We start from the raw sequence: 57,671 nt of genomic DNA, 5'->3' as shown, positions 1-57,671 counted from the left end.
TAAAACTAAACAGAGGCCTTCAAAGCGCACTTCAAATTTTAAACGTAATTCCAACGGAAACAGAAGAAGAAAAAACAATACAAGCAACAGTATAGATATCAACAAATTTATTAGTCAGGCTGCAACTCCTGAAAAAAAAGAAATATATCAGGTCACTAACAAGTTTTCAGATTTCCCGCTACAGCCGGACCTTATAACAAAAATAACCGGCCGAGGCTATAACTCTCCTACTGAGATCCAGGATAAAAGTATTAATCACATACTGGCTGGCAAGGATGTGGTGGGAATCGCCGGAACAGGCACTGGCAAAACCGGAGCCTTTCTGATTCCAATTATTAACAGGTTACTTACTGACCCCAGGTATTTTGACACACTCATAATTACCCCTACACGCGAACTGGCGCTGCAGATTGAAGATGAATTCAAAAAACTAACAAAAGCTACAAAGCTATACTCTACCACGCTTATCGGGGGAGTAAATATGACCAAATCTCTGGCAGCAATTTCAAGGCCTGCACATATTGTGATAGGTACACCGGGCAGGATAATGGATATGGCACAACGCGGCAAATTAGCCTTCGGGAAATTTCCTGTCTTAATACTTGATGAATTCGACAGGATGTTGGATATGGGATTTATTCGGGATGTCGAGCATATAATCAGCCAAATGAGCAGCCGCAGGCAGACATTACTCTTTTCTGCAACCATGCCTGCCTCTCAGGAAAAGGTTATTAACAAAATAATTCCAAATCCGGTAAAAGTTAGGGCATCATCAGCATTAAAGTCTTCGAGTAATGTAGATCAGAATGTGGTTTCCGTATCCGAAGGTGAAGATAAATTTGACAGGTTGGTTTCGGTTATAGCTGATGACGGGGAAAAAGAAAGCAGGGTAATCCTTTTCTGCGAAACTAAGAGAAAAGCAAACAGACTGGCTAAAAAGCTTAATGTAAGGGGCATCCCTTCGGACGAAATACATGGCAACAAAAGTCAGCCGGCTCGTGAAAGAGCATTAAAAAAGTTTAAAACGGGGCAGATCAGGGTTTTAGTGGCAACTGACGTAATGGCCCGGGGCATTGATGTTACGGACGTTTCTATGGTTATTAACTACGAGGTACCGAAAACATACGATGATTATATCCACAGAATTGGCCGAACTGGCCGTGCCGGAAAAACCGGTAAAGCAGTCACATTTATTAACTAATAATCTAATATATGGCACGATCTCAAAACAGCTTTATTAAGCAACAGAGAGAAAAAAAGAAACAGAAGAAAAAGGAAGAAAAACTGCAAAAAAAGCAGGAAAGAAAAGAAAATTCTACTGGAGGCAGCCTGGACGACATGATTGCCTATGTGGATGAATTTGGTAATATCACCTCCACCCCACCAGAAGAGCAGGAAGAAAAAACTTCTAAAAAAGACAACAGTGCTAACGCTGATAATAAAAGAACTTAAAGAAATTAATAATTTATAATAAGAATAGAATGAAAAAAGGAACAGTTAAATTCTTCAACGAATCAAAAGGCTACGGTTTTATACTACAAGATGATACCCAGGAAGATATATTCGTACATGAAAGCGGATTGATCCATGAAATTGAACAAAATGACAAGGTATCCTTTAATGTTGAACAAGGCCGGAAAGGTCTTAACGCAGTCAATGTTGAGGTGATCGACTAATCTAAAATAATGATCAGAAAAAGGCAGCCTGAACCAGGCTGCCTTTTTCACTAACAGGCATTTCAGCTTTTTGTCAATTTAGTTATTATACTTCCATATTGAGGGAATGCTGCAATGAGATGGGCTCTGGAGGCCATTTCGAAATCCTGAAAATCAAACCCGGGAGCAACCGTACAACCAACCAAGGTAAAACTACCTGGTGCCTCAACACATGATGCAAACCAACAGCCGGCCGGCACCACAGCCTGAGGCTGCTGTCCTTTGCCTAAATCTAACCCCAACTTAACTACCTGTAATTCCCCGGCAGCAGTAATGATGTAAACCGACAAAGGATCTCCATCATAAAAATGCCACATTTCGTCAGATTTTATCCGGTGAAAAGCTGAAAATTCCCCCGCTTTGAGCAGAAAATATATGCCGGTGCTTACACTTCTTTTACCCCTAAATCCCATATAGTCATTTTCTAATTCCGACCTGTAAGTTTCTTTATAGTAGCCTCCCTCAACATGAGGCTGCAGACCAAGGGTGTGAATATAATTATTGACTTTGTCCATGATTGATATAATTCTTTACAAAACGCCAATTGCTGCTGAAACAAAATGGCGGTACATTCTATTTTACTATTGCATAACTTATCACGTCAAATATAGTAATTTTGACAAAGCACAACGACCTAACTCAGACCTATGCACGAGGAAGAAGACAGCAACTCTCCTAACCCGGAACAATTACCGATATTTCAAAAAGGACTTGAGATCTATGAGCTCACTGTTAAGATCACTGATCTTATTCCTGATGACAATCAGATGCTGTGTACCTATAAGGGTTTCATGCTGGAAGATGCAGCAAACCTGACTGTAAAAGTTGCCGGTGCTGAAGCAGCAGACCTGTATGACATACGCATGGAAAATGCAGCCATCATAAGAAAAGCTGCCCGTGACCTGATGACCCACTGCAGTGGATTGAAAATGTTTGGTTTTAAAGACACTCAGTACCTTCACCTGATCAGGGAGGCCATAGAGGAATACAGGCTATTATTTATTGACTGGGTTAACACATTTGATCCCTGGAATTACTGTGTAGACCGGTGGGGGCTCTTCAATCCTCCGGGTGTTAGCGCTGATGACCACGACCCTGATGATAGCAGCGAATAAATATTCGGGAGAATACTTCCTATTTGCTACCTTTGAAAACACACAGCATACTTTTTCAAAATAAACTCGGCCTGGTATTAGAACATTTGCCTTTATAACAGTTAATTAGAACAAGGATTTTTAAATTAATAAATTAAATATTTTTATTTATGAAGACAATTACGAATTATCTATCTGTTACGTCTCTCGCTATTTTATTGAGTTCTGTTTTTATGGCTTGTGGTGGTGGGACTGATGTGGTTGAGTCTGGAACTTACCAGGGTACAATCGATGAAGTAGAAGCAGACAAAACAGAAATATATGTAAAGACAGCGGACAACAAAACCCTTGAGCTTTACTTCACAGAGCAAACTACGCTTACTCAAAATGGGGAGGCTGTAAATTTTGAAGTACTAAAAGAAGGCATGAAAGTGGAAGTTGAGGTTGAGAAAGTTGGCCAGAGACTTGATCCTATTGCAGTAAAGGTACTGGAATAAATATGCAACTATTACCGGATTGGATACGGACAGAGGTTTATCATGCCCTGTCCGTGCATTTCCCCATAGCATTTCTTTTATTAGGTACACTGTTGAAGTTAATTGCTGTATTTGTGAAGAAGGACTTTCTGGCTACCTCAGGAAGCCTTTTATTGTATCTGGGTACAATTACAGCATGGATCGCCATTTACACCGGAGATCTGGCTGACGGAAAGGTTAGCAGGTCTATTTGCGACCCAACAGTGTTAAAAAGCCACGAAAACATGGCCTACTACCTTGCATATATTTTCTCGGCAGCTACTACACTGGATGTAGCCATACGTTCAGGAAAACTCAACAATTTTAGAGGCATCGGGACTTTGGCAGTAGCTTTTTTAATGCTTATTGGAAGCAGCTTGCTTACATACATGGGCGATTTAGGAGCCTCGCTGGTATACGAGCAGGCAGCAGGAGTTTCAGTTCCTTCGGAAGATTGCAAAGAATTTGAATAACGAAGTACAGGAAAGCATTCCTCACCCCACACAAAAAGGCCTGAAGACCACACTGGTTGGCATTATCATCAGCGCCTTGCTGGCTGTCGTAAAGGCCTTAGGCGGAATATTTGGAAATTCTTATGCGCTCATTGCGGATGCCATCGAGTCCGCCGGAGACGCACTATCATCTATTATGCTATGGATAGGCTTAAAGTGGTCTGCGCGCCCACCTGACAAAAACCATCCCTACGGTCATGGCAAAGCAGAAGCCTTAATGTCAGTAGCCATTGCTATAGCTCTTGCTATTGCAGCTTTTATAATCACCAGAGATAGTATATATCATATCATGGAGCCTCATAAAACCCCTGCTCCATATACGCTTATTATTCTTGTGGGTGTAATCATTACCAAAGAGTTGCTGTACCGCTACGTACTCAAAATAGCCATTGAAATAAACAGTGAAGTGGTAAAGGCTGATGCATTTCATCACAGAAGTGATGCCATTACCTCAAGCGCCGCATTTATAGGCATCTCCATAGCAATTATAGGGGGCGAAGGTTATGAGGTGGCAGATGATTATGCTGCACTGCTTGCCGCAGTGGTTATTTTAATTAATGCCTATTTCATTCTACGGCCTGCCATTGGTGAGCTCTTAGATGAATCAGTGGTACCTGAACTCAACAACCAGGTAAAGGAACTTGCAGAACAGATAGCAGCAGTACACCAGGTAGAAAAATGCCATACCAGAAAAATGGGCGTTATGCATGTAGTGGATATGCACATCTGGGTTGATTCGCATATTTCCGTTGCCGAGGGCCATAAAATAGCACATGAGGTCAAAAACCATGTTAGAAATCATCTGCCTGAGATTCTGGATGTACTGGTGCATGTGGAGCCGGCTGAATCAGAAGGAGATAAACAACATTAAAGTCGTCAAATTATCCTGCTTCTCAAAAATCTGCTACCATGTCTATAAGGTACTTTTTTCCACAATAGAAATTAACCAAATCGTATAGCTTTTAAGTTCTTTCAAATAGTTTTATCTTGGAGCCCATAAACCTATAGCAATGACTTTACCTTTATTTTCTCAATCGTGGCTTTCAGTGCTGTTGTTCATTCTCTTTTCGCTTATAATTTGTATAGGCAGCGTACAAACCTTTAGAAAGCACGTTCAACGAAGAAACAATTTTATGCTGCACTCTCTCATTCCGTTGGGTATGGCGGCGCTTTCTTTCAGTGTGATCGGCCTGATTAAAAATTATATGGTTTCCTTACAGCATGTTGACGAAGCCGGAGAAATGACAAAGTTAAAGCTTGCACATGCCGTAGTGCATGGCTCTCTTGGAGGTGCTCCATACGTGATTTTAGGCCTGTTATGCCTCGGCATAAGCTATATTTTCATGTATATCAATCAAGACAAGACAGAGAAACCCCTTTCATGAAAAGAATTCTATTTCACATTACAGACTATACCTACCTGGCAGAGAAAGTACTCCGCTGCGGTGACTTTGAAGAAGGAAAAGTAGTAGTTGATCACTTCTCTGATGGAGAAAGATACCAGCGTATACTGACCGATGTTGAGAATAGGGATATTGTGATTTTAGGTGGTACTGTAAATGATGAGGCCACGCTGGAATTGTTTGACCTTGCCTCATCCATTGTAAGCTGTGGGGCCAATTCACTTCGTATGGTGGTCCCCTATTTCGGTCATTCCACTATGGAGCGTTCGGTGCTTCCCGGTGAGGTTGTAACTGCCAAAACCCGTGCAAGACTGCTGTCGGCCATTCCCAGAAGTAACAAGGGTAACAAAATCTACCTCTTTGACCTGCATACTGAGGGTATTCCTCACTATTTTGAACATCACTTATACCCGGTGCATGTCTACTGTAAAAGTATCGTAATGGAGGCTGCGCGCCAATATGGTGGCGATAACTTCGTTCTGGCCAGTACCGATGCCGGACGTGCCAAGTGGGTAGAGTCTTTGGCCAATGATATGGGTGTAAATGCGGCTTTTGTGCTAAAAAGAAGGATAAAGGGAGATCAAACAGAGGTCAGTGCCATCAATGCGGACGTGGAAGGTAAAGATGTGGTTATTTACGATGACATGATCCGCTCAGGCGGCAGCATTGTTAACGCTGCCAAAACATATAAACAAGCGGGAGCAAATAAGATCTTTGTTATCACAACTCATGGTATTTTTGTAGGTAATGGCCTGCAAAAACTTAAGGATTGCGGACTTATTGAAAAGGTGATCTGTACAGACACCCACAAAAATGTAAATGCCATTAATGATGAATTTCTGGAAATCAGGAGCATAGCTGAATTAATTTGCAGACAGCTGCATTAATCATACTACATTGCATTTAAACATTGATACTGGCTTGGTACTGATCTCCCAGATATGGTAACCAGACCTTAAGGGTTAAATCACTTCTTAATTTGAGCTCATACTCACTTTGACCAATTCACCATTTTGTGAGATGAAGATAACACTCCCTTTATAAAAAACAGCATTTGTTAAACTGGTCAGCTCTAAATCAACTTGCTCAACAAGCTCTCCGGTATTTAGGTCGTAAATTTTCAATTGCTTACTTGAAAAGAAGTAAATGCGGTTGTTATCCAGATCAACAGTAGGGTTTACAATGGAAGGAGATTCCAGATTGTACCTCTCCTCCATACTATTCTCATTAAGAAACACGATGTTATTCGAGGTAAAAAGGAGCACATTTTCTCCTACAATTTCTATTTTTTCTATAGAAGATTCTGCACGATATTCATTTAAAGTTTTACCTGAAGAAAGATCTACTCTGGATAACAGTTCATCTCTAACCAAAAAAAGGTTCTTATCGCCTAGAAGCAAATTCTTTCTATCCTGATATTTATTATCAAAGTCAACTTCCCATACCCTCTCTTTTATATTATTTTTTGAATAAGCATGCAGTTTGTTTTGTTTCCATGACGTGAATAAAATGAGTTCACCATTTATGCCTACATAAATAAATACCTCATTCTCATCCTGTAGCGGAGAAAAAGGCGTGTCTTGAATAACGTAACCATTGCTTAAATTATATGTAAAGAGTTTGGTACTGTCCTTATCACGCCCTACAAGCTGCACTTCCTTCTCGTCTATGTATAAAGCACTGGTAAGATTAGAATTCAGGTTTCCTCTCCAACTGATTTCATTCAGTTCAGTATTAAATGCCATTATATCATCAGAGGATTGAAGCAGTACTCCCTCACCATACTTAACAGGCCTTTTCGCACCCACCATATCCGAAGACACCCATATAGATTTACCCTGATCATCCAAAATGATATACCCCCTTGAAAAGTTAATTATCAAATTACTTTCGGCAATGCTTAATTCTCCTCCATTTAATCCTAAATCAGATATGCCTTCAATACTGATTTTTTCCACTGCGGGTTTGTTGCAGCCCATAAGTATAATGTATAATAGGGTTAAAAAAATAACAGGTCTGTTTATCATTTAAAACATGTCAAGGTCTATGATAGAATTTATTGGTGTGTTTTTAATAGCATTATACAACTTCATTGCTCCTTTAGGTGCATTGCTTCTGATTTCCTCTGCTGTAAGCTCGCGGCTCGTGTTTAGTTGGTGGCGGGCTAGCCATTCTCTTCCTTGATTATACCCATTGCTGTCCCTTTCATATGATTCATCATGATCAACCCAGATAGAGCCGTCACCATCCTTTACAAACCACACCTTACATAAAGAAGACTCTAATATACCGTGATTAGGCGTGCTTGCCCAGAAGCGGAATGATACACTGAATGGCAAATCCTTGATCTTTGCACCTTTTAAGTGTCCATAGGTACTTTCATTTACATCAGAAGCTATGGCTTTGGAAATACTTAATCTTGGGCTGTTATATTTACCAATACCCCCCATAGGCCCGGTTATAAGAAGTTGCCCGCCTCTTGCATCAGTCTCAGTTATTTTTCCATCTGTCTGATAGAATTTACGAATCTTTTCCTTGTTCCCGGCTGATTTAGGATTACCTGTTATACCTGCTTCTGTGGTTACGTGGATTACATCCTGAAGCTTCATATAACCAATAGTAAGCTGCTGCATTATCGGCTCGACATCGGCTATTATTCGTTTATAAGACTCATCAAGTGTATAAGCCAGAAAAGCAAGTTCTTCATCGGTCATTGATTCAAGATCATTGGTAAAGACATCAACTGCCGAATACCTTTCGGAATCAAACATTTCTTTCACAGATTGAACGTAATAGTCTTTGAGACCACTCCCCACTGCTGAAGACAACCCTTTGGTTGCATTAACACCCAATTCATTTGATGGTGAAGTAAGCACACCTTTTAGTTTGTCATACCCCACTTCATAAAGCTTTTTCAAAGCATCTACAGATGCGTCCGTAGCCACTTCTCCTGCCACTTTGGAAATCACATTACCTGCTACTTTCCCCAAAGCACCACCAATTCCAGCTCCCAATATGGTAAGCGCCAACTCCAGAGCAAATGCTCCGGGCTTAAAATCCTGTATATCTGCGTTTTTACTCCACACATTGGCTACAGATGTCTTTTGATCCCTGATAAAAGAAATTATCTCCGGAATAAAAGAAATCAGTCCCGATCTTCCTTTTCTTTCTAAAATCCCACTCCATGGATAATTGCCCTTCATCTGTACAGCATGAGCACTGCTTCCTGCCACATGGGCAAATTTACCCTGAGCGGCCTTTTTACCCATATCATCTGCTTCCTTCTCCAGCCCTGGATCATCATTCACGGGAGTACCTTTGGCCTGTGTATTAGCCTTTACCCTGCCCTGTCTCTGCTGCACAACGTGCGTTAATTCATGCCCGATAAGCTCCTGCCCTTTGGTACTGTTAGGGTTATACTGTCCCGGGGCAAAATGGATATCGTTGCCTTGGGCGTAGGCAAGAGCACCCATGTTAGTAGCACTGGAAGAGTTGTTATGGACCTTTACATCACTAAAGCTGGTATTGAAAGCCCCTTCCATTTTACCAAGCACTGACGATGGCAGGCTACCTGACTGACTGGTAGTGTTACCTCCTGTAGAGCCTTTACCCGCTTTCATCTGTATCTTTTTCTCTTCTTCCTTGGTATCTTTATCAACCATTTGCTGAACAGGCCAATTAGTTGATTTCATTTGCGAAGGGGAGCCGCCCGTAAATACAGCGCTGTTCACCAAGTCACCAAAAGCCCCCCCCATAGAATTTGTTACAGGCTTAAACCCCGCCTTTCCTGTAGCATTAAATACTTTGGAATCAGGGGATAAATTATCTTTATCTAAATTGCTATTTTTCCTACCAGGAGCAGTTGCTGATTGCTGTTGGTTTTGAAGGAGATTATCTTGCATAATGAATTGGTATAGCTAATGTGCTAAGATATAAATGCCAACCAAAAAACAGAACTAATGAGAGCTATTTTTTCACTTTTCTTTTACTTTAGTGATTGCGATAAAACAACCACTACAACCGATTATACTGTTTGCCCTTTTTATATGGGGCAATAAGCTCACTCAACCTCTCTGTAGTAATTTCAGGTTTCTCAGAAGAATCAAATTCAAAAGTCAGTTCCTGCCTAATATATTTTCCTTTCGCTGATAAGTTATCATCATAAGAATCGCTATTATAATTGAAACCAAACTTCATTTCATCCAAAGTCTTATCTTTAAGAAATTCTGCATCCCAGAAGTAAACTGTAAAAGTAAAGATACCATGAAATGAATCTTTAAAATGATTGGCAACTTTTACAATACCATTTAAGGAACTTTCACCTTGACGACTTACTGAGTCAAACAAATAGACTCTAAAGTTAGCAATGACATCGGCACTTTCGGATTGCGTCAATTCTGGAAAAGGAGGTAAGCTCCCTTCCTGCTTTTCCTGTAAGGGTGACATAACATTTACATCAACTGCGTACTTATCGTAATAATCGCTTAATAAACCCTTCAAGTACTCCTTGCCTTGATAGCAGTGAACCATCTGCAAATAGTTTTCCTCAATTTCAGATTTGTTGTCCACATATGAGCCAAAAGCCTTTATCTCAGGGTTTTCTTTTTTATAAGCAACAAATTGAAATTTGTTCAATTGAAATACGAATTGATTGCTTTTAATTTCAAATTCTTCATTATATCGCTTTTTCAAAATTTGCGCCAAATCACTGTTACTATATTTTTTAGACATATCACACGATATATAAGATAAACATAAAAATACAAAGCTAATAAATCTTAATAACCTCATCTTATTACCAATTTGTAACCCAGTCCCAAGCTCTGTTAATTCTGTCTCTGGCAGCACTCATACCATCTCTAACCCCTTGCGTAAAACCATCCCAAGCATTACTGGCTCCTTGTTTAAACCTATTGTAACGATCTACAGTGGACTCATAGGTTTGTACCACAGAAATATAAGCTCTAAATATATTTTGCAAGGCCCTACCCGCACTTTGTCTCATCGGTTCTGCCACCGCTCTTTGCTCCTGATGAGGGTAAGATTCATAGTGAGACACATCTGCACCTCTCTCAAGGTTTGCTCCCATGACACTGTCATCCATCCCAATTTCCGACCTCATGCTATTGAAATGAGAAGCTCCAAAAACATGAGTACCATGAGACTCTCCAATCGTGGAAGCGGTGGAGGATAAGTATGCTCGTAATTCCTGAACATTCTGCTGTATACGATTTTTTATAACTGATAGCAGTTGAATCTTCTGATAAAGCTCTCCTAAGTCTCTAAAAGAACCTATTGGTGTACGTAGCTGAGGCCTAATAATATCAAGGATCTCTCTAACCGTCTGATTAAAAAGAGTAATGTCAGCTTTTATCTCAGTAATAGAAGTTGTCAAAGTATTTAATAAAACCCTAACATCAAGTGACGCTCCAAAATCATGTTCAAAAACATCTCCTGGCAAGCTAGCATCACCTGCTTTGTCAACAATATCGCCAGTAACGATATGATGAACTACTTCCGGACGTTCATTTTCAGGTAGATTATTAAAACGATCCACAGATTCTTGATCTATACCGGGTGATTGAAATGTTGCTACATTCCCTACATGTCCGGAAAAATTAACTGCAATATGTTGAGCCATTGCACCTCCAAGACTATGACCGGTAACATCAACCATCCCGTCGGCTTCCTCTAAAATACGCTCAATCAACATCCTGTTTGTTGCAAATTGAGTAGCTCCAACTGTTTGAGGATCCAAATCTGTATAAATTGTCAATAACTCTTCAGAACTTCCTCCAGGGACAGTCCCTCTTATCGCAAGAATGTGATTTTTTTCACCTGTCCTTGATGGTATTAAAACAGCTTGAAAACCAATTTGAGCTCCAGTGGACAAACCATACCACTGTATTTTATCCGGATTATAGCCAGATGAAATCAACATTCGATATTCTTTCTGCTGGATTTGCGAACCTTCCTGTTGATAAACCAAATGATGGGCGGCGTACTCATATATTGCCTGCTGCGAAGCTATACGATCCAGTGCCTGTTCTCCTGTCTGGCGCTGCACCACTGCTTTCTTTTGTACAGTTGGTGCCAGAGCTGCTGCTCCCCCTATGCTTACCCTTTCATTACGGGCTGCTTTTACTCCCATTACATCAGCTTCCTGTTCCAGGTTAGCATCATCGTTAACAGGTATAGCTTTTTTTTGAATAAATGCTCCAAATGAGCTGCCGCTCAGAGTGCCATTCGTTTTGGCTTGTATGGGTATGTCTGTGGAAGTTCCTGTAGCCATTTTATTTCCCGAAAGATTGGGGTTTATCTTAAGCTGCACCTTACCTTCTTCCTCTTCCATACTATCTTTTCTCTGAACCGGCTGGCTGCCTATAGACTGGGTGGAAACTGCACCCGAAAAAGAAGATAAGCCTTTACCCAAGCCATCAAAAGCCTGGCCTAAAGAGGCAGATACCGGGTTAAACCCCGCCTTACCATTAATATTGGGTCGCTTTGAGCTCGGAAGTAAATTATCCTTATCAAGGTTACTTGCCTTCTTGCCCAGATTAGCCGAAGGCTGTTGTTGGTTTTGGAATAGGTTGTCTTGCATAGTTTTGGAATATGCCTGCCGTACTAATATATAAACCCAGCCCTAGAAATAGAATTTAATTAGTAATTTATTAAGGCAATGAATTTACATTTATTTCAAATCTGATTATGATAAGTCTGCTGCAAACGGACCATCAACAAGATAAAACATTTGTACCGAACACACTTTCATAAAAAAGCCGCCTCCCATAGGAAAGCGGCTCTGACATATATAATCTCTGTTACTTCTTTACAAACCTCCTGATCACCTGATCAGTACTACTATTCAATCTTATAGAGTATACTCCACTCGAGTAAGTCTCCGTATTTAACGTAGCTTTATCTGCACCTCTCCTAACAGTTCCTCTGTACACTTCTACGCCGTGCAAATCATAAACTGTTAATGTATATTCCTCATTTAATGGAGCAGGGAAGAGCATATTGATTTCTTTCTCTGTCGGGTTCGGGAACAAATAGATGCCTTCCTTACTTAAGAGATCATCTACCCCTGTTACCTTAGCCATAGGAGGCATTTTGCTGGCAGGTATACTCATAAATGCCGCCTGATATACCTCCTTGCTTTTCTCATTATACAAGGAAGCAACGATCATAAACTCTGAATCATCCGGCTCAACCGCAGGGTTCCAGGTTTGGATCACGCGTTCTACACGAGAATCGTCAGTCTGCCAGTCACCAAAAAGTCGATTACCTGCAGCATTAGGTAATAATTGCCTCACCACATTGTAGTAAGTATTTCCATCTACGGTTACCTGACGTTCTACCACGGCAAGTTGCACTATCAAATTACCCTCAATAGGTTCCGCAGTAGTATTTTTGCTAATTTCAACAGTAACCTCCAAAGTGGTAGAAACATCATCACCTAGTAGAACATTAATATTAAATGGAGCTGATATCAACGCCCTTGTATTATAAGCGTTAACACCCCAACTATCTCTGAAGAACGGCTCATTCTTATAATACACACCATATATACCATCCATAACCGTTCTTGGCACTTCTGCAATGGCATAGTGTAATGCTCTTGCACTAGGATCAGCTTTATTAAACTGGTTCAAAGGATCCGCACCCGGGAATGATGTATGGTATTGGATATCTATAACTTCCTGGTTTCTTCCTTCCACAAAAGTTCGCAATCTGCTGTCCTCATTTCGGGATTCTGTGCTGGACATATTCGTAAAATGCTCCAGGAGAACTACACGGTTCCTGCTTTCAATGGAGAAATCATCAAAGGCAAACCCATCGAAAGTTTTACCAAAAGGATTATCACTGGTACTCGCAAAAGCAACCCTGAAACGAACGGGTTTATTACCAGCTTCAGCATGTATTTCGTCCAAAGGGAACTTTGCCAGCGTCCAATCGCCATGAAGTTTACCTGACCATCCAAAGCTCGCCCCACTCTGGTTACCAGGTGATCCAACAAGTCCCTGAGTATTGTACCACTCCAACCCTTCATCAATACTTCCCAGTGTATTCCATTGAGTTGTGTCTCCAATAGAATACTCAACCACTGCCCCATCGAACCCATCTTCTGTATCAGACCAGATTTTTAAGGAAAGAACAGGCCTGCTTAAGTCATTAATATAGAAGCATGGTCCTTCTATCCAGGAATCCTCACTTTTGTTGTAAGAGTTGTTAGGATTTCCGGATACATCCTCACCTGCATTGGTAATCCATGCATTAGCTCCGGAAGCAGCACCTATAATTGTATCACCCTGCGGGGTACTCAATGACCAACTGGATGCATTACCTAATTCCAATTTTTCACTTTCGATCCAGCCATGAGAAGCCCCCTCAAAACTCTCAAAATAGAAATTATCATCGGATACCTCGATTACCGGGAATATACCAACCTTCTTAGTGATTTGTCCTGAGCAAAAGCTTTCTGTCAGAATTGAATAAGTAACGCCATAGACCCCAGCTCCTGAGAATTGATGTCTATACAAGCTATCAATATTACTACCGTCCGAAGCAGTCGCCTCTCCTCCAAAATCCCAAAAGACAGAGTCCAGAACCTGACCAGCAGATGATAAGTTATCAATTATAGCATCATCTCCTTTGAAGAAGGTCTGTTCTCCTTCACGAATTCTCGAGACACCAAAGTCAACAGTTGGTTTAAAATTAACAAGATTGACGGTTTCGGTCGCCGACTCGTTAACACAGCCTTTTTCATTAATAAACCTGTAATGAATTTTATAAACCCCAATTCCAAAATCTGCAGGTACAAATGAGGCTACGCCCAGAGTTCCGTCGTCCGAAACTGTCGCTGAAATAGTATCATACCTTTGCAGTACCGCATTTCCTATAATAAATGCTGCTGAAGTTCCGGGCACAGGAGCTGGCTCAGCAATAAGCGGGATTGGTTCTTGATAATCATTACAATATGTTGTATTTGAAAGCCCATGCATTGCTAAACCATTAGGCAATGAATTGACCAAAATACTAACTGTATCCGAAAGACTCTGGCACCCGTTTACTCCCTGAGTAACATAAAATGTGGCGCTTCCAGGGCTTGTTGTACTTAACCCCGAATTGAAAACAGTGCCGCTACCTACTGGTGTTGTCAGGTCAGCATCGCTATACCAGATTACAGAGCTTCCCGTCACAGGGTTCTGAATAATGAAATTCTCAGGAGTATCTCCCTGACACAAAACAATATCATCAACAATTGGTGAAGGCGGCAGCTCGTAAACTTTCACATATGCCTCTACACTATTAGCACATCCTCCGTTATCAAAATAAGAATATACAATAGTATCATTAACATAAGCTTCCCCATTTGGAATAATCGCCTCGCTTGGTTTATAAAAGAATTGTTCACCGACTTTTTCAACATTTGTCCCGCTAAAATTACCGGAAAAGGTGCCTTCCAAAAGAACATTACCGGAATTGGCACAATAGAATTCATTAAGAGAAGTTACTTCTCCAATTTCAGGGGTAATTATATTAGTTTCTTTAGATTGGAACACTTCTTCATCCGAGGCAAGAGCATACAATTGAGGGAATGCCAGTTTATTATACTCCATTAGCATAGCAGATCTTTTAGCAATCCTTTGTACTCTAGCCTCTTCCATGCGCTGTAGCTGGCAATCAATTATACGCCCAGCTTCGAGCTTATAGCAGGGATCCGGACCAATATCACATCCACTTGGGTAACTTGGGTTATCCGGATGACATGGATTGTTCATAACATTATCACAGCTATACGGATAATTAGGATTTCGTGTATCACAGTCACTACAGCTGCCCGGATATGATGGGTTATCAGGGTGACATGGGTTATTCATAACTGCATCGCAACTAGTAGGATAGTTGGGATTTCGTGTATCGCAATTGCTACAACTACCTGGGTATGACGGGTGATCAGGGTGACATGGATTGTTCATTACCGTGCTGCAATCTAAGGGATAATTTGAGTGCCTTGGATCACATACACTACAACTGGACGGATTAAGACTACAGTCTGTACACTCACTATCAGGGCCAGGGTTATCCGGATGGCATGGATCATCCATGATGTCAGAGCAATCCAGTGGGTAATTAGAATGTCTCGAATCACACTCATCTACAGACACCACTATCACCTGAACTTCAACTGACTCCATCCCGGCGGCATGGGCTTCTGCCGGATGAAAAGTATATTGATAATTTGACGTACTTTCATAGATTGATGGATCATTAATCTCTATTCCATTATGCAAAAACCGTAACCTTTGATAGATTTTACCTTCAGGTATTAAATCAAGATTTACAGTAATTGTTGTAGTAGATAAATTGCTGCAATATCTACCCGATAATGTCAACGCCCCTGCAAATACATCAATATTCATGGGTATTTCTCTTATACACCCATCGGGAGATTTCACTGAGTAAATGATCTCATGATTATCTTCGCCGGCTATCTCCGGATAAAATTTATATCCATCAGCACCTTTAGCTACTCCTGTACCCGAAACGGATAACGTACCACCAGAGTAAGTAATATAATCTTCCAGAGACACTGGATCATCCTCAATAAAAAATGATGGGTTAGATCCTGATAAACTGGCTATTGGTAAATCATGAACGGTAAAGGGCCCTAACGAGGCCGAAGCTACACTTGCCCCGGTCGTACCATTTACTGAAACTACATCGTTATTCTGCAAATTATCAATTGAAAAAGTGCTATTCGTACCTCTCAACTGGGCACCGACAAAAAATTGATAAGTTGTCGCCCCAAAAGCATAAAAAGACACATTGTCTCCTGAACATATTTCTAAATCAGGTTCAGTAGTTGCCAGATAAACTTCCAAATCAGCAGCTGTAGTTGCTGAAGTAATAGTGGAATAACTACTTTGAATACCTCCGTTTTTAGCCCGTACTCTGAAAAAATATGTCGTATTTGCTGAAAACTTAGTGGCATCACTTACTGCCAGACTATTCGTTGTTGTATTAATAGGATTATAACCCACAATTAAATTACTAGAAAAAGCGGTTGCACTGGATGAAATTTGAACATCATAATTAGTTGCGCCTGTTACCGCATTCCAAGACAAGGTGAAACCATCCGGTATGGCATTGGTTGCTGACATTCCTGTTGGAACTTCTGGTGTCGTAACCTGACTGGATGTCACATAATCACTGGTAAAAGTACCCTTAACGGACCTTACTCGAAAATAGTAAGTAACACCGGAGCTAAGGCTGCTAATTGATTCCGTAATTGCCGAACCTGTACTTGTTGTCGACTGATTAGTGTAACTCGCCAAGGTGGTTGAAAAGTCACTTGCCTCGGAAACATCCCAATCATATGAATCAGCTTCCGGCTCATCATCCCAATTGATATCAAATCCATTGGCAGTAATTGCAGATGCACTTAAATTCGCCGGTGCTGCTAACGGATCCGTAGTGGCAGAAGCGGTTGGAACGGCCCCTCCTGTAAAGTAATTGTAGGTTGCATCATCTGAACCTACATTGTAGGGAATGATTGCATAAGAGTATGAAGTTTCGGGATCTAAACTAATATCGTCTGTAGAGGTTTGAAACTCATCTGTAACATGGTCAACCAACTCCACCCCAGCTAAACTACTCGGCGCGACACCATCAGTTATCATTGAAAAATCAAACGTTCCAGTAGTTTTAATAATAATGTAACCATCTGCACCCCCAAAATCATCAATAGATTCGTAAGTTATAGAAATTGAACTGGATGAATTGGCAGATGCTGAAAAAGTAGCTGGATAAGTACTTGGAGAAACAGCTAGGGTCCAAAAATCAATCTCATTAGCACTATAAATCTCTCCATCTGCATCAATTGCATATGCAACGTAAAAGTAATTTGTTTCGGGATCCAAACCTGTCAATGCCACAGAAAAAGAAGCGGTACCACCACCTGTTGCAGCAACTTTTGTTGCCCCAGTAATGAGTGATAATATTGAAGATTCCTTGTAGTATACTCCCTTTTCAGTGATCGTTCCGTCAGTTGATAATGATTCTCCTCCTGCTGTAGCAGATGAGGAAGTTATATTACTAACATTACTAGCTGTTATTGAAGCAGCAAAATAACCATTTGTGCCACCTATGTTTTTACCAGTAAAAGATGAAACAATAAAGCAAATTAAGATTAATACGGACAGTCTTATATAGTTACTCATGAATTTGATCATTATATTTCAAGAAAAACTCTCTGAAACTTTTGAGATTTAAAGGCTCTAATATTAATTTTTAATACACCTTATATATAATCCTCGATCTTTATCACTTCCCGCTATATTAACTGAAGCTGCATCTTCTTGAAGAATAAAGTTTTGCGCATCAGTATCAGATGACTCATCACTTGCCCAATAAATCACTACAGCATCCAATCCAGCGTATGTATTATCTTCCTTTCTTCTACCGACCAAAGCTCCTTCAAAACCAGAGCTCCCTCCAACAACAAGTTTCTCGGCCGCAATGGAATTTCCTCCAAGTTCAGTTTCCAATTCATCCCATTCAGCTTTGGAGGGCAAATGCCATCCATCAGGAGCGGCCACTTGAGCAGCATACCAAGAATACATTGCGCCATATTCATCACAATTAGCAGCTACATTATCATAGCAATACCTGGCCGTATCAGAAGCTACATTAAGATTTTCAGCCATCCAAACCTGATCACCTATGGTCACAAACTTATATCGCTGTCCATCGCGCTCATCAAGCAACGTCTCCAAATCAGAAGCGGTAATAGCAACAGTTGCCGTACAAGAATTAGCATCTTTAACCGTCAAAGTGTAATCAGTAGCAGCAACATCAGCAAAAGTTGTAGATGTCTGAAAAGTAGATCCATCCAATGAGTATTCGTAAGGAGAGGTTCCTCCAGTTGCAGTTGCTTCAACAGTATATTCTTCCACAGCAGCGGTAACGGCCAAATCTGCGCACACATCATCTACAGTTACCTTTGTGGTGTTGGTACACTCATTAGCATCTTTTATTGTAACGGTATATTCTTTAGGATCTAGATCCTCAAAAGTCCCTGAGCTTTGGAAGCTTGTACCATCAACAGAGAACTCATATGGAGATTCCCCTCCGGAGCCAGTAGCTGTAATATCAAATACATCAGAAGTAGCAGATACAGCCAAAGTGGTGTTTAAGCAAGGATCGGGAGTGGGTCCATCATCATCTCCACCACATGATGCTAAAGAGAGCATCGCCGTTAATACAAAAGCCGAAAAAATCAGTGAAAGTAAATGTCGCTTCATAAGTCGTGAATAATTATTGGTTTTTGGTTAAATCAAAGGCTAAATTAAATGTTAATTTTAATTATATCTTGTAATAATGTAATGCATACAGCCCTCCTTCATTAGGTAACCATTATAAAAATTCTTTTTTAGACACCAAAATGAAAAACATTTCCAGATTACTGATTATCAGGATTTTAAAAATTCAAAATCGCATAAGCACTCTGACTTTCAGCCACTATCCATGTAAAAAAAGGAGTTGCCTTTTTTGCAAGCGGGCAATATAGCTTTATAGTTCTAAAAAGTTAAATGAAAAGTTATATTTTTTATATTAAGCTATTAGAGCCATATTTCTTCTTACTAATAAAACGAAATAAGCGTATTCGGCAAGAACCTCTACAAAATTGTTGGATACAAAGTTTAGTATTTTAAGGTTTGGAAACCGGTTGATCAAAGTACTGGCATGGCTCCAGCCTATATTCCAGGAGTCTCTAATCGAAAAATATACTACATTGTTGACCAATCGGAATTTTTCCGGAAGGTAGAAAGGGTAGTTATTAATATATAGGTCATATACCGTTCCCGGTTCCTTTACTCCTGAACGCAGGTAATCCATGCCGGCTACCCCAGCTTCTTCGTCTGTAAATGCTGTGTTCGTTTTTGTGTGCAACCCTTGAGGGTAAGATCAATAAAATTAAAATTATTTGCTTCATTGGTTATTTTGCTTTGAAAACCATGGTCAAAAGTGGGGTAAAATCTACTATTTCAATTCCAACAAGCTTTGTATCTGCTGTGATGTTGGTGACCCGCCTTATCTGGAACACCAATTAAGGCGGCCCTTCTTTCAATGCTGTTATTTTTATACCAGCCTCTAATTTGTCAGTGGTTTATATAACCCCTGAATCGTTATTCACAAACCCTGCTGCATCCATCACCCCGGCCGTACAGATCTGGGTCATAGCCCCAATTACTCGCTTGCTTAAATTATCAACTGCACCTCGGCTGTCCATATTGGCAGGCGTGCTCCTTTATCCTTTATCTCAACAATGCTCTTGTGCTCATTATAATACTCTACAGCCTACTGGACAATATGCTGAATAATCTCCCTTGATGTAAGGTTCAAAGCTGCCATCTCTTCAAAACCTATAGCCACCGAATGTTCAAGTTTTTGAAATTGCCATTCGATATAGTAGAGCCGAATTTGAAAAAAATTTAAGCTCACAATATAAAGGGCTTAATTATTAAGTCTTAATAAAAAAGTTATATTTTATTAAAAGATATTTTTTCGGTAATCCGCACTTTATTCTATTCTTTTTTTTGCCTACTATAGCTTTTTTTAAACTTAACCTTTCAAAATGCTACGTTTAAATAATTTATTCCTTTGTCGATTAGCCCCTGCTTTCCTTATTTATATGCTTTACTGCCTGCTGCTCAAACAAGCCACCGCCCAGGATATGCGTACAAAAAAAAATATAAAGAAGATTGAATCCATTGAAGCCATGTACCCTGCCGATAGCGGCTTATATGTTGTCGGATCTCATATTCCTCTAATGGTAAAGGCGCTACAGAAAAAAGGTAAGGAGATCATTACCACAGGCAATTCCAACAACAAAGTCGACTGGGAGGCTTATGCCGTGGAAGTTGAAGGTGGGGCCTTTAAAGACGGGCTCATTCACGTAGCTAATAAAAGAAGTGAAATCCCCAATGAAGGGGTTAAAGTTAAAGTAGGAGTAATTATGCTGCCTGAATTCAAAGATGAGCTAACCATACCTATTCATGAAATTTCAAGTTTCAAGCTGAGTTACAAGCCATCAAAAGATCCATCTAGCTATAATTTGCAAGCAAAGGTCAGATTATATAATGAGGAAACGATCACTAACAAGACCGGCAGCTTTACGTGGGATATATTTGACTTTAAAGTAACCGGAGGATCATTCAAAAATGGGATAGTTACGCTATCGGAAACAGACCACCGCAATATGGTGAACAATGCTTTGGGTATAGAGGCTCAACTAATAGCTGACCCGACTATAAAAAACCACATCAGCATACCCCAGGAGTTTAAGAAAGAAATGGCTGCCTTTTATGGAGGACAGACAGGAAGAAACGGGCGTGATGGAGTACGTGGAAATACAGGAAAGGATGGAAAAAGTGACAGTGGACAGGGACCGGGCGGCGATGGTTCTGCCGGAGGACGTGGTCAGGACGGCAGTGATGGTGAGGATGGTGAGGATGGAGAAAATGTAGAAGTATATGTGGCACTATCAGGCTCCCAGGTTAACGGAACACCTATTCTTAATGTTCATATCAAAAGTACTACTTCTCATAAAGAACATTTTATTAAAGTAAATAGTGATAGTGATTACCTATCTATTATAGCCAGCGGAGGCTGGGGAGGTTCCGGAGGAAGAGGCGGCGATGGTGGCCCCGGAGGTTCTGGAGGTGGCAGCGGGTCTTCTTCATACGCCAGTGGAAAACCCGGCCCGGGAGGCGATGGTGGTGACGGTGGCCTCGGAGGCGATGGTGGCGATGGCGGTGACATAAAAGTATATGTGGATCCTGCTGCAAAACCTTATATAGACACAATTGTTTTTCGCTCAAAGGGTGGCGAAGGTGGCTCTAATAGTGTTGGAGGAAGTGGCGCACAAGGAGAACCCAGGGGTAACTCCGGCAGATCCGGTGAAAGGGGAAATTCAGGGTCTGACGGCACGATTGAGTATATAGACCAAAAGGTCACCTTGGATTGGTAACAGCGTATGGCAGGTCAGCCCTCCTAATATTTGATAAGGCTAGCCTGATATTCCTGTTAAGCACCAAACATTTTCATTTAACCTAACTCATTCATATTGTTACACTTACACTTACCTCTCCTTACTACACATTAAGTTTTTTACAAGAAATATTTTTATTCTTCTATTTTTGCCCCATAATGTAGTTTGATCTGTGCCATGAAAGAAAATCCTAATTTACTCTCATTAAACGCTCTCGTGCTGGCCCGGGAACTGGAGTGGCTCTCCAATTTTCTCAACCTCCGCATAGAGCTTCATAAACAAAGAAAATTTGACCCTCAACAGCTATACAACCTGGAACCTCCCAGGTTTGACGACAGTGTTTCTTCCTCTCCTTACGTGCAGCTGGTAAACCGGTTCGACCTGGATCTCCCTGAACGAATAGTGCTGCTACTTGCTCTTCTTCCTCACGTTAAACCCGAGATGCTGGATATTTTCTTTACCAGAAACGATCAATACGGAAGGGTATTTACTGAATTCGGAGGTATTGTTGGCAATAACCACAATGGTTTCATGCCAACTGGCGAGACCGCAATATATGTTTTGGCTGCTGATAATCTGGAATTAAGATTTTATTTATCAAAACTATTTAGCAGAGAGCATATTTTTGCATCTCAAAACATACTTTATCTCGAACACATCCATAAGAATGAGCCGGAATTAAGTGGTTTACTTACCATTTCAAAGGAGTATCTCAGTTTACTTACCTCCGGTGAACATCACAGGCCTGAGTACAGCATGGATTTCCCTGCCAAACGGATCTCTACCAAGCTGGATTGGGATGACCTGGTATTGGCCTCCGAAACCTTCGACTCCGTTCAGGAAATTAGCATATGGTTACAACATGGTCAACACTTACTAACGGACCCGGAGGTAGGCCGGAAGATCAAACGCGGGTACAGGAGTCTTTTCTACGGGCCATCAGGTACCGGTAAAACCTTAACTGCATGCTTGCTTGGAAAAACAGCAGGTTTGGATGTATATCATATTGACCTGTCTATGGTGGTGTCTAAGTATATCGGTGAAACTGAAAAGAACCTGGCGAAAATCTTTGATCATGCTGAAAATCGCAACTGGATTCTGTTTTTTGATGAAGCTGATGCGTTGTTTGGAAAAAGGACTCAAACGAGTAGCTCAAATGACCGGTATGCCAACCAGGAGGTATCTTATTTATTACAACGCATAGAGGATTTTCCAGGAGTGGTAATACTTGCAAGTAATTACAAATCAAATATGGATCCGGCCTTTATGAGGCGATTCCAATCTTTGATCCGCTTCCCCATGCCCGGTGAAAACCTTAGACACCAACTGTACAAAAAGGCATTCACCGGAAATTACACGCTTGATGAAGAAATAGATCTGCTTGAAATATCAAGAAAATATGAGCTTTCCGGTGGAAATATTATAAATGTATTAAGATATTGTGCCATGATGGCAATCCATAATAGTGAAGGATATGTCACCGAAGATAATTTTTACGAGGGGATAAGAAAAGAGCTAAAAAAGACAGGAAAAACCATGTAAAAGTTATTTTTTAAATATTAAGTTGAATATATTTACGCGTTACAATAACCTAGATTAATTATTTTTTGACTGAAATAATTTGTTCTTCCAAGACAAATTCAGACAAAAAAATAAGTATAGTTGAGCCGGATCAATAATGAAAAGTGTTAATCATCAAGCATTTAAGACAAAAAGGAAGTTCTCAGTTCTTGTAATATTGGGACTGTTCATCGGCATAGGACTAGCCTTCCTTGACCTTGCCGCTATCAGTCTTTTTCTGAGCAAATACGATAGCCAGGATTTACCTATGGCTTTTGTTATGTCTGGTTTAGCAGGTGTATTTGCACTCGCCATATATACTTATCAGAAGAACAGGTTTTCATTTTTCAGAGTTGCAATTATTTCATTTATACTCATTACACTAGGTACTTTTTTTCTATATCATGGACTCGAAAATATAAATTATGATAAATATGTCTATTGGCTTTTTATCGTAACAGGCCCTATCAATGTATTGGTATATTATAATTTCAGAAGCCTTGGAAGCCTGGTATTCGCACAACAGCAGCACAAGAAGCTATCAGAATGGACACATATTGGGGTTATTATCGGAGCGGCCACAATATTCTTTACAATAACGCCCTTACGAAAAGAGCTTGCTTTATCTATTTCAGAATTTGTTTATTTTGCCGGGCTATCCTTTGCTATTGCTTCTGTCCTGCTTTCAATAACATCAAGGAGTGCTGTAGCACTTAGAGAACTGGCAGTCAGTGCTCAATATATTAATGCTAATAACAGTTATGCTAAAATAAGAAAGAACAGCTTTCTGGTACAGCTGGCACTTTTCTCCTTAACAATTACGGTTATTCTGCTTTTTGTAGATTATTATTTCTACACAATTGTTGAGTCCAATTACACCAGCATTAATGAACTACTCGATTTTCTGGGGTTCTTTTATGGATGCATATTAATTGCAGGAATATTTACTCATATACTGGTCTATAACCCCATAATGAACAAGTATGGATTAAAAGTTGCCTTAATGGTTCTTCCTATCGTTGTAGGTGTCCTGTCAGGCTTAGCCATAGTCATTGGTTCATACTTTGGATATATTCCGGATACTACCACCTTCCACGTGTTTTTTCTTACAATCTGTATCCTTAAGCTTATCAGCACATCTTTTAACGACAACCTCACTTCCAATGCTTTCAGGTTTTACTTTTTGCCCATTGAGGACCTGCTCAGACAGGATACCTTGCTTAAAATAACCGGAGTTGTCAGAGAGGCATCCGTTATTATTGCCGGTGGTATCCTACTGTACATGACATCAGCAACTTTTATTGACAATGATGTTTATTTTGCTGCAACCCTTATAATTTTCTGTATACTATGTATTGTAATAGTTTTTAAAATTTACAGTACTTATAGAGATGTACTGAAGGACACACTTGATAAACAACAATTGGTTAAAACCGGAGAGGCAAGGTTAAGCTATGCTGAGAAACTGGCCCGAGAGACCAAAAATATCCCCACCGATCGATTGGCCCGCCACCTGAATATTATAAATACTTTGGACCCGGTAGTCTTTAAATCAGCTGTTTTATCAATTATCAACAGTGATAATGACAAAGCTCAAAAGATAGCCCTTCAACAGGCCAGTCACCTTTGCCTGTTAGAAGCTATCCCTATCCTGAATGAGATCATGGAGTCCAAATATTTTAATGTACTCAAGAACAGGGACCTTATTGAAAAAACTTACCATAAACTTAGAGGTGCAGAGTTCCGGTTAGAAAAACTTACTTATATAGAGCAACTTACTTACTCCAAGCTGGTAAATGAAAGGATATTTGGTGCGTCACTTACCAGGTATGCCGAAGAGGATATTAAACCTAAGCTCCTGAACAAGCTTTTTCGTGACCCCGTAACCAAGGTAAGGTATTATGCAGCTGCTGCAGCAGCAGGTTCTGAAAACGAAAGCATGCTTAAAAACCTCATAGCTATGCTTGACAATCCGATTTATAGTAATGCCGCAGTAGCGGCTATCTCGGCTACGGGAGAACAGACCTTACCTGTACTGGAGTCAGCCTTTCACCTGACAGGACAATCGGAAAAAATTCAGCTACGCATAGTTCAGATCTATGGACGCATAGGATCGCAGCAGGCTGTTGAGCTTCTGCTGAAAAAGCTGGACCTGCCTAATCAAAATGTAATAGCGGCAACGTTAGTGGCTTTGAGTAAATCAGGATATAATGTAAAAAAAGACAAAGCCCTGAATGTAAAAAGAGAGCTGGAGGAAATATGCGCAACGACTATTTCCAATATGCAGGCTTATCTGGATCTTCAAAAAGAAAAAGCATCAAACCTACTTCTTAATGCCATAACAGCAGAAATTGAAAATAATTACAATACTATTTTTCAGCTTTTGGCATTACTTTATGAGTCAAAGTCGGTTGACCTGGTAAAGGAAAACATTAATAGTGGTAATACAGACCAGTCAGACTTCGCTTCCGAGCTTCTGGATATTTTCCTGGAAGAAGAATTGAAACCGATCGTGTTGCCAATTCTGAATGTATCATCCTACTCTGATAAGATCAACAAACTGCAGTATATACTTCCAACCACTTCAATGTCAAAAAATGAAGTATTGTATGACTTGATCCTTAAAGATTACAAGAAGGTCAACCGATGGACAAAAGCCTGTGCCATTATGGAGTTGGCGGAAGAAAACTCTCCGTCAAACCATGATATCTTTGCTGCCAACCTCGTTAACCCTGATCAAATGCTCCGAGAGATCGCTGCTGCTGCGTATTATCGTTTAAGCGAGGAAAATTTTGCAGTATTTATAGAGAGAAATAAATATAAAAAAGAATATGCCCAGCAAGCCTTAAGGCTTATCGAAGAAGTTGAAAAAGGTAAGGAAGGAGAGTTACAGGAAAGCCCTAAGCTGAATATTGAAGTAGTAAGGTTTCTCAATGATGTAGCCGGTTTTCAGTCCGTACCGGGTCTGGTGCTTTCTGAAATTGCCAAGCTTTCAAAAGCCGCGTACTATCAAATGGGGACAGAAATTCTTTCCTTTGATGAAATGGATGAAATGGCCTATGCATTCATATTCAAGGGGTCGGTTGCTTTACAAAAAAACAATCATGAACTTGGGAGGTATGATCAAAATGACTTCTTACAGGACTTCGATTTCATTAATGAAGGAAGAACAGAATATAAGCTGGTAGCAAACGAGAATACCATTTTATTCTGGATTGACAGGTCTGCATTCAGTGAACTATGTTCATTCCATGAGGTACTCCCTGACGCATTGTTAAACGAATTAAATAATAGGAAAAGAGAGGCAATAGCCGTATAATGGTATTGATTTAACGCCTCTCAACATTAAATATAAATCAGGATTAAAAAATATCGCCGGCAACCTCCGGATTATCAGCCATATAAACACCATTGACAGTGATAATATCTAATACAGAAGCTAAACCAGATCTTATGAACGGTTCGAATGAAACTTTTAACCCGTTTCCGGGTTTAAGGCCATTTAGGTATGAGGAAAGCCATTTATATTTTGGTAGGGAAGAACAAATAGGTGAAGTACTGGACAAGCTGATCGAGCATCACTTCGTTGCTATTATTGGTACATCAGGCATTGGTAAATCGTCATTCATCAATTGCGGTATTTTACCCATTTTATTTAAAGATTATAAAACTTCTGCCAGTTCTAAATGGGAAGCCGTTAATTTTCGTCCGGGCAACTCTGCCCTTAAGAACATGACAAAAGCATTGCTTCATGAAAAGCTTGAGTATGCAGATGATGAAACGGCCCAACAGCAAATCGATGATACCGTAAATAGCTTAAGAACAAATGTAAATTCACTGATCAATATTGCTGGTAAAAGGTATAAAGCTTCCGGCAAGAACATCCTGATATATATTGATCAGTTCGAAGAGATTTTTAGGTATCGGGAGAAAAATGATAATAATTACGATGACGTCAGTATTTTTCTCAACCTTCTTATAGCTGCTATCAGCCAAACTGAGGTTCCCATTTATGTGGCAATCACTATGAGGTCAGACTTTGTTGGTGACTGTGCAAAGTATCCTGAATTTACAGATAAGATAAATGACAGCCAGTTTCTCATCCCTCAAATGACCCGGCTTGAAAAAAAGAAGGCTATAATAGGCCCGATTGAAACGGTTGGTGCTACTATTGACGAGGATCTTGTGCAGAAGATACTTAATGATGTTGGTGATGACGCGGACTCTCTCCCTGTGATGCAACACGCACTCATGCGTACCTATGATTATTGGTTGCAAAATAGCTTCAAGGGCGATGAACTGTCTTTTGCCCATTATGAAGCCATTGGGGGAATGGAAAAGGCCCTTTCCATCCATGCCAATGAAGCATTCTACGAGCTTAACGAAAAGCAACAGGCTTTATGTGAAAAGATATTTAAGAACATTACTGAAAAAGGTGATGGTGGCCGCGGAACAAGGAGGCCCACCCGGCTTCAGGAAATATCAGTAATTACAGGAGCCTCCACGGAAGAAGTAATGTTTATTGTTGAGCATTTCCGTGCAGCAGGCCGTACTTTACTAATGCCTCCATACAATGTTACCCTTACTGAGGATAGTATGGTTGATATTTCTCATGAAAGTTTAATGAGAATATGGACCAACTTAAGGGAGTGGGTAGACGATGAATCTGAGTCTGCGAAGTTATACCTCAGGTTATGTGAAGCGGCAGAAATGCACCAGCTTGGAAAAGCCGGCTTGTGGAGACCACCAGATCTTCAATTAGCTCTTAGCTGGCTTGAAACACATAAACCGTCACTTTCGTGGGGATTAAGGTATAATCCGGGATATGAAAGGGCGATGTTATTCCTGGAGTACAGTAAAAATGAGTATGAAAAGGAACAGCGTAATAAACAAAAAATACAAAAGCGGAGGCTTTTTATTGCCAAAGTAACTACCGGAGTATTCGGTCTGGCATTTCTCGTTGCATTTGGTTTCTTTTTGTATGGCGAAAAACAACGAATAATCGCCGGAGAAGAGAAGATCAAAGCGGATAGCGCCAGGATCAAAGCCATTGAAAAAGGTGAGTTAGCACGCCTTGCCGCTATAAAGGCTGACTCCAGTCGAAGAGTGGCATTGCAGCAAAAAGAAATTGCGACGAGTGCCATGCAGGAAGCACGGAGAAATGAACGGATAGCCAGAGATGCCGTTATCCTGGCTGATAGCGCCAAAAACGACGCCCTTAACCAAAAACACATTGCCGATATAGCCAAAGAAGATGCCTATAACCTAAGGCTTTTATCAATAGCAAGGTCAATGGCCATTAAATCGCTGCAAATTGCCGATCCTGAAGAAATGGGACTCGTGGCGCAGCAGGCGTACAAATTTAACAATGAAAATGGTGGAAATTCATTAGATCCGGATATTTACAGTGGTTTATATTACGCTGTAAAAAAACTTCAGGGCAGTGGCTATAACCAGTTGATCAAGCATACGGATAACGTAAGGGTATTGACCAGTGTACCAGGTTCCCGAAACCAGATCTACTCAACCGGTAGTGATGGCACCGTATTACTTTGGAACCTGAATGACAGGGCCAATCCTACAACGGTAAAATCACATACTGACAGACAAATCAATAAGTCCATGGCCTTGAGTCCTGACAAAAAATGGCTGGTTACCGGGGGAGATTATGGCTATTTGCAGCTTTATAGTGTTACGAATCCTGGAGATCCGAAACTATACCTCATTGGTCAGAATGAAAAGATCAGGTCTACCTGGTACTTAGAGTTTGCCTCCAACAATCAGTTTATATCCGTTGGAGAGGATAAAAGAATACTTTTGTGGGATATTCCTAATGAAATTACAAAAACGACCGTAATTACTCCGCAGGAAATCACCAAGAGTGATTTGAAGATAAACTCCATAGCGCTTAATCCTAAGAAACGGGTAATTGCGACAGCAAAAATCAAAGGGCAAATAACCTTTATCAATATGGATACCAAAGAAGAGCGTGTATTCTTTGAAGATACCCGTACACGCTCGGATATGGTTTCGGTGGCTTTTAGCAATGATGGTAAGATGCTTGCCGCAGGTAATGAAAATGGTACCGTACGGGTTTGGGACCTTCGCTCCAATATGCCATTAACTATTTCTGACAAACACGCTGCACGGGTAAATAACATCAGGTTTAGCGCTGACAATTCAAAACTTGCGACGGGAAGTTTCGATGCCACCGTTAGGATTTGGAATACAGAAAGACTAAATGACCCTCCTATTATTCTTGACGACCATGATGATTGGGTTTGGTCTATTGAGTTCAGCCCTAATGGAGATTATCTTCTGGCTGGATGTAAGGACCACAGGATAAGAATGTGGCCTACCAAAATTGAAAGTATGGCCGACATTATTTGTGGTAAGATCAGCCGTAACATGGAGTTAAAGGAATGGGAAGACTTTGTAGCTGACACCACCGATATTCCTTATCAGAGAACCTGTCAGAATTACAAAGGGTTATAACTTTCACCTAAACATCACATTACTAAACCTGAAATATACGGCTATATAATAACCATGCTTAAACGAACCATATTTACCCTAATCATTTCAGCATCTTTTGGTTTACAGGCTTTTGCCCAAACTCAGAGTAGCTGTTCACAAACCTTACGGGAAGCCCAGCTAACTTACGAAAGAGGGCGCATCGATTTGGTGCCTGAGCAACTGGCTTCCTGTCTGAAATCAGGGTTTAATAAAGAAGAAAGAATAGCTGCTTATAAACTGTTGGTAAATACTTACCTATACTTTAATGAAAGTGACAAAGCAGCCGATGCGATGACCTCCTTTCTTTCGCTAAACCCCGAATATGAAATTGATGTAATTGCTGACCCTTCGGAGTTCATTAATTTGTACAATTCTTTTCGTACCACCCCTGTATACCTGTTGGGAGGTAAGGCCGGTAGCAATATCACTGCAGTTAATGTTTCTAAAAATTTCAGTGTTGATGATTCTTCTGTAAAAAGGGGGAAATACAATTATACGCCAGGCTTCAATGTGGGTCTGGCTTTAGAAGTACCACTTTCAAAAAAAGTGTCAGTTGCTCCTGAGATTTACTTTAGTCAAAAAAAATATCAATACAGAGATCTGATATTAGGCTTTGCCGATCTCAATTTTGAAGAGACACAAACCTTGGTAGAGCTGCCTCTTTTTGTAAAGTATAACATAGGTGACTATGGGAAAAACAATAACATCACTCCTTTTGTGAATCTCGGAGGTTCTGTTGGCTACCTCCTTAGCTCCGAAGCTGATGTACTTAGAAAAGATGCTGTAAGCGGAGAAAATCAGCGCGAAGTTTCCGGGCCTTCAATTGACCTGGCCGAGCAACGTAACAGCATTAATTATGCAGCTGCCGTAGGTGCAGGCGTTAAATTAAAAAATATAATCGGAAGAGGCTATCTGGTAGTTGACTTCCGTTACTCGTATGGCCTGAATAATGCCGTAAACCCAGACAATAGAACGGCCAATACCACGCTGGTCTATGATTACCTGTATGTGGATAATGATTTCAGTATCAACAACTACTCATTTACCGTGGGTTACCTGATTCCAAAGTATAAGCCCAAGTTGTTAGTTAAAAAATCAAAGAAATAGCAACAAGTAAGATTAACAGTAAACATGAAAAGTCCACTTAACCTTTTATATACAACAACGCTATCCATTTTAGCAATCCTGAGCTATACATCCTGCGAGGTCGACCCATTTGCTGAACCTGATGACTCAGGGCAATTCATCAAATTCTTCGGAGATGTAAATGATGAGAACGGCTACGCTGCAGTACAGGCTGAGAATGGAGATTTTATCTTCACCGGCTCCACAAACTCTACGGAAGATGGCAGTACCAATATCATTATAGTCAAAGCTGATGCCAACGGAAACAAAATCTGGCAAAAGCAAATAGAGCAACCCCTGGCCCAAACCAGCAAGGATATTGAATTGCTCTCCAATGGTGATGCCTTTATATTTGGGCATACTACGCTTTCAAACGGCACTACTGACTTTTTACTTATGCGCATCAATGCTGAAGGAGAAGAAGTCGCTACGTTTACTTATGGAGACAGTACCAAGAACGAAGAAGGGCTCGGTATTATACCTTCGGTGTCCGGCGGGTATCTGTTAATCGGAACCATTGAAAACAGCGCTTCGGATAAAGATATGCTTATCAAAAAAGTTGACGATTCCGGCAATGAACTCTTTAGCAATACATATGGTCTGATCGATGAATTCGATGCAGTGACTTCTGTTGCTGAAAATGAAACAGGTGAATTGGTATGGTGTGGAACCCTTAATAGAAATGGCTCTCAGAATATGAGAATTGTCTCTACCGACTCACTCGGAAGTCTGATATGGGATTACACCTATCAGGAAGAAATAAGTAGTGCTCAGTCAATTGCGAGCGATATGAAAAAAATTACGGGTGGCTACATCATTACAGGCAGGTCGTTTGTGAATAACGGGGATTCCAATGTATTGCTTGTCCATATAAGCGACAAAGGTACCTTCAAATGGGCTGCTGACCTTTCTTCAACTTTTTCACAGGAGGGCAACTCTGTATCACGTACCTCAGACGGTGGATATGCCGTAGTGGGTAAAACCCAGACAGCAGCAGGCACAAGTGATATCTATCTGTTAAAAACAAACTCCCTGGGACAACTGCTGTGGTCCAAAGCATTCGGTGGCGACTATGACGATTCCGGTAATTTTGTTAAGGAATCTGCAGATCGGGGTCTGATTATATTAGGAACTGCTCGTATTAACAATAACAATGTAATAGAATTTATCAAAACTGATGACAAGGGCAGCACTCCGGGAGATGGTAGTGAATAATGTAACCAGTTAACGTAATACACGAAGGGGCCAGCCGGCCCCTTTCTTTTTATTCACAGACCTCAAATGTACATTCCGAATATAATAGACACCTCTAAAAAGCCGGCCGGAGAAAGTACTTACTTATCGAAGGTTCATTTTGATCTTTAGCTTAACTTAATGTATGCTGCTCCATTTACATTAGCTTCTCAATATTTGATTTCCGGATGTTGTATATAGCTTTAAATAAAAAACCCCGCTATTAGCGGGGTTTCGTTATTTTAGAAGGTGGCCTTATTTCGCAACAGTGCTGAGCTCTTCTTTGGCTTTATCTAAGGGGGCCTTTAACTTATCCTCAAATTGCTTTTGAATATTTGGATCAGGCTTCATTTCCTCTTTCTTCTTATTAAACATATCATAGAACATTTTAAAGAGGAAGAAATCAGGCTCTTTATTAAGCTCTTTCGGATACTCGATGAGAAGTAAACCTTTTGCAGCCTGCCTTCCTGGTCTTTTAAGTTTATAGAAGCCATACAACTGCAGGTCTTTTACTTTCTTTCTCCTGTTTTTCTTTTTAGCGTACTGGTTGACCAGAATTCCTTTCAAACCTTCCACTAAGAAAGGAGAAGCAACGGGAAACACATCTTCCGTTCTCGGTGGCTTCTCAACAAACACGGATAGTACCGGGGATTCATTAACATTGGTTGCAAGGAACCATGTTCTTTTGTACTTAATAGCATAGACATTATAGCCTACGCAGTTTTGCGTGCTACCGATATAGCTTACATCAAGCTTCTTAAAATCCTCAAGGTAAGCCTGGGTCCGGTCACCATTGGCAGGCACTTCGTTACTGCTCTTCTCTTCCGGCTTATCCGGTTGACTTTCCTGTACCTGGGTTTGGGGTTGCTCCTGTTCCTCAGCCTCTTTAGTGACCTTCTTCTGAGCCTCTATTACCTCCTTTTCCGGCTTGGCCTCCAATTTCTTTCTCTTTTTGTCTTTTTTCGCCTTCCTCTTTTCCAGCTTTGTGTTTACTTCATTCTCCACCTCTTCTATGGCGGTTTTTGCCGCATCCTTTGCGCTTTTCTCTACCGCTTCCTCAACACTCTGAGCAAAGCCATCAGTCGCCAATAATCCACTTACAGCAAAGGCAACCAGAAATAATATCTTTTTAGTAGACATAGAGATCAATTTAATCAGATTAAAATCCATTTTCAATATTAATAGGTAAATTTAAACAGAACATACAGTAAATACATCATAGTTTTCACTAAAATGCTTACCTCCACTCCACTGCAAGCGTCTTTTCCATCCATGGTAATATTACCATGCTGACCGACCACGGCAAAGTGTCCATCAATATATCCCAGGCCTTCTGCTCTACATAAAGCTGCCAGCCTCCATTCATGGCCTGCTCCAGCCTACCTTCGCGATGCAGAAAAGATACCCGGAAATTATCCGGAGAAGTCTTTCCTAACGTCGGCCAGTTCTGAATCACTCCGTTAACCAGGCTCTCGCACAACTCTTTTTCCTTATCTTCAAGGTTATAAGCATTGTCCAGGGGTTCAAAGATGTCGAGGCCGCAAAGCACCTTATTCAAAGCAAGCTCAAATTCCTGGGTCTTGTCATCCTTATAAGCTATGTATTGAAGGATATGCACTGCTTTATGGGCAGACGCAGTATCCTTAAACTTCTTATTCTCCAAAAGCTCCAGCATATTAAATAACCGGGACAAAAAAGGATGCAGCAATACCAGCCCGGCATTATTGATATAAATCGGTTCCCTACCCAGCCTTTTAGCAAGCTTCTCCTGCTTCTCGCGCTCCAGCCTCTCTTTTTCTGCTTTCTTTCTCTCCTCTTCCGCTTTAGCCTTTTTCTGTTCTTCCCTTTTTCTTTCTTCTTCTTCTTCCTTCACTTCCTTATCAGTAGACTCAGCTTCCTGCTCCTCTTCTAGTGCTTCCTTTACAACCTTTTCAATGTCCTCTTCAGCTTCTTCTCTCTCTTTCCTCCTCGTTTCTTCCATGGCCTCTTCCTGGAGCGATACCAGCCGCTTTATTTCTTCCGTGGTTGAAGCTAGTATATGCTTCCACTCCAACTGCCTAAGCTCCATCTGCGTGACCCTGTATGACTTCTCCTTTATCTCCCTGGCAATGAACAGGTCCACCCACTGCACCCGTTCTTCAATAGCCGCCGGAGCAATGGCATGGGCAATCCGCATTAACAGGTCATCAGGCAAATGTTTTATCCAAAGTGTAAGTATCTCTTCTTCCTGTACTGCCTTCTTTGCAGTATCAGCAAATACCCCGGGCTTTTCCTTTAAGAGCTGGTATATTCCTGCCACCAGTCTGCTTCTGGTTTGTACGTCAAGCCCTAATGCCGGCTCAGTTCCGGTAGCCGATGCCGGGAATTTTCCCTGACGGATAAAACCAAGAGCCTCCGCTTCTTCGACGGCTTCTGTCAATATTTTTTGAATCTCCTCCGGCAATTCCTTCACCTCATCTTCCATCAATTGCCTGAGCTGACCGTACAACCTGCCATGTTGCTCACTAAGCCTGGCCAAGGTTGCTTCTATTGGTGATTTGAAGCTTTCTTCTACAATTTCGGCAAGCCTGAGTTCTGGAGACGCTTTAAAAATCTTTTGGGCGATGTTGTCTTCAAACTGATAGCGTACGCGCTTTGCTACCAAGGGCAAGATAAGTGGATCCAGATTGGAGATAATTTCCCTGACCGACGCAGGTTCCAACTGCATGATAATAGCAGTAAGGTCTTCAAACCGGCGTATTTTAGTATGTGCAGGTAAAGCACCGAAAAGCAAAAAGAAACGGATAATTTCCTGCTGGGTATAGGTCCTTTTCCGAGGCCTTTCAGATACCTCTTCATAGGTTTCACCGAGTACCTCCACAGCACTTGCAGGCTCAATCTTTGCGTGGTCGGCAATCTTATCAGCAGCAAAGGATAAAAAGTCAACCTTGTTTAGGGAACCTACCTTGCCTTTCTTTTCAACATAAATATAATCTACCACATATCGGTAGAGAGACTTCAATAGCGCAGTTTCAGACTGAACTAAACCATGCGTTTTAAATAGCCTGATCGCATTTTCTACAAATTGCATTACAAATTGACTATCTGCTGCCAATTCCCTACGCAGAAATGCTTCAAACTGCTGTTTTGAAACCTTTTCATACCATTTCCCTATCCACTCCTTTACATCTTCCTCGGCTAACTCTTCCACCTGCTCTTTCTCAGGCCTGGCCGGCTCCACTTTTCTCAGGGCCTGCTTCAACGCTTTCTCCACGATTGTGCCCTTGGCCTCAGGTTTCAAGGCAGTGGCAAACACGGCACTTCGCAGCTCTCTGGGGTTAACCTCAGGATGGTCTATGATAAAAGATACAAGTTTCTCGTTGAAAGGCGTATCATACATCTCCACGGAAGCTCCGGGTGAGATGGCAATGTATGACTCTATCACATATTCCCAAAAGATCACGCGTACAGGCACACGACTAACCTGAGGGGAGGTGATTTTCAGACTGTTAAAAACTGAGGTGATTACCTCTAAAGAATCCTTGAACAAACGGCGTTTGGAAGTATATACCACCTCGACAAAACGAAGCAACTGCTCATCCTTGAACTGACTGATAAAACGGTTCCTGACCGACCTGGTCCTGAGCTCAGGGATAACTTCCCTCACGGTATTCGCAGTATCTTTTTCGAGCAGCAGATCAAACACCTGATCTATTCCCACTCCATGCTCCCGGATGTATCTACCCCACCATGGCAATGTGCCACTTTGCAGGTAAAAGATAAAAACTTCAAGCAGTGATTTTTGGGCAGTAACCAGCTCATCCTCTCCCCGGACCGGCTGCGCTTTTATCATAGAAGCTTTACGCTCCAGAGCCCTTAACAGCTCTCTTTCCAGCTTAAAAACAACTTCTTTCTCAAGGTTATTCAGGTCTACTGTCCCGAGGTCAATTTCAAGTTTTGCTATTCTCAGTATGGCGTTTTCCGGATTTACCCTGTCAAAAACAGTCTCAATAATTTTGGATATATCTCCTTTGACCAGTTTGCTAAACCGCTCCTGAAACTCATAGGCCTTATTTTCTGAAGGAAAATCAACTTCAAACGACTGTTTCTGTATGGTATGAAGGTTATCGGCCATAGTTGAAAAACCAGAAGGTTATCTCAACTATAACCCTCCAGCCTTGAGGTTTAGCTCTCTATTCTATAAAGTGAGAACAGGTACTCAGAAAGCTCAGCTTTATATTTACCATCGCCCTTGGTACCATTTTCATTCATTTTCTCCTCCATCCAGTTGTAATATAAACTTTCAAAGGTCTCCATATCTGCAGGGTCGAACCAGAAAATTGAAGATGCAATATTAGCCGGGGAGTGCATATTTACAGTGTCTTCTATGATGGATCTGAACTCATCATCACTGAACCTGTTGGTCCAGGAAGGGAACACCACACTAACTCTAAACGAGTAGAACTCTTCGGGTATCCTTCTGCTTTCGTTAGAATGCTGTACGAAAAGGCCTATTTTATGCTCAAAAGGTATAATATCGTCGGTATCTGAAAGGTGCCTGTAAAGCATTTCCATTTTCTCGTGCGTCCTTTCAACCGATGCTCTGAATGCAAGACTTACCAGATGGATTTTACCATCGCTGGTTTTAAAGTGTACTTCAAAGTCACCATCCTCTCTACGCTCAACAGAGTAGTTCTCATATTTTTTTATCTCAGGCCTCAAGGCCTCTATAACCTTTTCGCGCTCTTTAAAGGTATATAAGCCTGTGCTTCTAAAGAAGCTTTTACGGTCAGCATCAAGAAGATAAATCCCGAATCTTTTATCAGTAACCTCAGGACGAAGCAAAGTATGCTCCACCATATGCAAGCCTTCGCTTTGCATATTTAGCTTTTTCAAAGTGTTTACTAACTCAAGTACACTTATTAAAGCATCCTCATAAGTTTTTGACGATGCTACAAGTAACCACTCATCAGTAGATGGCTTATTGAAAACCACATGATGCTCTCCTGACTCCTTTCCTTTACCAATCCTGAAATTAATCAGGTCCATGCCTTCCCTGAGGAAGTCAGTGACCATGGTTTTACTTTTAAAAGGAAGAGTTTGCTTAAGCAGGTTCAGTTTATACTCTTCATCAAAATCGTTAAGGTTTATCTCTTCTTCATCCACATAATCAAAGTACCTTAACACATAGTCTACTTCAATTTTAGCTGATTTCAGACTACCCCTGGAGCTCCATGACTTGATTTCCGCCTTACTGCCACTTTCTGACTTTAGTTGTAAGCCTTTCTCAGTATAATGATTAAGAAGTGAGTGAGCATGATATTCATTGATCTCATTAATACTGCTGACACCTAACCCCATAAGAATGGCGATCCTGGCCTCCATGCCTGTGATGTTATCGGTATCAATACTCTTCTTTCTATAATTAAATGCCCTCGCCCTGTTCTTATTCAGCGTATCCAATGACTTCAGCAACCTTACCTTACTTTGGATCAGATGCAGCTCAAATTCTTTATCATCAAAATAGTGATTAAACTGAGAGAACGAATACTGTGAGAAAGACTCCCCATGTACTGCCAGTAGATAGTCAAGGAAACGGTTCCTTCGGTCTACGAAGTTGTCGTTTAACCTGACAAGTTCTCCCAGACCTTTTTTATAATTGGCAGGCAGACTGTATTCTTTCAGCAGTGGGTCATTTACAATTCCTGACTCATCTTTATACAGAGGTTCTACATCAGGTACATTATCAAGGGACTGAAAGAAGTAAGTTTGTCCTACATTCTTCCTGACAGAAAACAGGTCCTTGGCATGTGCCAGCTGGGACAGGTAATTAGCAATGATCTGCTCAAAGAGTAGCAAATATCCTTTTAACTGTTTAGCCTGTGCCCTTCTCAAAAGAGAAGGTGAATTAGGTATACCATACTCTCCTATGCCGTAAGTGACCGGGAACTGGTTTTGTAATGAATAATAATCCTCAATATGCAACTCTTTTCCTTTATCAAGCTCAATGTCGCCTTCTGAGAGACGGTAAACCCGCTTGGTTGCCGATTTCATCTCATTAAGCTTGCGCTTGACCACTTTACCGTCTAAAGAACTGTAATTAACTACACCTCGCATGAACTGGATCAGATGCCTGGATGCTTTGTCCTCCACATCAGTTACCAGCCTCGCTATCTGGTGTTCCTCAATATTGACCTGGTTCTCGTAGATCTCATCACCAATTTTCAGGTAAAGGTTTTTCACACTCACTACACCTTTTACCTGCATAATGATCTTGGTGACTTCCGAGATGAGTATTTTATCTGGTTTCGGATATAGTTCCTCAGATTTAATGAAGCCGTGTTTCAGGAGAGGGCCATTAAATATTTCATCCAGCTGAAGTCCCTCGTTAAGCAGCTCCTTCAATGAATAAAACCTGATCTCAGGGCTTAAATATTCATCAGCCTTAAAAAAGATCTGGGCCAGTATCGACTCAATATCATGCATGCCGTCAACTTCTACATCGGCATGAATGGATACGTAAACCGGCTCTAATATCTTTACTTCTTCAATATCTTCACAGATGTTGCGATTATCGCAGAAAACATCTTTTGTCTTGGCAATTACGTTGTTTCTGGTGTTTTTATCTCTGACACCTTCATCAAGGTCAAGGAGTATTTTGTACAGGCCATTGATCGAGTTTTCGGCAGGATCAATTGGTTGGATCCATACATTGCTTATTTCAAAGACAGAATCAAAGATAAGCTTTCTGTAGTCATTGATAGTAAGCGGGTTACATGGCAGGATCTCATTGGGCTTGAGAAAGGAATGGTCCCTGTTCTTATCATCAAACAGGTGGTCTTCAATCTTAAATTCCGTTCTGAAAGACAGGTCAGTAAGTGCATAACACAATTGTTCCAGGATAGTCACACCCGGGTCATGCTCGTTGTAATCCGTCCAGTATGAGCCGGTAAGTTCCTGAATGTATTTAATACCTTCAGCCCTTAAATAATCAAAGTCCTCACCTTGTTTTAATGCTTCTTCTTTACCTATAAATAATGGTTCCTCCATATGGCTGTTAATTGCTTATTTCAAAAAATCGTTTTGATCTTTTGTGTTATACCCATTTTCCCTATTGCCAGTGGCATTGTTTTTAAAGCCATCATTGGCCTGATCATTAAGCTTTCCTATCAACTCATAGACTTCAGCAAAAGGCAGTTTTCCCAGTGCTTCAAATATCTTTTTCGCTTCATCCAGCGTAACCTCAAACTTTACTTTTTCCATGCTTACAGTTTTTTCAGTTCTTGCCTCTCCGGTTCAATCTGTTTTACTCCAGCTCTACGCCCTCGTCCATGAAGTGATCGAGCCATAAGTCGGAGATATAGTAACGTACAAAAAAGTTACCTTCATAATTTGACCTTGTCCTCATCTCCAGGTTAAAGTCATACGTTGTTCCGGTCCACTTCAGTTCTATCCTGTTACTGCGAACACCATAATACGCCTGTGTGATGTTGATTTTATTCTTTGATTTACCGTATGTACTAAGTGCCTGACCGTGGATCAAAGCATAACGGCCGGATTTTTTCTTGCCAACACCTGCTACAATTTCAAGCGCATGGCAGCCGTTCATTCCTGTAAGTACAGGGTGCCACTCCCCATCAGCAGGGATTTTCCCCTGATAACGTGTACCTATTCTTGATTTAATGCCTATAGTGCCTTCTACATCCAGTTCATAGGTTGGATCGTCGTTGTTGATCCCAACTTTACCTTCACTTTTGATAGATACTATGGAGTCTCCAAGGTGGTTGTTAATATTGAGATTGCCGTCTCCCTCTCCTATTGCCATACTCCAGGCCGGGCTTTTGTCCTCAATACTCTTGTAAAAGCTCAAAAGCTTTTTTGATGCTCCGATCGGCGACAGCATGAGGCCTTCCTCAGAAGACTTGGCGACCCCATCATCAACTTTATTGATCATAGAATCAATCAAATCATTGAAATGATTTTCAGCCGGCATTCTGCCCTTTCTGAAAAATCCTTTTAATGTATCCCTGTTTTGTAAAGACATAATCTAATTTATAATAGCACTATATAATTTTACTCTACAATGAAATCCTGACCCAGCTCGAGGTAATTAATACCGGCCTGACGCGATTGCTGTTCCATTTTCTCATTCAATACCGTAATCTGATGCACATTTGCCGACACTAACACCGACCATGGCTTGGTAGCGTTCAGATAAGGCTTAGGGTCCCCTTCCTTAGCGGTATCCAGCAACATATGCCGGCCTCCAAAATCACGCGCTGTCTGGATCATCGAGAACTTGGTGATGAAATCGACATAAGGCAACGTCCTCATAAAGCTAAGTATATCCGAAGTATTTATTCTTCCTCCAAGGTCTACGCTTCTATCCCCATCCAATATGCTTCTGGATATGTAGCGCTTAATTTCGTCATTTAATCTCTGAATATAAAAACCAAAATTATATCCCTCTTTGAATTTAACCGAGCAAATGATCTTAAGCCTTTCGAAGTTAGGGTTACGCACCTCGAGCTTCACAAATGGCGAAACAAAGGATTGAAGATAAGACTTGATCTTATAAAGCAATTCACTACTTGCCATTGGCTCGTTAGGGTTTGCCATGTCAGTGTTATAAGGTGTAACCACTATTAGCACACTGCCCGGAGAGTCCAGGTTATTACTTGTCATGTTAGGCAGACAGGTAACCTTATATACTTCATGGAACTTCTGAAGAATAAGCCTTTCATAATCCCATGCAGTGATAGCCCTTTTCTTATGCCGGAGCCTTTCAGCTATCCGTGTATAAAACTTATGCGGCTTTTCTTCGGGCAGACCGTTAAATGACTTCAATGGCTGCTCTACAGACTGAATACCGACGATGTTGTTCATTGACCTTCTGATAGAACCCGCAGGTAAAGGTTGATCCAAATGGTGACCTTTCACTGCTGTGTTGTTCACATCGTCAAAAGTAGCTGTAAGCACCTGGGTAGTTACACTCACCAGTTTGGAAGCTACATCTATATTTTTATATACCACTGCTCTTATCCAATGGAGATTCGGGTCAAGGATCGTATTGCCATTAGTCAGGTCAGACGGTAGCTCGATGCTGATAATGCCTGTTTTTAAAAAGCCCTGGGTCTGGTCATTCAATATTCTTGAAGGCTTTAGGAGAACCCATTCATTATTGACCAGATAACTCCATTCAATCAGTGGCGGATCTTCCTCAGAAGATACGGTGAATTCATCATGCATTTCGAAAAGCATGGTCACTGTTTGCGGTGGTTTAAGGCCTGAGAATCCTATGATCAATGAGCCTTCAAAGTCGTACTCCGGCAGCAGTAAAGTACTCTGCTTAGAGTTATCCGGAAAAGTAAGGCATTCACCGAATGGATGGATATGGAACAGGCATCCTACTGAACTCGTATCATCGTTCTTCTTGGACCTGTCAAATGAGATTACCGATGAAGAACCATAATCCAGTGACAATGATTTGATCAACGGAGTATATGCAGGGTTCGGCACCTCATCTTCATCCGGGTCTTTTTTCTTAAGGAATGACCTTTTGATGTTCTTGGTAGCCATTTTTGATAGCACCGTAGGGTATACGCTGTGCGCAAAAGCAAATTGAGGCCCTGTCAGCTCCAGCTTAATGAAGCCTCTTTGCACCATATTGTTATAGGTAAGGCTGTCATTAATTTTAGAATAGTTTGGCGTACGGCTGATAATGTCTATATCAACGTTATCAATGAAAGTCTTATCATGAAGCTCCCCTTCAGGCTTTGGTTCTTCAGCCAGAGGGTTGTCTGTTGTTCTGAATAGTTTAAAACGTTGACGTTCCGACGGCTGCATAGGGAACCAACGTCCTCCATCCAGCACAGAAAGGTCTACCTCAAATGATGCATTGTCAATATCCAGCCCGTAATTGTCATAGTATTCTTTAAATCCGGTATTACCACGAGGTAAATCGTACCATTCTATATTAACCTTTAAATTGTTAATCGACTTCTGAAATATTTCATTGCTACCAATGAGCAGGTATGATCCAACCCCGGGAATAGGCCCGAATGGATAGAACGGATTGTCCGCATTAATCTCTCCGACATTATTGTGAAGCATCAGGTTCTTCATCCCTTTTACATTGGTATCTATGACCAACCTGTCAAGTACGAGGCTCTTTAAAAGGCTAAACGGATATATATAGCCATCACTGTTGAGTACAAACCGTATAACAGGTGCTTTATGGTCAAATTCACCAGAATGTAGTGCCTTATCGAAATTTACCACTGCCGGTCCCGAACTTTTGATATCGAAACTCAGGGTCAATGTACTTTTGCTCTGGTTGCGCTTGACCACATAATTGTCAATTCTATGCCAGCCTTTATCTGTTGACATATCAATACGGAAAGCTTCCATAAATATCTTTATGAAAGTTTCATTCTCATCTGCATCGCTCACATAAGCAATATCTTTCAGGTATTGCTGAAGCTTGGCAAAGGAGTCATTGGTAAAGTGGAATGTAAGGCTGATCTCCCTGTCTCCCTCGCTAAGCAGGAGATTTGGTGAGGATATTGCGAAACCAATATTGGCAGTGGACATGGTTTTCTCATCCTCTCCCTTGGTTTCCTGGTTTTCCCCGAATGTAGCAAAAGTCTTCAGCCGGGGTTGTGCTTCATCTTCTGTTATCTGCTTCTCCAGCGGGATTCTGGAGGATAAAATGTTGCTGTAAAGATCCTTTTTAACCCCTTTAATATTTAAAGGGTTGTTATTAATATATATCGTATTAAGCTTCTCAATCTTGGCTTTGTTAACGATAAGGTTATGATCTGCTTTATAGATAATATCATTACCTTCCTCATCCATACCAGCCAGGAACTCTGTCCCCTTCTTTACTTCTGCAGAAAATGCAGTATCATACAAGCTGAATTTCAAATAAGCCTTATCGTACACGGCAGGCTTAGGCTGTTGTTTTAACACCTGAGAATAGTAAAATTCCAGGTGTCGTTTATTGAGGTTGTTAATGTCGCCCTGGGCTATTTTAAAAAGCTTCAAAAAAGCCAGAAAGAGGGCCACTTCAGGATAATGCTTATCACTTTTCAGGGATTGGGAAAGATGCTCAGGAGCTTTTATTTTAAGGTAAAGCAGGGTCTCATAGAACTCCTGGAAAACCTGATCCAGAACCTCGGTGATGCTTTTTACTTTATCTACGGTTGTCTTTCCCATTACCGCAAAATCTTCCTCCGCAGGTTCCTCAAGCTTCCATACATTGGAAAATATACTGTAGTCCAGTTCCATGCCGGTACCTAGAGCACTCTTGTCTTCAGCGAGACTGTCGAAGGCTTTAAGTTTGCGCAAGGCGCCGCTAAGCTTGGATGAAACAGCATTGATAACTTCGTTTCGGATACCAATTTCTTCATTGGTAAAGCTTTCAACAGCCTTTAATTTCTGTAACCATGCTTCGAAACGGGCAGCTATTCCATAAATCTCATCAAAACACTTTTGCAGGTAAACCAGCTTTTTCTTTTTATTTAAAAAGAGGTTGGCTTTCTGCAGGTTGTTCTTAAACCTGATTTCAATCTCGGTAGGGTTGGAATCAATGATAGTAGCCAATATGACCGTTTCGTCATTTAAAAAATCTGACCAGTCTCCATCAACTTGCCCCTGAGGGTTATAAAAATTTATCAGCTTTGAGAATCCATAGGCAAAGACCAGAAGGTCTTCAAAGGACCGCTCATCTATTTTAACATAGTCAAAATCTAAGGCTTTGAGAAACCTGTTTTCCTGTGAAGTTCCGCTCCTTATGCTCTTAGTATCAACTTTTTTCATGTATGTAAGTTAGTTTTTCAGTGGTAAACAGAACAAGCTTCAACTTTGCCCAATACAAAATTCCAGGCCGTTCATTACCTGTCTTATTATCAAGAAGCGTTAACGCTTGGCCTCGTATCGTACATCGGTACCTTCAAGAATATAGAATGGATATACCATGTTACTTCTTTTGTTAACTTTTCGGACGGTGTAGATAAGGTTGATTTCAAGTACGCCATCCAAATGTCTTCCGGTATCAATTACGATTTCCTCCAGTATAATCCGAGGCTCAAAATAAAGGATCGCTTGCGAAATAATCCTCTTCATTTCACTGATGAGGTTATTATCTATCGATTCAAAAACCATATGGTGCATGTCGCATCCATACTCGGGCAGCATTACACGCTCTCCTTTCTTTGTCGATAAAAGTATTCTTAGGCTCTCCCGGATGTCCTCTTCTTCCGAAACAAGTATTACACTACCTGCTTTTTTATCAAAAGTCGGAGGAAATTTCCAGCCTACTCCTAAAAATGTCTTTTTATGTTTCATTCAATTTTATTGGTTTTAAGGTTATGGTTAACTAACCTCCAATGATCACTGTCATACATCCCAAAACAATGGACCCACCATGAGCGGTGGTATCTCCCATTCTTGCAGCAGGTTTCCCTCCTATCATAACTGTACCGGAACCTTTAGCTATGGTATCGGGAGGCCCTGTACATGTGGCCATATCTCCTACAACTGCTGCCGGCATACCTCCGATAAGTACAGTCGGAGCTCCCGGGCCGGATATTGGTCCCCCTACATGAGGTACGGTACCCGTAACCATCGGACAAGTATGCATATCTGTTAATCTTGCTGCTGGTGGCATTGCTTATCTTTTTAGTTTATCATTACTACGCCGCCTTTGATCACCGTTTGTCCTGAGCCTTTCACTTCAGTCATGGCACCTTCTGCGGCAAATTTCGTTTTTCCTTTACTGGTCACATTCATCCCCTCAGTCTTCACATCGCCCGTGGCTTTCATTTCAATATTACTTTTGGCTTCCATCATAATGCTGCCTCCGGCTTTAACGGTAATATCTTTCGGGCTATCCATCAGAATACCGTCTTTGGACATCTCTACCTTATTGGAATTTTTGTCCATTACTGTTATCATCCCCTCTTTATCATCCAGAACAATCTTATTCTCCGCAGGAGTAATGATTGTCATTATCTTATTTTCATCATCAAACTCTATCTTCAGCTGGCCTTTAGTTACCAATCCCTTGATATAGTTATTCTGCTCGGGAGTGTAAACCGGCTTGTTTTTCGAGCTGTAAACAGACCCTAAGATGATAGCACTCTGAGGGTCTTCGTTTAAGAACCCTACTATCACCTCGTCCTCTATCTCCGGATAGAAAAACAATCCGGCGTCTTTGGTGGAGTAAAAGTTTGTGAGCCTAGCCCAGATCGTAAGGTTATCCTTCTCAAGTGTAGGTAGCGCAACTTTCACCCTGTACTGGCCATCTTTGTCTTCGTGGATCTGCTTGACAATAGCTGTTTGCAGTCCTTTTACAGGAGGAAAAAGGCCAGAGGCTGAAGGAGCCTCAATATTAGGTGTTTCTTCTGCGTACCATTCTGATGATATGCCCAATTGCACTTCTGTTATCCATTCACTGTCCTCGATCCTGTGCTCTACAGCGCCTACAAAAGCCTTTCCGTTAAACTGATCACTTAAACCGGTAACTTCCAGCAGGCAACCAGGCTTTACTGTGGCCAGCCCCCTGAACTTCATGGTAGCCTTTATTTTTGAAAGGCTGCTTTTCAGGTGCTTTGCTGCCGTCCAGGCATCCAGCACACCGAGAGGGACATTCGCAGCAGTTTGTAAGGTATACTTATCCAGACCTATTACCTTGGCCAACTCTGAAGATTTCAGTGTACTCTGTGGTACATCCTTGGCAGAGTTTGAGGAAGAAGTAGCTATTTTCTGATTGGCCATGTCCCAGGATACACCATTGATACTCGACACCTGTGATCTGGCATCTATATCACCATTGAAACTGATCATGTCTGAGCCGTACTTCACTTCGGCCACGGGAGTACCACCAAGGTCCGGTTCCTGTATGTTCAGGTTTCCGTCATCAGTAATAACAATCAGGCCATTGATATCGGCTCTCATAAGTACGAAGTCCCAGTCAGTAACGTAGTGCTGAACAACCTCTACATGCTGAAACTTGGTAGCAGCTATTTTCTTTTGGACTTTGTAGTTACCCACAATTTCAGAGATGATATCGCTATCTTTTTTTTCTAAAAAAACAGCGTTTTTTCTACCTATGGTCATAGACACGGCAATGTCCCTGCACTCTATTTGAAGGGAGGAAGAGCCTCTGCTTACCCTCAGGCTATGTTTAATAATAACCCCTTTGAATATCGTCTCTTCTTTGGAATCGTAGCCGGCTTTTATTTCTATTTCCTTGCCAGGATTAAAGCTCTTCGAATTGCTTACGGAAAAATCATCCTCAGAGGTAGTACCCCCATCAAGTATCTCCAGTTTGGCAACGGATATGCGGTTTACTCCTTTAAAAACATGAACAGAGAGTACAGCGTATGATGCCTTTATCTCCTTTCCATCTATTAAAACAGTATAGGTGACTAACCCTGAAGTTAACTTTGATAATGATTGGGCCATTTAATCAATACTTATTTAATTGGTGGAAAAGTAACCTCAGTGCCAGGCTGTAAATTTCTAAAATCAGTAAGACCATTGACCCTGGCTACCTTTAAGTATAAACCTGGGTCACCATATATTTCATTGCATAACAGAGGCAAAGTGTCACCTGCCTTTACCGAGCGAACATGTGTAAGGTCAGGAGATTGCCTGTCGCTCTCTTTGGCCTCAGTTTCGAGGTCCATAGTGTTGGTAAATGAAACGGTAAGGTTAGAGCGCAGAACAGTACCTTCTGTATCAAATAATGTATGTTTTATATCAAGGCTCTTTAACCTGCCTTTGAAATTTATATCTCCCCAAATTACATTCACGTACGGGGTTTGGTGGGTATCTCCGATGTAATAATAGGTAAGCTCTTTAAACGTCTCAACCTTTTCACTAACAGTAATTGGCTCAGTCGCTACTCCGGTGCCATCAAACAATATTTCGAAACTAAGGATTTCCGGCTCCGTCTTCTTGTAACGGGCCTCAGGAGATGACCTGTTAGGTGCTGGCTCATCATGATAGTCTATGCTATGGGACAATGACAATGTAGATGGGTTGAACATCAATTCCATTGAACCCAGTTTAGCTCCAAGCTTTTCGTCCTTGTATGATTCTATTTTTAATTTTGCCATGCTACCTTTCTATACTGGTCTCTACTCTGTTTAGTTTATCCAGAACGCGCTCAACGCATTCGTCAATAATTTTTTTACTTAAGTGCTGGATTTCCCTCTCTCTGATTATTTCTTTTTTTTGAGAGGCTGCCTCATTCACTTTAATTCTTATTATAAGCTCTTTAATCTCAATAGCCATACTTCATCAAATCATATCAGCTCCAGGTATTGGGAGTATCTCGAAACCTTTATGTTTAAGCTTGATGGTTTCTGTAACATACGAATTTGTCATTGCATCAAGAGGGGATACATCCCAGGATATTGGCACTGCATCTTTTATTCCCCATGCTATCAAAGGGATTCCCTTCTCATTCATAAGTGTAATTACCAAATTTTTAACCACTGAAGTCATCCCACCAAATCCCTTCATATTTCCCGCGAAAGAACCTGTAGCTGCTACACCTTTAGTTGAACCATTAGATCGGGCAAACTCAGAAAAGACCTGCATACACCATAATGTAAAAGGAGTAGGATCAGAAGTCAGGCCTCTTTCCAGAATAATATCATCGTACCTGATATCTTCAATAAAGGTTTCCGGACCATCCGATTTAGAGACTTCTTTTTCATTGATCGATGCATATACTTTCAATCCTGAAACCTTACTAAACTTGGTTCCTGCAACACCTCCTGCCAGCATACTGGCTGCACCGGCCATATCTGCAAGGCTGACCCTAAAATGGAGCCCTGTAACAGGTCGCTGATCTAAAAGCTTACTTAATGGATTATCGGCCATTTAATTTTTTGGTTTATAGCGTCGGTAAAATCCGACATTTCATTCCCTTCTAACTTCAGCAATAAAAAATCCAGAGCCAGGCATTAACCGCCCGCACTCCGGATTTTGATTATATATTACATTTCGATACCCTCGTGCGCAAGCTCCAGAGTCTCTACTGCTACGTTGTTATCAGTAGCGTTAAGGTCTGGTCCTTGATACTTCACGGGGAATGCATTTACCACTGTCCAGGTTTTAACAGGAGTACCTTCTTCGTCCAAAAGGTTGATAGTAAGGGTCTCTCTTCTGTCAGGGTTAGCTAATGTATCCTTAATCCACTCGTAGAAAGCGTCATCATCCTGGAATACACCTTTTTTCAAAGTGATAGAAGTGAACTTTTTCAATCCGGGAATTTTCTGCATTGAATAAGTCGGATCATCACCAGATCTGTAATCGATAGGATCATAAGAAATTTCTAAACCTGAAACTTCCTGAAAACCAGTAGTGAAGTTTGCTCCTTCAACTGTAAAATGAAATTTGGTTATTGGCCATAAATTCTCTGCCATTATTCTAATATTTTAAGTTAATACTGTTTTAAATAGTTAATTTATAGGTAATTACTTTGTCAAAGGATCAATTATGCATCCTGCATTTTCTGCTCGAAAGTAATTACGATGAATTCTGCAGGACGAGATACAGCAACTTTAACTGTTATTCTCATGATGCCATCCAGAATATCCGCAGGGGTCATTGTAGTACCCAGACCGATCTGCACTTCGTATGCAGCATCAGGAGTAGTACCAACCAAACCACCTTGCTTCCATAAATTATTCAGGAATGAATTGATCATACTTCTGATCAATATCCAGGTATTTGCAGAGTTAGACTCATATACGTATGGTTTTGCAGCGTATTTAATTGATTGCTCAATGAAACTTACTGTTCTTCTAACGTTTATAAATTTCCAGTCTCCACTGTTACCATCCAATGTTCTTGCACCCCAAACCAAAGTACCTTCACCTATGAATGATCTGATAGCATTTATTGATTTACCGGAAGGAGTAACGTTCAGATCTTCCTGATCATCGTGAGTAAGGTTTACTGCCGGTGAAATTGCAGAACCATAGCTTACATTGGCAGGAGCTTTCCATACACCTCTTGTAGCATCTACTGCACTGTAAAGACCGGCCATACCACCACTTGGAGGAAGGATGTTAAGCACTCTCTTCACTTTTTGCATGATCTTCTTGTATGCAGGGCTAATTGCTGATAAAGTCTGGTTCAAACTCTCGGCATCAACACCTGACTGAGACAATCTCTTGATCTCTGCTTTAAGCTCTTCAGCTTTTTTCTTGTCTCCACTATCAGCTTCTTTTGAAAGCACATCTTCCAAAACATCAAGATTTGAGATATTTCTATAGCTAAGCTCATCGTTTTGAACAACAGAAGTGTAAACATACGGATAGTATGCAGCGCCATAAGCAAGGAAGTTGCTTCCTACACCTTCTCTGAATCTTGTGATAACATCGTTCTTATCATAAGTTCTTGACTGGAATCCGTTGTACACATCTATAATGGCAAACCTGTTTTTAATTTTAAGCCCGCAGTGCATCAACATTTGCTGCTGCAGCCCGTAGCAATCAGCTTCTTCAAGCATTACTGCTTCAGGAATAACCAATATTGTAGGCTCTTCCTGGCTGATCAAAGAATCCATACCGCCTTGAAGAGCTTTTTTAGTGATTGCATTTACTTTTCTGTCTGAAGATTTTGCAGGTGCTGCAGGAGCTGCATCACTTTTTTTGTTCTTGTCAGCAGATGCCGACGCCGCTGAAGAAGCTCCAGCTACGCTTGAGTAGTAAGAACCCACAGTGATGATGTAGCAAGTACTACCACCATTAGCAAAAAACAATCTGATGCTATCATAAAAAATGAAGCGGGAATTGTTTTCAGGTACTACCTGATAGCCTTTACCTTCAACTTCAAAATCAGCTTCTTCACCAGATGCTGCCTGAATAGTAAAAGGAGCCTGAAAACCACCGCCGAATATATTATGAAATTCTGCTAGCGAAGATATTCTTACTGGCTTGTTAATTAGAGACTGACCATCCCTTACAGTTCTTTCTGTATATCCAATAAAGGCAGGAACAGCAGTAGGTATGCTGGCTGTCGAATTGGGAAAAGAACTCTTCTCGTCAATGTAAACCCCTGGGGTTGCAAGTGTTTGGGCCATAGTTGTTAATTTAAATTAGTTGATTATTCAATTTTTATATATAAACAATTAGTTCTGAATATACTTTTGAAGACTCACTCCTCGATTCCGGCTTAATGGAATCGGGAGTCGGCGTTGGCAGCCGATTCAGATAAGCCTCACCATTTCCCCCTGCTCGTTTACTCTTGCTTAACTTTAAATTATATTTTGGAATCTCGTTGAGTGGCAAAGGTGTACTTGCCTCAAAAAGATATGCCGTGTCTCCATTGGGAAGTTTTACTTTATCCGGACCTTTAAAGGAAACGTCCTGCCCTTCCGCATGGATTGATGATTTGTCCAGGGGAAGCTTGTACTTAGATACAATGAAGTACTTCCAATAAGTTGACCTGGATTCAAAATGCAATGTATATGCTTTAGAAGGGAGTAGCTCTCCCCTCTCCAGTACTGTAATAAGCTCTTTCTTATCTTTACCGGTAAGACCTACTGTAACCATGGCTATGCACGACTGACGCATAAGGTTTTGGTTAACATAGGCAAAACTCATTTTCTCCTTACCATTTTCATGGACAGAGTAGCGCCCCTGAGGCAACCGGCTCAACTGGAAAAGATATTTGGATAAGCCTGACACCTTCTGTTCGGCCACTGTTCTCCCTTCTTCATCTTTAAGTTCAAGGTGCGCCTCTTTATCTTTGGTCTCAAGGGTATAATAGAAATCACCTTTTCTTACCGGCACTCTGTCTTCTTTTGAAACATACTCTCCTTTGTGCAACAGGTAGTTGTTGTCCTTTACTTTCCTGGCCTGGAGGGTATTGAAGTAGAATACATTGCCTACACTCTCGGTGGCCATATCAGTGAAATTGACAAACGAACTATTGGTTGTTGTCAGTAGAAATGAAAACTCTATGTCTTCATTATTCAGAAGATAATGCAGGAGACCATCAGAATTGGATACATCGTAAGAAAGAGATATACCGCTTTCGGAGTTTTTGATCAAAATCCCCATGTGCTGGGCAAGTTGCAAACATTGGGTTGTAGGCACAAAGCGCACATCCCGATTCAAGTTTTTCGCATAATAGTTATGTTTAACTTTTAACTCAGCAAATGGGCGATATTGGAAATGTATCTCTATCATTCAATTATATAATATTGCTGCTTAAACCTGAGAAAATTGCGGTATCTCCAAGGAAGTTATCATCCCTGATAGGAACCATGCGTACTTTATATAAAATAGAAGGAAGGTACTTCCCACCGACAATACCCCATAGCTGGCTAAGGGATTGTATATCAAGATTGGATATTTCAAATGTTATTTTATCAATATTAGAATCCAACCCTGGAGTATTTTGATGATTGAACACCTTGTTTGCCTGAAAAAAGCTAATTACACCGGATAAATATTTAAAGGAGTCCTGATAATTATCCTCAACAAAATAGGCGGATATTAATGTATGGATATTTATGTTAATCGGTGCTTCTAATAAAGATACGGAGTTAGGTCGGGTATTTACCGATTCCTGCTGAACATTGGCAAGAGTAATGATAAGTTTATCCGATTCTGTTAATGCAGCAGAGCCATCCTGGTTTACGAGGTTGGATACGATCACAAAATCATCCCCTGTCGAAAACTTATTAGCGAAATAACTGTTAAGTCTTTCGGACATGGCCATGAAAACAGATTCTATCATAAACTTATATTTTAATCATCTAAGTAGTTATGGAAGGTTCTTCTCAGAAATGAACCTATGGCTAAATAGCAGAAATATTATTACGCCAATTACAAAACCTCCCAGAAGGTATGAAACCTCTTTCAATCCCATGTATTGCAATGCAATAAAAATCAGTGCTACTCCAAATAATATTAAAAGTGTAATTCCGGACTTTATTAATAATTTAAATACCCTTTTAAGTCTGTGTCCATATCGGTACAACAGGAAGAATCCGCCCATACTCAGGCCAAAAATAGCCCCGAATATACCGAACAAAGGTCTTGGGTTTCTTACCAGTGTGTATGGGTTGTTCATCACCCTAAAGGCAAGTGACAAGTATCTTCTGAAACTAAAACGGCTCCTCGTTTTTGCTACTGCTACAACTTCTTTGTCGCTCAGCGCAAATTTGTTAGCCAAAAGTTCCCATAATTCCGTGTAACCGTTATCATAGCCAAGCGCCCAAATACCAATTCCTCCCAGGTCATTTTCTATCACCCAGTCATATTTCTTACCAAGGGAAACACTATCCTCATACCATATCTGCCTGTAATTATTATTGCTATCCCGATAGACATAAAACTTACTCTTACTAACTTCGTCCTCACAGCAACCACTGTTATAGTGGTTTTTCCTTATATCACGAAACATCGGATAACGAATAAACTCCTTGACCTTCGATGGAAAGCGTAAATCATAGGTTTCCCATTCTGCGCCATAGTACGGCAGACCAAGAAGCAGCTTTGATTTGGGGATACCTAAAGTGATATACTCATTTACAGCACTTTCGAGATTATACTGCCACCAGATATTACCACTGCCTAAAGGCGCAACCGGACCTGCTACGGTACTATTTGATCCGTAAAATTCGTAACCCATGACCACATAAGTATCAATATATTGGTTCAGTTGAGGTATGTCGTATACATTATCAAAATCAAGGGCCGGTATGGCCAGTGTTATTTTATAATCCTTTCTAACGGATCTCAGACTGGAGGACAGATCAATAATAAAGTTATTAAACGCGGCACGCGAACTGCCAGGAATTTGTTCAAAATCTATGTTTACACCATCTGCATCTCTTTCCTTCAACAGAGAGATCAGTGTATTTATAAAAGTTGCCTGCGCTCTTTGATTAGCTAAAAATGCAGCGTTATTGGCTCTACCAAAGTTAGTTACGCTCAGCAGCACATCACAGTTGTATCTTTTTGCAGAATCTATAAGTGCCGTTGTTTTCCAGTCATGAATAGACTTGTATCCACCTGTTGCCGGATCCAACTCATAAGAAAAGTATGCTATTGTAGATAACAGTGAAAAGTTATAACTCTTGTAGGCCGTACCCATCCAGAAAGGGTGCCAGCCGAAAACCTGTTTGGTGCTATCCAGTTCATGTACCTTCTTATATACATTGGTGTGAGTAAAAAGATACTTTTTCCTCCAGTCATCTTCTCTTTTGGAATTGGTAGGTGTCTTCTTTTTAACAGAAAAGAACCTCTCTTCAAAAGCCAGTGTATCTATCACCTTGGCTTCATTATTAGTGGCCACTCCGCCGACTTCCTGCTCCGCCCGAAAAATAGAATCAATAACCTGACGTTCAGCCTTTGCACTGTCAATCTGTGCCTGTGCAGTTTTTAGTTCCGTACTTAGCTTCTCAACCTCTTTCTGTTCTTTTTCCGAAGCTTTATTTGTTGCTGCATTATCAGCAAAGTCATTTAACTTTCCCTTTATCCCTTCCTGGGCTACAGCACTTACTGAAAATAAAAATAATACTCCCGCCAAAAGCAACATCAGCCTTGATAGCTGAATCAAGCCCGACATATAGAGATCAATTTTCCTTATTAAAACACGCATGCCAACAATCTATAATATTCCTATTCATTCATTCCAGTAAGCAACCAGATTTAATTGTGTTAGTTTCATAAACATCCAAAACACTGTCAGAAACGAACACGGTCATTTTTTAAGTCTGTTGCAAGTATATATTGGAAATTTATAATTTAAAAACATAATATAATTTATTTGAGAAATAATCTCAATTATAAAACATAACTAAAAAAAGATTTAAAGAATTAAAAGACAGTAAACACACTATAATTCAGTCAATTGCAGAAGGATTATTCAAATAAGCACCCCTTTTTCGCACCGCCTTATTTTTAAATCGATCGAAAAGATAAAAGCTCAAAAATGATTTACAAAGGCAATGTGCTTTTTTTTGTAAAAAAGATAAAAAAAAGAAAAACATTAAGAAATGAAATTTGTTTTCCCAGAACTTCTTTCTTTATCCGGGTTAACAAAGCAGGGAATTATTCCATTAAAATCTGACAGATAATACTTGATAATACTTAATGAATCATTATCTTCGCGGTTCTTTATGAGAAGCACAAAATATACCCGTCCGACTCCACCCTGAATGACTGCAAGCCAACCCGCTCAGGCATTTTACTGATTCATTTTTTACTTTTTTATAAATATAAATCCACCGGCAGGTTATCAGCTACATCTGCGGGCATACTCAATACTATAATGACATTTATCCAACAATTAAAAACTAAGGGGTTTAACCCAAAGAATGAAATTCTATCAGGCCTTACCGTGGCCCTGGCCCTGGTACCAGAAGCAGTGGCATTTTCTATTATAGCAGACGTAAGTCCGTTGATTGGTCTATACACTGCATTTATCATCGGTTTGATCACTTCGCTATTGGGCGGCCGCCCGGGAATGATCTCTGGTGCTACCGGTGCAATTGCTGTGGTAGTGGTAAGCCTTGTAGCCAGGCATGGTGTGGAGTATTTATTTGCAGCAGTGGTACTAATGGGGATAATCCAGATTATCATTGGTGTTTTAAGAATGGGTAAATTTATCCGGTTAGTGCCTCAACCTGTAATTTACGGTTTCCTGAATGGATTGGCACTTGTAATATTTTTATCCCAATTGGCACAATTTAAAATAGAGGACGAAAATGGTGCTGAACATTGGTTACAAGGTGAGCCGCTCTTTATTATGTTGGGACTGGTTATGGTTACAATGGCCATCATTCACTTTTTACCGAAACTAACAAAAGCTTTTCCTTCCTCACTGGCGGCTATTCTAAGCATATCAGCTTTAGTAATATTTGCCGGTATCCCAACTAAAACGGTAGGTGATATAGCATCAATTGCAGGTGGCCTGCCAGAATTTCACCTGCCCCTGGTGTCTATAAACTGGGAAACGATAAAGATCATATTTCCTTATTCTTTGATCATGGCTCTCGTTGGTTTAATTGAGAGCCTGCTTACCCTGGCAGTAGTAGACGAGATGACAGAAACCAGAGGTCGGGGCAATAAGGAGGCAGTGGCCCAGGGTATAGCCAATATAACAACAGGCTTTTTCGGAGGCATGGGTGGATGTGCCATGATCGGGCAAAGCATTATCAATGTTAGTTCAGGTGGTCGTTTCAGGCTGTCTGGTATTGTAGCAGCAGTATTTTTATTATTGTTCATACTATTTGGCGCTCCTCTAATCGAGCAAATACCTATGGCAGCACTGGTGGGGCTGATGGTCATGGTCTCGATAGGTACTTTTGAGTGGGCAAGTTTAAGAATATTCCGGAAAGTTCCCCTAACCGATGTTATCGTAATGGTTTTGGTAGCTGGTGTTACGGTAATCTTTCACAACCTGGCAGTAGCTGTAATTTTAGGAGTTATCATTTCTGCCTTAGCATTTGCATGGGAAAATGCCAAACGGATCAGGGCAAGGAAGACTACGGATGAGCATGGGTATAAGCACTACGAGATATACGGACCATTATTTTTTGGTTCTGTAGCGGCATTTAATGAAAAGTTTGACGTTGCCAACGACCCTGAGCATGTAGTGATTGATTTTAAAGAGTCCAGGGTTGTAGACCATAGCGCCATTGAAGCTTTAAATAAGGTTACTGAAAGGTATGCCAGGAACGGCAAAAAAGTACACTTGAAACATTTAAGCGAAGATTGCAGGAAATTGATGAACAACGCATCAGCCATAATAGAAGTTAACTATTATGAAGACCCTACTTATAAAGTAGCTACCGATCAAATAAACTAGTCAGCCACTAGCTGAATGCCATACTTTTGTGCATAAAAGCTCAAAGTGTGGTATTCAGTGCCATTAAAAAAACTCCTGCATCATTTAACTTCATAAAAGCCTAACCTGCCCTTTTATAAAAGACACACATTTAGTATATTGATAAGGAGACAAATAGACCTTTGAAATTATCATTTTGGGAATCAGTGTCCTGATTTGAAAAATGTATAACCTTCATTACCAGAGGTTAATGAATTAACTGTAAGTGCTTTACAAGCTAGCTGCCTCGATTGGCATAGTTTTTAAAATATAAGAATACTAATAAACAAACTAAAAACAGTTGGCTATGAAATGCACTTACAATCTACCGAAATTTGCGGTAATAATTTGCCTGCTATTGGATACGACTCCATTATACTCCCAGGCAGATACTACAGAAACTGATTTTTTTGACTTGTCTCTGGAAGAACTGTTGAATATTGAGATCAGCAGTGCCTCAAAAACCTCTCAGAAAATATCCGATGCACCAAGTGTTGTTTCTCTGGTAAATCAAAATCAAATTCAAAAATACGGATGGATCAGTATTCACGATATTATGGGAAACATGCCCGGCTTCTCTCAATCAAAAGATTATGACAGGCGCACTTTATCCAGCCGTGGCCTCTATGAAGGCTGGAATAACAACCACCTGCTTATGCTGGTAGATGGAGTTCCGGTAAATGACAATCTTTACGGGACCGCCTATACCTGGGAAATCACCCCAATGATATTCACCAAATCCCTTGAGGTGATCAGAGGGCCAGGCTCAGCATTATATGGGTCTAATGCCACCAACGGTGTGGTAACTATCAATACGCTAAACCCCGCTGATCTTAATGGTATTGGAACAGCCAGGGTTAGGATTGGCTCCAGAGGCACTAAAATATATGATGCTATTACGGGAGCTGAAAATGACAAAGCTTCTATTTTACTCGCTTTCAATTCGTATGAAACACTTGGAAATGAATATATGTCTTTTGATGATACCAGGGACATTGCGGGCAACTACCTGACATCGCAAAGGAAAGTGCAGGATGACAGGTCCGACAATTACATTTTTGCAAAGATTGCCGGTAAAGGTTCTCTGGAAGGACTTTCTGTACAATACCACGAACAGCACTGGAATTTCCAAACGGGACATGGCTGGCTATTTTATATACCCGACCAGCCAGAATCTATGAAAGAATTCAGAAGACTTATAGCCGTAAAGTATAAACCAAACAAGGTAGATTCAAACTTTGGCTATGAGCTGATGTCAAGATATCAGCGTCATGGCATCGACTGGAATATGCGCTATTACTCTGACAATGCCTTTGGCGGCGACTACCCTGGCGGAGTCACGGAATATTTACGCACACATGCTGATGATGTACTAACCCGATTACAGGCCAGCTATAAACTGGGCGCCTCATCGTCTCTATTGGCTGGTGTTGAGCATACCATTTTCCTTTACAACGGAGATGAGGCACACAGCAGTAATATTGACCTTAATAATACCTATGAGGCCAATCCAGGTAATGAGTTTGTAAATGCCAATCCATGGTTTGAGTTTGTTAAGGAAAAGCCTGTAAACGCCATAGGCGTATTTGGCCAGTATATTTCTCCGAAATTCGGTGATAAACTTCAAGCCACGCTTGGTGCAAGATTCGATTCGCAGTCATTCGACTACATTGATATCTATGACGCCAATAGAGCCGAGAAGAGCAAATCATTTAGTCAGTTCAGTCCAAGGCTCGGTGTTGTATATTTTGCCTCCCAAAATCTCACCTTCAAGGGACTTGCCGGAAGAGCTTTCAGAACCCCTGCCCCTACCGAAATGTTTGGCGCCAACACCTATTCACTGGCTTCCAATATAGGGGAGCTGGAACCAGAAATAATCACTACCTATGAGCTGGCAACTGACTGGAAGATCAGCAGTAAATTTAACCTGAGGGTCAATGGATTTTATACCGATTTTGAAAACCAGATTGCCTACAGTGTTGCCAATGCCAACCTGAGCACAAATGTTTATTCATTGACTTCTGCCGGTGTGGAGTCCGAACTATTGTTTACTCTAAATAAATTTTCCGGCTTTTTCAACTATTCCTATGC

42 protein-coding genes (2 of these 42 cut by a window edge) are annotated in these 57,671 nt (G+C 40.8%); 17 read left to right on the top strand and 25 right to left on the bottom strand.

The genetic code is table 11. The features are described from left to right. The 3 genes in view from LVD17_RS20325 to LVD17_RS20315 are tightly spaced (at most 29 nt apart) and all read left to right on the top strand, a layout consistent with a single transcriptional unit that may run on beyond the window. A protein-coding gene (locus LVD17_RS20325; RefSeq protein WP_233760843.1) for a DEAD/DEAH box helicase crosses the window boundary here: on the top strand, positions 1-1,201 show its 3' portion. 5 nt of this gene lie to the left of the window's left edge; the window shows 1,201 of its 1,206 coding nt (coding positions 6-1,206); its start codon lies off the left edge, out of view; it ends in the stop codon at positions 1,199-1,201. 11 nt (positions 1,202-1,212) lie between these two features. Further along, positions 1,213-1,452 carry a cold-shock protein gene (locus LVD17_RS20320; protein WP_233760842.1) on the top strand — a complete coding sequence of 80 codons (240 nt, stop codon included), beginning with the start codon at positions 1,213-1,215 and terminating at the stop codon, positions 1,450-1,452. A 29-nt stretch (positions 1,453-1,481) separates the two neighbouring features. Next, on the top strand, positions 1,482-1,676 hold the full coding sequence (locus LVD17_RS20315) for a cold-shock protein (RefSeq protein WP_155168741.1): 195 nt from the start codon (positions 1,482-1,484) through the stop codon (positions 1,674-1,676). A gap of 62 nt (positions 1,677-1,738) precedes the next feature. Here LVD17_RS20315 and LVD17_RS20310 read toward each other — a convergent pair whose 3' ends face one another. After that, positions 1,739-2,230: a cupin domain-containing protein gene (locus LVD17_RS20310; protein ID WP_233760841.1), complete on the bottom strand. Its 492-nt coding sequence runs from the start codon at positions 2,228-2,230 to the stop codon at positions 1,739-1,741. Positions 2,231-2,362: 132 nt separating this feature from the next. On the opposite strand from LVD17_RS20310, the gene LVD17_RS20305 reads away from it, so the two are divergent. From LVD17_RS20305 to LVD17_RS20280, 6 genes are all read left to right on the top strand, one after another. After that, positions 2,363-2,830, top strand: coding sequence for a hypothetical protein (locus tag LVD17_RS20305; protein ID WP_233760840.1), 468 nt, complete (start codon positions 2,363-2,365; stop codon positions 2,828-2,830). A gap of 149 nt (positions 2,831-2,979) precedes the next feature. Beyond that, positions 2,980-3,306 carry a hypothetical protein gene (locus LVD17_RS20300; RefSeq protein WP_233760839.1) on the top strand — a complete coding sequence of 109 codons (327 nt, stop codon included), beginning with the start codon at positions 2,980-2,982 and terminating at the stop codon, positions 3,304-3,306. 2 nt (positions 3,307-3,308) lie between these two features. Beyond that, positions 3,309-3,797, top strand: a complete 489-nt coding sequence (locus LVD17_RS20295) for a DUF2231 domain-containing protein (RefSeq protein ID WP_233760838.1) — start codon at positions 3,309-3,311, stop codon at positions 3,795-3,797. Further along, on the top strand, positions 3,790-4,707 hold the full coding sequence (locus LVD17_RS20290) for a cation diffusion facilitator family transporter (RefSeq protein ID WP_233760837.1): 918 nt from the start codon (positions 3,790-3,792) through the stop codon (positions 4,705-4,707). The genes LVD17_RS20295 and LVD17_RS20290 overlap by 8 nt, the downstream gene beginning before the upstream one ends. Before the next feature lie 139 nt (positions 4,708-4,846). After that, on the top strand, positions 4,847-5,221 hold the full coding sequence (locus tag LVD17_RS20285; RefSeq protein ID WP_233760836.1) for a hypothetical protein: 375 nt from the start codon (positions 4,847-4,849) through the stop codon (positions 5,219-5,221). Beyond that, the gene (locus LVD17_RS20280; RefSeq protein ID WP_233760835.1) at positions 5,218-6,126 is read left to right on the top strand and encodes a ribose-phosphate diphosphokinase; all 909 of its coding nucleotides are present in this window, start codon (positions 5,218-5,220) and stop codon (positions 6,124-6,126) included. Before LVD17_RS20285 ends, LVD17_RS20280 begins: the two co-directional genes overlap by 4 nt. An 87-nt stretch (positions 6,127-6,213) precedes the next feature. Here the strand turns inward: LVD17_RS20280 and LVD17_RS20275 are convergent, their stop codons facing one another. From LVD17_RS20275 to LVD17_RS20245, 7 genes are all read right to left on the bottom strand, one after another. Beyond that, positions 6,214-7,218: a hypothetical protein gene (locus LVD17_RS20275; protein WP_233760834.1), complete on the bottom strand. Its 1,005-nt coding sequence runs from the start codon at positions 7,216-7,218 to the stop codon at positions 6,214-6,216. A gap of 48 nt (positions 7,219-7,266) precedes the next feature. Next, entirely contained in the window at positions 7,267-9,141 is a 1,875-nt protein-coding gene (locus LVD17_RS20270; RefSeq protein WP_233760833.1) for an eCIS core domain-containing protein, read from the bottom strand. A gap of 112 nt (positions 9,142-9,253) precedes the next feature. Then, entirely contained in the window at positions 9,254-9,970 is a 717-nt protein-coding gene (locus LVD17_RS20265; protein WP_233760832.1) for a hypothetical protein, read from the bottom strand. 64 nt (positions 9,971-10,034) lie between these two features. Beyond that, positions 10,035-11,840, bottom strand: coding sequence for an alpha/beta hydrolase family protein (locus tag LVD17_RS20260; RefSeq protein WP_233760831.1), 1,806 nt, complete (start codon positions 11,838-11,840; stop codon positions 10,035-10,037). A gap of 220 nt (positions 11,841-12,060) precedes the next feature. Then, complete coding sequence (locus LVD17_RS20255) at positions 12,061-17,466, bottom strand: fibronectin type III domain-containing protein (protein WP_233760830.1); 5,406 nt, start codon at positions 17,464-17,466, stop codon at positions 12,061-12,063. A 63-nt stretch (positions 17,467-17,529) separates the two neighbouring features. After that, positions 17,530-18,549 (bottom strand): FISUMP domain-containing protein, encoded by a 1,020-nt coding sequence (locus LVD17_RS20250; RefSeq protein ID WP_233760829.1) that lies wholly within the window; start codon positions 18,547-18,549, stop codon positions 17,530-17,532. Between the two features lie 310 nt (positions 18,550-18,859). Next, positions 18,860-19,198 carry a hypothetical protein gene (locus LVD17_RS20245; RefSeq protein WP_233760828.1) on the bottom strand — a complete coding sequence of 113 codons (339 nt, stop codon included), beginning with the start codon at positions 19,196-19,198 and terminating at the stop codon, positions 18,860-18,862. 784 nt (positions 19,199-19,982) lie between these two features. Here LVD17_RS20245 and LVD17_RS20240 point away from each other — a divergent pair. From LVD17_RS20240 to LVD17_RS20215, 6 genes are all read left to right on the top strand, one after another. After that, on the top strand, positions 19,983-21,278 hold the full coding sequence (locus tag LVD17_RS20240) for a hypothetical protein (protein ID WP_233760827.1): 1,296 nt from the start codon (positions 19,983-19,985) through the stop codon (positions 21,276-21,278). A 198-nt stretch (positions 21,279-21,476) separates the two neighbouring features. Next, positions 21,477-22,841: an ATP-binding protein gene (locus tag LVD17_RS20235; RefSeq protein ID WP_233760826.1), complete on the top strand. Its 1,365-nt coding sequence runs from the start codon at positions 21,477-21,479 to the stop codon at positions 22,839-22,841. Positions 22,842-22,977: 136 nt separating this feature from the next. Next, positions 22,978-26,178: an MFS transporter gene (locus LVD17_RS20230; protein WP_233760825.1), complete on the top strand. Its 3,201-nt coding sequence runs from the start codon at positions 22,978-22,980 to the stop codon at positions 26,176-26,178. A gap of 134 nt (positions 26,179-26,312) precedes the next feature. After that, positions 26,313-29,354: a WD40 repeat domain-containing protein gene (locus tag LVD17_RS20225; RefSeq protein ID WP_233760824.1), complete on the top strand. Its 3,042-nt coding sequence runs from the start codon at positions 26,313-26,315 to the stop codon at positions 29,352-29,354. Between the two features lie 54 nt (positions 29,355-29,408). Then, positions 29,409-30,482, top strand: a complete 1,074-nt coding sequence (locus LVD17_RS20220; RefSeq protein WP_233760823.1) for a porin family protein — start codon at positions 29,409-29,411, stop codon at positions 30,480-30,482. Positions 30,483-30,506: 24 nt separating this feature from the next. Then, on the top strand, positions 30,507-31,715 hold the full coding sequence (locus tag LVD17_RS20215; RefSeq protein ID WP_233760822.1) for a hypothetical protein: 1,209 nt from the start codon (positions 30,507-30,509) through the stop codon (positions 31,713-31,715). A gap of 273 nt (positions 31,716-31,988) precedes the next feature. Here LVD17_RS20215 and LVD17_RS20210 read toward each other — a convergent pair whose 3' ends face one another. The 17 genes from LVD17_RS20210 to LVD17_RS20130 all read right to left on the bottom strand — a co-directional run bounded on the left by LVD17_RS20210 (position 31,989) and on the right by LVD17_RS20130 (position 53,351). Further along, positions 31,989-32,873, bottom strand: a complete 885-nt coding sequence (locus LVD17_RS20210; protein WP_233760821.1) for a hypothetical protein — start codon at positions 32,871-32,873, stop codon at positions 31,989-31,991. Between the two features lie 97 nt (positions 32,874-32,970). Next, positions 32,971-35,847: a contractile injection system tape measure protein gene (locus LVD17_RS20205; RefSeq protein ID WP_233760820.1), complete on the bottom strand. Its 2,877-nt coding sequence runs from the start codon at positions 35,845-35,847 to the stop codon at positions 32,971-32,973. Positions 35,848-35,897: 50 nt separating this feature from the next. After that, positions 35,898-38,762 (bottom strand): baseplate wedge protein, encoded by a 2,865-nt coding sequence (locus LVD17_RS20200; RefSeq protein WP_233760819.1) that lies wholly within the window; start codon positions 38,760-38,762, stop codon positions 35,898-35,900. Between the two features lie 15 nt (positions 38,763-38,777). Further along, complete coding sequence (locus tag LVD17_RS20195) at positions 38,778-38,975, bottom strand: hypothetical protein (RefSeq protein WP_233760818.1); 198 nt, start codon at positions 38,973-38,975, stop codon at positions 38,778-38,780. Between the two features lie 43 nt (positions 38,976-39,018). Then, positions 39,019-39,756: a hypothetical protein gene (locus tag LVD17_RS20190; RefSeq protein ID WP_155174690.1), complete on the bottom strand. Its 738-nt coding sequence runs from the start codon at positions 39,754-39,756 to the stop codon at positions 39,019-39,021. 29 nt (positions 39,757-39,785) lie between these two features. After that, a complete protein-coding gene (locus LVD17_RS20185) occupies positions 39,786-43,532 on the bottom strand; it encodes a baseplate J/gp47 family protein (RefSeq protein ID WP_233760817.1) in 3,747 nt (1,248 codons plus the stop codon). A gap of 99 nt (positions 43,533-43,631) precedes the next feature. Continuing rightward, positions 43,632-44,060, bottom strand: coding sequence for a GPW/gp25 family protein (locus LVD17_RS20180; RefSeq protein WP_155174692.1), 429 nt, complete (start codon positions 44,058-44,060; stop codon positions 43,632-43,634). A 31-nt stretch (positions 44,061-44,091) separates the two neighbouring features. Next, positions 44,092-44,382, bottom strand: coding sequence for a PAAR domain-containing protein (locus LVD17_RS20175; RefSeq protein ID WP_233760816.1), 291 nt, complete (start codon positions 44,380-44,382; stop codon positions 44,092-44,094). Between the two features lie 11 nt (positions 44,383-44,393). Further along, positions 44,394-46,181 (bottom strand): type VI secretion system tip protein VgrG, encoded by a 1,788-nt coding sequence (gene vgrG / locus LVD17_RS20170; RefSeq protein ID WP_233760815.1) that lies wholly within the window; start codon positions 46,179-46,181, stop codon positions 44,394-44,396. 11 nt (positions 46,182-46,192) lie between these two features. Beyond that, positions 46,193-46,837, bottom strand: coding sequence for a CIS tube protein (locus tag LVD17_RS20165; RefSeq protein WP_233760814.1), 645 nt, complete (start codon positions 46,835-46,837; stop codon positions 46,193-46,195). Between the two features lies 1 nt (position 46,838). Next, a complete protein-coding gene (locus LVD17_RS20160) occupies positions 46,839-47,015 on the bottom strand; it encodes a DUF5908 family protein (protein ID WP_155174696.1) in 177 nt (58 codons plus the stop codon). Positions 47,016-47,021: 6 nt separating this feature from the next. After that, entirely contained in the window at positions 47,022-47,609 is a 588-nt protein-coding gene (locus tag LVD17_RS20155; RefSeq protein ID WP_233760813.1) for a phage tail protein, read from the bottom strand. Positions 47,610-47,725: 116 nt separating this feature from the next. Further along, a complete protein-coding gene (locus LVD17_RS20150; protein ID WP_155174698.1) occupies positions 47,726-48,154 on the bottom strand; it encodes a phage tail protein in 429 nt (142 codons plus the stop codon). 71 nt (positions 48,155-48,225) lie between these two features. Next, positions 48,226-49,818 (bottom strand): phage tail sheath family protein, encoded by a 1,593-nt coding sequence (locus LVD17_RS20145; protein WP_233760812.1) that lies wholly within the window; start codon positions 49,816-49,818, stop codon positions 48,226-48,228. Positions 49,819-49,852: 34 nt separating this feature from the next. Further along, the gene (locus LVD17_RS20140) at positions 49,853-50,929 is read right to left on the bottom strand and encodes a hypothetical protein (RefSeq protein ID WP_233760811.1); all 1,077 of its coding nucleotides are present in this window, start codon (positions 50,927-50,929) and stop codon (positions 49,853-49,855) included. A gap of 4 nt (positions 50,930-50,933) precedes the next feature. Beyond that, complete coding sequence (locus tag LVD17_RS20135) at positions 50,934-51,482, bottom strand: Pvc16 family protein (protein ID WP_233760810.1); 549 nt, start codon at positions 51,480-51,482, stop codon at positions 50,934-50,936. A gap of 27 nt (positions 51,483-51,509) precedes the next feature. Next, a complete protein-coding gene (locus tag LVD17_RS20130; RefSeq protein WP_233760809.1) occupies positions 51,510-53,351 on the bottom strand; it encodes a glycosyl hydrolase family 18 protein in 1,842 nt (613 codons plus the stop codon). Between the two features lie 672 nt (positions 53,352-54,023). Between LVD17_RS20130 and LVD17_RS20125 the strand changes: the two genes are divergently transcribed. Together LVD17_RS20125 and LVD17_RS20120 are read left to right on the top strand one after the other, a co-directional pair. Continuing rightward, positions 54,024-55,562, top strand: a complete 1,539-nt coding sequence (locus LVD17_RS20125) for a SulP family inorganic anion transporter (RefSeq protein WP_233760808.1) — start codon at positions 54,024-54,026, stop codon at positions 55,560-55,562. Between the two features lie 325 nt (positions 55,563-55,887). Beyond that, a protein-coding gene (locus tag LVD17_RS20120; RefSeq protein ID WP_233760807.1) for a TonB-dependent receptor plug domain-containing protein crosses the window boundary here: on the top strand, positions 55,888-57,671 show its 5' portion. The gene runs 388 nt beyond the window's last position; the window shows 1,784 of its 2,172 coding nt (coding positions 1-1,784); the start codon lies at positions 55,888-55,890; the stop codon falls past the right edge of the window.

The organism is Fulvivirga ulvae (assembly GCF_021389975.1).
Classification (GTDB): Bacteria; Bacteroidota; Bacteroidia; order Cytophagales; family Cyclobacteriaceae; genus Fulvivirga; species Fulvivirga ulvae.
The sequence above is the reverse complement of the archived record's forward strand: the minus strand, read 5'-3'. Positions and strand labels throughout refer to the sequence as shown.

Excerpts from the sequence above, each read along its gene's own strand:
- LVD17_RS20140 (WP_233760811.1), bottom strand. The coding sequence starts at position 50,929 with ATGATAGAGATACATTTCCAATATCGCCCATTTGCTGAGTTAAAAGTT.
- LVD17_RS20190 (WP_155174690.1), bottom strand. The coding sequence starts at position 39,756 with ATGTCTTTACAAAACAGGGATACATTAAAAGGATTTTTCAGAAAGGGC.
- LVD17_RS20220 (WP_233760823.1), top strand. The coding sequence starts at position 29,409 with ATGCTTAAACGAACCATATTTACCCTAATCATTTCAGCATCTTTTGGT.
- LVD17_RS20280 (WP_233760835.1), top strand. The coding sequence starts at position 5,218 with ATGAAAAGAATTCTATTTCACATTACAGACTATACCTACCTGGCAGAG.
- LVD17_RS20145 (WP_233760812.1), bottom strand. The coding sequence starts at position 49,818 with ATGGCCCAAACACTTGCAACCCCAGGGGTTTACATTGACGAGAAGAGT.
- LVD17_RS20255 (WP_233760830.1), bottom strand. The coding sequence starts at position 17,466 with ATGAGTAACTATATAAGACTGTCCGTATTAATCTTAATTTGCTTTATT.
- LVD17_RS20225 (WP_233760824.1), top strand. The coding sequence starts at position 26,313 with ATGAACGGTTCGAATGAAACTTTTAACCCGTTTCCGGGTTTAAGGCCA.
- LVD17_RS20295 (WP_233760838.1), top strand. The coding sequence starts at position 3,309 with ATGCAACTATTACCGGATTGGATACGGACAGAGGTTTATCATGCCCTG.
- LVD17_RS20185 (WP_233760817.1), bottom strand. The coding sequence starts at position 43,532 with ATGAAAAAAGTTGATACTAAGAGCATAAGGAGCGGAACTTCACAGGAA.
- LVD17_RS20260 (WP_233760831.1), bottom strand. The coding sequence starts at position 11,840 with ATGCAAGACAACCTATTCCAAAACCAACAACAGCCTTCGGCTAATCTG.
- LVD17_RS20265 (WP_233760832.1), bottom strand. The coding sequence starts at position 9,970 with ATGTCTAAAAAATATAGTAACAGTGATTTGGCGCAAATTTTGAAAAAG.
- LVD17_RS20310 (WP_233760841.1), bottom strand. The coding sequence starts at position 2,230 with ATGGACAAAGTCAATAATTATATTCACACCCTTGGTCTGCAGCCTCAT.
- LVD17_RS20250 (WP_233760829.1), bottom strand. The coding sequence starts at position 18,549 with ATGAAGCGACATTTACTTTCACTGATTTTTTCGGCTTTTGTATTAACG.
- LVD17_RS20155 (WP_233760813.1), bottom strand. The coding sequence starts at position 47,609 with ATGGCCGATAATCCATTAAGTAAGCTTTTAGATCAGCGACCTGTTACA.
- LVD17_RS20195 (WP_233760818.1), bottom strand. The coding sequence starts at position 38,975 with ATGGAAAAAGTAAAGTTTGAGGTTACGCTGGATGAAGCGAAAAAGATA.
- LVD17_RS20180 (WP_155174692.1), bottom strand. The coding sequence starts at position 44,060 with ATGAAACATAAAAAGACATTTTTAGGAGTAGGCTGGAAATTTCCTCCG.
- LVD17_RS20175 (WP_233760816.1), bottom strand. The coding sequence starts at position 44,382 with ATGCCACCAGCAGCAAGATTAACAGATATGCATACTTGTCCGATGGTT.
- LVD17_RS20130 (WP_233760809.1), bottom strand. The coding sequence starts at position 53,351 with ATGCGTGTTTTAATAAGGAAAATTGATCTCTATATGTCGGGCTTGATT.
- LVD17_RS20275 (WP_233760834.1), bottom strand. The coding sequence starts at position 7,218 with ATGGGCTGCAACAAACCCGCAGTGGAAAAAATCAGTATTGAAGGCATA.
- LVD17_RS20205 (WP_233760820.1), bottom strand. The coding sequence starts at position 35,847 with ATGGCCGATAACCTTCATACCATACAGAAACAGTCGTTTGAAGTTGAT.
- LVD17_RS20125 (WP_233760808.1), top strand. The coding sequence starts at position 54,024 with ATGACATTTATCCAACAATTAAAAACTAAGGGGTTTAACCCAAAGAAT.
- LVD17_RS20305 (WP_233760840.1), top strand. The coding sequence starts at position 2,363 with ATGCACGAGGAAGAAGACAGCAACTCTCCTAACCCGGAACAATTACCG.
- LVD17_RS20285 (WP_233760836.1), top strand. The coding sequence starts at position 4,847 with ATGACTTTACCTTTATTTTCTCAATCGTGGCTTTCAGTGCTGTTGTTC.
- LVD17_RS20270 (WP_233760833.1), bottom strand. The coding sequence starts at position 9,141 with ATGCAAGATAATCTCCTTCAAAACCAACAGCAATCAGCAACTGCTCCT.
- vgrG (WP_233760815.1), bottom strand. The coding sequence starts at position 46,181 with ATGGCCCAATCATTATCAAAGTTAACTTCAGGGTTAGTCACCTATACT.
- LVD17_RS20165 (WP_233760814.1), bottom strand. The coding sequence starts at position 46,837 with ATGGCAAAATTAAAAATAGAATCATACAAGGACGAAAAGCTTGGAGCT.
- LVD17_RS20160 (WP_155174696.1), bottom strand. The coding sequence starts at position 47,015 with ATGGCTATTGAGATTAAAGAGCTTATAATAAGAATTAAAGTGAATGAG.
- LVD17_RS20150 (WP_155174698.1), bottom strand. The coding sequence starts at position 48,154 with ATGGCAGAGAATTTATGGCCAATAACCAAATTTCATTTTACAGTTGAA.
- LVD17_RS20230 (WP_233760825.1), top strand. The coding sequence starts at position 22,978 with ATGAAAAGTGTTAATCATCAAGCATTTAAGACAAAAAGGAAGTTCTCA.
- LVD17_RS20200 (WP_233760819.1), bottom strand. The coding sequence starts at position 38,762 with ATGGAGGAACCATTATTTATAGGTAAAGAAGAAGCATTAAAACAAGGT.
- LVD17_RS20135 (WP_233760810.1), bottom strand. The coding sequence starts at position 51,482 with ATGATAGAATCTGTTTTCATGGCCATGTCCGAAAGACTTAACAGTTAT.
- LVD17_RS20210 (WP_233760821.1), bottom strand. The coding sequence starts at position 32,873 with ATGTCTACTAAAAAGATATTATTTCTGGTTGCCTTTGCTGTAAGTGGA.
- LVD17_RS20315 (WP_155168741.1), top strand. The coding sequence starts at position 1,482 with ATGAAAAAAGGAACAGTTAAATTCTTCAACGAATCAAAAGGCTACGGT.
- LVD17_RS20240 (WP_233760827.1), top strand. The coding sequence starts at position 19,983 with ATGCGTACAAAAAAAAATATAAAGAAGATTGAATCCATTGAAGCCATG.
- LVD17_RS20215 (WP_233760822.1), top strand. The coding sequence starts at position 30,507 with ATGAAAAGTCCACTTAACCTTTTATATACAACAACGCTATCCATTTTA.
- LVD17_RS20235 (WP_233760826.1), top strand. The coding sequence starts at position 21,477 with ATGAAAGAAAATCCTAATTTACTCTCATTAAACGCTCTCGTGCTGGCC.
- LVD17_RS20320 (WP_233760842.1), top strand. The coding sequence starts at position 1,213 with ATGGCACGATCTCAAAACAGCTTTATTAAGCAACAGAGAGAAAAAAAG.
- LVD17_RS20300 (WP_233760839.1), top strand. The coding sequence starts at position 2,980 with ATGAAGACAATTACGAATTATCTATCTGTTACGTCTCTCGCTATTTTA.